The sequence below is a fragment of the Acidocella sp. C78 genome (genome assembly GCF_907164655.1).
This window is the reverse complement of sequence record NZ_CAJQZK010000116.1, coordinates 1-53,119: the sequence shown is the minus strand read 5'-3', so window position 1 is coordinate 53,119 and position 53,119 is coordinate 1. Positions and strand designations below refer to the sequence as shown.

General features: G+C 62.8%; 62 protein-coding genes, 1 tRNA gene and 1 pseudogene (1 of these 64 cut by a window edge). 18 read left to right on the top strand and 46 right to left on the bottom strand.

The window, feature by feature from the left end; translation table 11 throughout:
- Both uvrC and ACIDOCELLA78_RS92020 read left to right on the top strand, forming a co-directional pair.
- Positions 1-1,147, top strand: partial view of an excinuclease ABC subunit UvrC gene (gene uvrC, locus ACIDOCELLA78_RS92025; RefSeq protein ID WP_201729179.1) — the 3' portion only. It extends 758 nt beyond the left edge of the window; only the last 1,147 of its 1,905 coding nucleotides appear in the window; its start codon lies off the left edge, out of view; its stop codon occupies positions 1,145-1,147.
- A gap of 85 nt (positions 1,148-1,232) precedes the next feature.
- Positions 1,233-2,348 carry a hypothetical protein gene (locus tag ACIDOCELLA78_RS92020; RefSeq protein WP_201729178.1) on the top strand — a complete coding sequence of 372 codons (1,116 nt, stop codon included), beginning with the start codon at positions 1,233-1,235 and terminating at the stop codon, positions 2,346-2,348.
- Positions 2,349-2,360: 12 nt separating this feature from the next.
- Here ACIDOCELLA78_RS92020 and ACIDOCELLA78_RS92015 read toward each other — a convergent pair whose 3' ends face one another.
- From ACIDOCELLA78_RS92015 to istA, 3 genes are all read right to left on the bottom strand, one after another.
- Positions 2,361-3,188, bottom strand: coding sequence for an IS5 family transposase (locus ACIDOCELLA78_RS92015; protein ID WP_201727504.1), 828 nt, complete (start codon positions 3,186-3,188; stop codon positions 2,361-2,363).
- Positions 3,189-3,560: 372 nt separating this feature from the next.
- The gene (gene istB / locus ACIDOCELLA78_RS92010) at positions 3,561-4,307 is read right to left on the bottom strand and encodes an IS21-like element helper ATPase IstB (RefSeq protein WP_201727488.1); all 747 of its coding nucleotides are present in this window, start codon (positions 4,305-4,307) and stop codon (positions 3,561-3,563) included.
- A 17-nt stretch (positions 4,308-4,324) separates the two neighbouring features.
- Positions 4,325-5,851: an IS21 family transposase gene (gene istA / locus ACIDOCELLA78_RS92005; RefSeq protein ID WP_201727680.1), complete on the bottom strand. Its 1,527-nt coding sequence runs from the start codon at positions 5,849-5,851 to the stop codon at positions 4,325-4,327.
- Positions 5,852-6,087: 236 nt separating this feature from the next.
- Here istA and ACIDOCELLA78_RS92000 point away from each other — a divergent pair.
- A pseudogene (locus ACIDOCELLA78_RS92000) lies at positions 6,088-7,071 on the top strand (Hint domain-containing protein); the annotation flags it as partial.
- Here ACIDOCELLA78_RS92000 and ACIDOCELLA78_RS91995 read toward each other — a convergent pair.
- The 5 genes from ACIDOCELLA78_RS91995 to rfaD are packed head-to-tail and all read right to left on the bottom strand — an operon-like array spanning position 6,983 to position 11,433.
- Complete coding sequence (locus ACIDOCELLA78_RS91995; RefSeq protein ID WP_201729177.1) at positions 6,983-7,918, bottom strand: hypothetical protein; 936 nt, start codon at positions 7,916-7,918, stop codon at positions 6,983-6,985. The pseudogene ACIDOCELLA78_RS92000 and the gene ACIDOCELLA78_RS91995 overlap by 89 nt on opposite strands.
- Positions 7,915-8,658 (bottom strand): peptidoglycan editing factor PgeF, encoded by a 744-nt coding sequence (gene pgeF / locus ACIDOCELLA78_RS91990; protein ID WP_201729176.1) that lies wholly within the window; start codon positions 8,656-8,658, stop codon positions 7,915-7,917. Before pgeF ends, ACIDOCELLA78_RS91995 begins: the two co-directional genes overlap by 4 nt.
- On the bottom strand, positions 8,655-9,629 hold the full coding sequence (locus ACIDOCELLA78_RS91985) for a class I SAM-dependent methyltransferase (protein ID WP_201729175.1): 975 nt from the start codon (positions 9,627-9,629) through the stop codon (positions 8,655-8,657). Before ACIDOCELLA78_RS91985 ends, pgeF begins: the two co-directional genes overlap by 4 nt.
- A complete protein-coding gene (lgt, locus tag ACIDOCELLA78_RS91980; RefSeq protein ID WP_201729174.1) occupies positions 9,626-10,456 on the bottom strand; it encodes a prolipoprotein diacylglyceryl transferase in 831 nt (276 codons plus the stop codon). The genes ACIDOCELLA78_RS91985 and lgt overlap by 4 nt, the downstream gene beginning before the upstream one ends.
- Positions 10,453-11,433: an ADP-glyceromanno-heptose 6-epimerase gene (gene rfaD, locus ACIDOCELLA78_RS91975; protein ID WP_201729194.1), complete on the bottom strand. Its 981-nt coding sequence runs from the start codon at positions 11,431-11,433 to the stop codon at positions 10,453-10,455. Before rfaD ends, lgt begins: the two co-directional genes overlap by 4 nt.
- Positions 11,434-11,491: 58 nt before the next feature.
- Here rfaD and ACIDOCELLA78_RS91970 point away from each other — a divergent pair, with 58 nt between their 5' ends.
- Positions 11,492-11,833, top strand: a complete 342-nt coding sequence (locus ACIDOCELLA78_RS91970; RefSeq protein ID WP_201729173.1) for an accessory factor UbiK family protein — start codon at positions 11,492-11,494, stop codon at positions 11,831-11,833.
- Here the strand turns inward: ACIDOCELLA78_RS91970 and ACIDOCELLA78_RS91965 are convergent.
- The 10 genes from ACIDOCELLA78_RS91965 to ACIDOCELLA78_RS91920 all read right to left on the bottom strand — a co-directional run bounded on the left by ACIDOCELLA78_RS91965 (position 11,809) and on the right by ACIDOCELLA78_RS91920 (position 19,651).
- The gene (locus tag ACIDOCELLA78_RS91965; RefSeq protein ID WP_201729172.1) at positions 11,809-12,402 is read right to left on the bottom strand and encodes a Maf family nucleotide pyrophosphatase; all 594 of its coding nucleotides are present in this window, start codon (positions 12,400-12,402) and stop codon (positions 11,809-11,811) included. The two genes, ACIDOCELLA78_RS91970 and ACIDOCELLA78_RS91965, sit on opposite strands and share 25 nt — an antisense overlap.
- Positions 12,403-13,410: a zinc-binding alcohol dehydrogenase family protein gene (locus tag ACIDOCELLA78_RS91960; protein WP_201729171.1), complete on the bottom strand. Its 1,008-nt coding sequence runs from the start codon at positions 13,408-13,410 to the stop codon at positions 12,403-12,405.
- 38 nt (positions 13,411-13,448) lie between these two features.
- The gene (locus ACIDOCELLA78_RS91955) at positions 13,449-14,174 is read right to left on the bottom strand and encodes a M48 family metallopeptidase (RefSeq protein ID WP_201729170.1); all 726 of its coding nucleotides are present in this window, start codon (positions 14,172-14,174) and stop codon (positions 13,449-13,451) included.
- 9 nt (positions 14,175-14,183) lie between these two features.
- Complete coding sequence (locus tag ACIDOCELLA78_RS91950; RefSeq protein ID WP_201729169.1) at positions 14,184-14,660, bottom strand: YcgN family cysteine cluster protein; 477 nt, start codon at positions 14,658-14,660, stop codon at positions 14,184-14,186.
- Positions 14,661-14,860: 200 nt separating this feature from the next.
- A complete protein-coding gene (locus ACIDOCELLA78_RS91945) occupies positions 14,861-15,589 on the bottom strand; it encodes a lipid-binding SYLF domain-containing protein (RefSeq protein WP_201729168.1) in 729 nt (242 codons plus the stop codon).
- Between the two features lie 57 nt (positions 15,590-15,646).
- Entirely contained in the window at positions 15,647-16,261 is a 615-nt protein-coding gene (locus ACIDOCELLA78_RS91940; protein WP_201729167.1) for a histidine phosphatase family protein, read from the bottom strand.
- A gap of 37 nt (positions 16,262-16,298) precedes the next feature.
- Positions 16,299-17,096, bottom strand: coding sequence for an ABC transporter permease (locus ACIDOCELLA78_RS91935; protein ID WP_249676231.1), 798 nt, complete (start codon positions 17,094-17,096; stop codon positions 16,299-16,301).
- A complete protein-coding gene (locus ACIDOCELLA78_RS91930; protein WP_201729165.1) occupies positions 17,096-17,833 on the bottom strand; it encodes an ABC transporter ATP-binding protein in 738 nt (245 codons plus the stop codon). Before ACIDOCELLA78_RS91930 ends, ACIDOCELLA78_RS91935 begins: the two co-directional genes overlap by 1 nt.
- A gap of 22 nt (positions 17,834-17,855) precedes the next feature.
- A complete protein-coding gene (gene metW, locus ACIDOCELLA78_RS91925; RefSeq protein WP_201729164.1) occupies positions 17,856-18,509 on the bottom strand; it encodes a methionine biosynthesis protein MetW in 654 nt (217 codons plus the stop codon).
- Positions 18,506-19,651, bottom strand: coding sequence for a homoserine O-acetyltransferase (locus tag ACIDOCELLA78_RS91920; protein WP_201729163.1), 1,146 nt, complete (start codon positions 19,649-19,651; stop codon positions 18,506-18,508). The genes metW and ACIDOCELLA78_RS91920 overlap by 4 nt, the downstream gene beginning before the upstream one ends.
- 105 nt (positions 19,652-19,756) lie before the next feature.
- On the opposite strand from ACIDOCELLA78_RS91920, the gene ACIDOCELLA78_RS91915 reads away from it, so the two are divergent.
- The 6 genes from ACIDOCELLA78_RS91915 to ACIDOCELLA78_RS91890 all read left to right on the top strand — a co-directional run bounded on the left by ACIDOCELLA78_RS91915 (position 19,757) and on the right by ACIDOCELLA78_RS91890 (position 24,839).
- Entirely contained in the window at positions 19,757-20,644 is an 888-nt protein-coding gene (locus tag ACIDOCELLA78_RS91915; protein WP_201729162.1) for a chorismate mutase, read from the top strand.
- Positions 20,641-21,735 carry a histidinol-phosphate transaminase gene (hisC, locus tag ACIDOCELLA78_RS91910; protein WP_201729161.1) on the top strand — a complete coding sequence of 365 codons (1,095 nt, stop codon included), beginning with the start codon at positions 20,641-20,643 and terminating at the stop codon, positions 21,733-21,735. The genes ACIDOCELLA78_RS91915 and hisC overlap by 4 nt, the downstream gene beginning before the upstream one ends.
- Positions 21,728-22,615, top strand: a complete 888-nt coding sequence (locus tag ACIDOCELLA78_RS91905; protein WP_201729193.1) for a prephenate/arogenate dehydrogenase family protein — start codon at positions 21,728-21,730, stop codon at positions 22,613-22,615. Before hisC ends, ACIDOCELLA78_RS91905 begins: the two co-directional genes overlap by 8 nt.
- A gap of 86 nt (positions 22,616-22,701) precedes the next feature.
- Positions 22,702-23,637, top strand: coding sequence for a tRNA pseudouridine(55) synthase TruB (gene truB / locus ACIDOCELLA78_RS91900; protein WP_201729160.1), 936 nt, complete (start codon positions 22,702-22,704; stop codon positions 23,635-23,637).
- A 23-nt stretch (positions 23,638-23,660) separates the two neighbouring features.
- The gene (rpsO, locus tag ACIDOCELLA78_RS91895) at positions 23,661-23,930 is read left to right on the top strand and encodes a 30S ribosomal protein S15 (protein WP_201729159.1); all 270 of its coding nucleotides are present in this window, start codon (positions 23,661-23,663) and stop codon (positions 23,928-23,930) included.
- Positions 23,931-24,068: 138 nt separating this feature from the next.
- The gene (locus ACIDOCELLA78_RS91890; protein WP_201729158.1) at positions 24,069-24,839 is read left to right on the top strand and encodes a Bax inhibitor-1/YccA family protein; all 771 of its coding nucleotides are present in this window, start codon (positions 24,069-24,071) and stop codon (positions 24,837-24,839) included.
- A gap of 185 nt (positions 24,840-25,024) precedes the next feature.
- Here ACIDOCELLA78_RS91890 and ACIDOCELLA78_RS91885 read toward each other — a convergent pair whose 3' ends face one another.
- The 4 genes from ACIDOCELLA78_RS91885 to ACIDOCELLA78_RS91870 are packed head-to-tail and all read right to left on the bottom strand — an operon-like array spanning position 25,025 to position 27,073.
- Positions 25,025-25,318, bottom strand: coding sequence for an HPr family phosphocarrier protein (locus ACIDOCELLA78_RS91885; protein ID WP_201729157.1), 294 nt, complete (start codon positions 25,316-25,318; stop codon positions 25,025-25,027).
- A complete protein-coding gene (locus tag ACIDOCELLA78_RS91880; protein WP_201729156.1) occupies positions 25,315-25,737 on the bottom strand; it encodes a PTS sugar transporter subunit IIA in 423 nt (140 codons plus the stop codon). The genes ACIDOCELLA78_RS91885 and ACIDOCELLA78_RS91880 overlap by 4 nt, the downstream gene beginning before the upstream one ends.
- The gene (gene rapZ / locus ACIDOCELLA78_RS91875; RefSeq protein WP_201729155.1) at positions 25,734-26,654 is read right to left on the bottom strand and encodes an RNase adapter RapZ; all 921 of its coding nucleotides are present in this window, start codon (positions 26,652-26,654) and stop codon (positions 25,734-25,736) included. The genes ACIDOCELLA78_RS91880 and rapZ overlap by 4 nt, the downstream gene beginning before the upstream one ends.
- On the bottom strand, positions 26,651-27,073 hold the full coding sequence (locus ACIDOCELLA78_RS91870; RefSeq protein WP_201729154.1) for an HPr kinase/phosphorylase: 423 nt from the start codon (positions 27,071-27,073) through the stop codon (positions 26,651-26,653). Before ACIDOCELLA78_RS91870 ends, rapZ begins: the two co-directional genes overlap by 4 nt.
- An 877-nt stretch (positions 27,074-27,950) precedes the next feature.
- Here ACIDOCELLA78_RS91870 and ACIDOCELLA78_RS91865 point away from each other — a divergent pair.
- Both ACIDOCELLA78_RS91865 and ACIDOCELLA78_RS91860 read left to right on the top strand, forming a co-directional pair.
- Positions 27,951-28,634 carry a response regulator transcription factor gene (locus ACIDOCELLA78_RS91865; protein ID WP_201729153.1) on the top strand — a complete coding sequence of 228 codons (684 nt, stop codon included), beginning with the start codon at positions 27,951-27,953 and terminating at the stop codon, positions 28,632-28,634.
- A gap of 144 nt (positions 28,635-28,778) precedes the next feature.
- Entirely contained in the window at positions 28,779-30,113 is a 1,335-nt protein-coding gene (locus ACIDOCELLA78_RS91860; RefSeq protein WP_249676219.1) for a HAMP domain-containing sensor histidine kinase, read from the top strand.
- 91 nt (positions 30,114-30,204) lie between these two features.
- Here ACIDOCELLA78_RS91860 and ACIDOCELLA78_RS91855 read toward each other — a convergent pair whose 3' ends face one another.
- The 3 genes from ACIDOCELLA78_RS91855 to ACIDOCELLA78_RS91845 all read right to left on the bottom strand — a co-directional run bounded on the left by ACIDOCELLA78_RS91855 (position 30,205) and on the right by ACIDOCELLA78_RS91845 (position 32,367).
- Positions 30,205-31,521, bottom strand: a complete 1,317-nt coding sequence (locus ACIDOCELLA78_RS91855) for an arsenic transporter (RefSeq protein ID WP_283770853.1) — start codon at positions 31,519-31,521, stop codon at positions 30,205-30,207.
- 30 nt (positions 31,522-31,551) lie between these two features.
- Positions 31,552-31,950 (bottom strand): arsenate reductase (glutaredoxin), encoded by a 399-nt coding sequence (gene arsC / locus ACIDOCELLA78_RS91850; RefSeq protein WP_201729152.1) that lies wholly within the window; start codon positions 31,948-31,950, stop codon positions 31,552-31,554.
- Between the two features lie 87 nt (positions 31,951-32,037).
- Complete coding sequence (locus tag ACIDOCELLA78_RS91845) at positions 32,038-32,367, bottom strand: helix-turn-helix transcriptional regulator (RefSeq protein WP_201729190.1); 330 nt, start codon at positions 32,365-32,367, stop codon at positions 32,038-32,040.
- 146 nt (positions 32,368-32,513) lie between these two features.
- On the opposite strand from ACIDOCELLA78_RS91845, the gene ACIDOCELLA78_RS91840 reads away from it, so the two are divergent.
- Complete coding sequence (locus tag ACIDOCELLA78_RS91840) at positions 32,514-33,614, top strand: cyclase family protein (RefSeq protein WP_249676215.1); 1,101 nt, start codon at positions 32,514-32,516, stop codon at positions 33,612-33,614.
- Positions 33,615-33,688: 74 nt separating this feature from the next.
- On the opposite strand, the gene ACIDOCELLA78_RS91835 is transcribed toward ACIDOCELLA78_RS91840, so the two are convergent.
- The 8 genes from ACIDOCELLA78_RS91835 to ACIDOCELLA78_RS91800 form a co-directional block, all read right to left on the bottom strand.
- Positions 33,689-33,763: transfer RNA gene (locus tag ACIDOCELLA78_RS91835), tRNA-Thr, on the bottom strand.
- Positions 33,764-33,841: 78 nt separating this feature from the next.
- The gene (locus ACIDOCELLA78_RS91830) at positions 33,842-35,029 is read right to left on the bottom strand and encodes an alanine--glyoxylate aminotransferase family protein (RefSeq protein WP_201729151.1); all 1,188 of its coding nucleotides are present in this window, start codon (positions 35,027-35,029) and stop codon (positions 33,842-33,844) included.
- Positions 35,030-35,268: 239 nt separating this feature from the next.
- Positions 35,269-36,063 (bottom strand): ectoine/hydroxyectoine ABC transporter ATP-binding protein EhuA, encoded by a 795-nt coding sequence (ehuA, locus tag ACIDOCELLA78_RS91825; protein WP_283770852.1) that lies wholly within the window; start codon positions 36,061-36,063, stop codon positions 35,269-35,271.
- Positions 36,060-36,752, bottom strand: coding sequence for an ectoine/hydroxyectoine ABC transporter permease subunit EhuD (ehuD, locus tag ACIDOCELLA78_RS91820; protein ID WP_201729150.1), 693 nt, complete (start codon positions 36,750-36,752; stop codon positions 36,060-36,062). The genes ehuA and ehuD overlap by 4 nt, the downstream gene beginning before the upstream one ends.
- Entirely contained in the window at positions 36,749-37,414 is a 666-nt protein-coding gene (ehuC, locus tag ACIDOCELLA78_RS91815; RefSeq protein WP_201729149.1) for an ectoine/hydroxyectoine ABC transporter permease subunit EhuC, read from the bottom strand. Before ehuC ends, ehuD begins: the two co-directional genes overlap by 4 nt.
- A 25-nt stretch (positions 37,415-37,439) precedes the next feature.
- Positions 37,440-38,312: an ectoine/hydroxyectoine ABC transporter substrate-binding protein EhuB gene (ehuB, locus tag ACIDOCELLA78_RS91810; protein WP_201729148.1), complete on the bottom strand. Its 873-nt coding sequence runs from the start codon at positions 38,310-38,312 to the stop codon at positions 37,440-37,442.
- A 392-nt stretch (positions 38,313-38,704) separates the two neighbouring features.
- Positions 38,705-38,986, bottom strand: coding sequence for a hypothetical protein (locus ACIDOCELLA78_RS91805; RefSeq protein ID WP_249676213.1), 282 nt, complete (start codon positions 38,984-38,986; stop codon positions 38,705-38,707).
- A 356-nt stretch (positions 38,987-39,342) separates the two neighbouring features.
- Complete coding sequence (locus ACIDOCELLA78_RS91800) at positions 39,343-40,155, bottom strand: hypothetical protein (protein ID WP_201729147.1); 813 nt, start codon at positions 40,153-40,155, stop codon at positions 39,343-39,345.
- 105 nt (positions 40,156-40,260) lie between these two features.
- Here ACIDOCELLA78_RS91800 and ACIDOCELLA78_RS91795 point away from each other — a divergent pair, with 105 nt between their 5' ends.
- Both ACIDOCELLA78_RS91795 and ACIDOCELLA78_RS91790 read left to right on the top strand, forming a co-directional pair.
- Entirely contained in the window at positions 40,261-40,572 is a 312-nt protein-coding gene (locus ACIDOCELLA78_RS91795) for a DUF1330 domain-containing protein (RefSeq protein ID WP_201729146.1), read from the top strand.
- 10 nt (positions 40,573-40,582) lie between these two features.
- Positions 40,583-40,861, top strand: coding sequence for a hypothetical protein (locus ACIDOCELLA78_RS91790; RefSeq protein ID WP_249676210.1), 279 nt, complete (start codon positions 40,583-40,585; stop codon positions 40,859-40,861).
- Between the two features lie 64 nt (positions 40,862-40,925).
- On the opposite strand, the gene ACIDOCELLA78_RS91785 is transcribed toward ACIDOCELLA78_RS91790, so the two are convergent.
- From ACIDOCELLA78_RS91785 to ACIDOCELLA78_RS91775, 3 genes are all read right to left on the bottom strand, one after another.
- Positions 40,926-41,327, bottom strand: a complete 402-nt coding sequence (locus ACIDOCELLA78_RS91785) for a hypothetical protein (RefSeq protein WP_249676208.1) — start codon at positions 41,325-41,327, stop codon at positions 40,926-40,928.
- Between the two features lie 106 nt (positions 41,328-41,433).
- Positions 41,434-42,261, bottom strand: coding sequence for an IS5 family transposase (locus ACIDOCELLA78_RS91780; protein WP_201727504.1), 828 nt, complete (start codon positions 42,259-42,261; stop codon positions 41,434-41,436).
- A gap of 40 nt (positions 42,262-42,301) precedes the next feature.
- Positions 42,302-43,570, bottom strand: a complete 1,269-nt coding sequence (locus tag ACIDOCELLA78_RS91775) for an IS1634 family transposase (RefSeq protein ID WP_249676205.1) — start codon at positions 43,568-43,570, stop codon at positions 42,302-42,304.
- 151 nt (positions 43,571-43,721) lie between these two features.
- Here ACIDOCELLA78_RS91775 and ACIDOCELLA78_RS91770 point away from each other — a divergent pair, with 151 nt between their 5' ends.
- A complete protein-coding gene (locus tag ACIDOCELLA78_RS91770) occupies positions 43,722-44,063 on the top strand; it encodes a hypothetical protein (RefSeq protein ID WP_249676202.1) in 342 nt (113 codons plus the stop codon).
- Positions 44,064-44,190: 127 nt separating this feature from the next.
- Here the strand turns inward: ACIDOCELLA78_RS91770 and ACIDOCELLA78_RS91765 are convergent, their stop codons facing one another.
- The 9 genes from ACIDOCELLA78_RS91765 to ACIDOCELLA78_RS91725 all read right to left on the bottom strand — a co-directional run bounded on the left by ACIDOCELLA78_RS91765 (position 44,191) and on the right by ACIDOCELLA78_RS91725 (position 51,223).
- Positions 44,191-44,406 (bottom strand): EexN family lipoprotein, encoded by a 216-nt coding sequence (locus tag ACIDOCELLA78_RS91765; protein ID WP_201729145.1) that lies wholly within the window; start codon positions 44,404-44,406, stop codon positions 44,191-44,193.
- 124 nt (positions 44,407-44,530) lie between these two features.
- Positions 44,531-45,385 carry a hemolysin family protein gene (locus ACIDOCELLA78_RS91760; RefSeq protein ID WP_201729144.1) on the bottom strand — a complete coding sequence of 285 codons (855 nt, stop codon included), beginning with the start codon at positions 45,383-45,385 and terminating at the stop codon, positions 44,531-44,533.
- 115 nt (positions 45,386-45,500) lie between these two features.
- Complete coding sequence (ybeY, locus tag ACIDOCELLA78_RS91755) at positions 45,501-45,953, bottom strand: rRNA maturation RNase YbeY (RefSeq protein WP_201729143.1); 453 nt, start codon at positions 45,951-45,953, stop codon at positions 45,501-45,503.
- Positions 45,950-46,951 (bottom strand): PhoH family protein, encoded by a 1,002-nt coding sequence (locus ACIDOCELLA78_RS91750; RefSeq protein ID WP_201729142.1) that lies wholly within the window; start codon positions 46,949-46,951, stop codon positions 45,950-45,952. The genes ybeY and ACIDOCELLA78_RS91750 overlap by 4 nt, the downstream gene beginning before the upstream one ends.
- Positions 46,948-48,300, bottom strand: a complete 1,353-nt coding sequence (gene miaB / locus ACIDOCELLA78_RS91745) for a tRNA (N6-isopentenyl adenosine(37)-C2)-methylthiotransferase MiaB (protein ID WP_201729141.1) — start codon at positions 48,298-48,300, stop codon at positions 46,948-46,950. Before miaB ends, ACIDOCELLA78_RS91750 begins: the two co-directional genes overlap by 4 nt.
- A 140-nt stretch (positions 48,301-48,440) precedes the next feature.
- The gene (locus ACIDOCELLA78_RS91740) at positions 48,441-49,238 is read right to left on the bottom strand and encodes a 1-acyl-sn-glycerol-3-phosphate acyltransferase (protein WP_201729140.1); all 798 of its coding nucleotides are present in this window, start codon (positions 49,236-49,238) and stop codon (positions 48,441-48,443) included.
- 64 nt (positions 49,239-49,302) lie between these two features.
- Entirely contained in the window at positions 49,303-50,349 is a 1,047-nt protein-coding gene (locus tag ACIDOCELLA78_RS91735) for a rhamnan synthesis F family protein (protein ID WP_249676199.1), read from the bottom strand.
- Positions 50,346-50,897, bottom strand: coding sequence for a hypothetical protein (locus ACIDOCELLA78_RS91730; RefSeq protein ID WP_249676194.1), 552 nt, complete (start codon positions 50,895-50,897; stop codon positions 50,346-50,348). The genes ACIDOCELLA78_RS91735 and ACIDOCELLA78_RS91730 overlap by 4 nt, the downstream gene beginning before the upstream one ends.
- A complete protein-coding gene (locus ACIDOCELLA78_RS91725) occupies positions 50,894-51,223 on the bottom strand; it encodes a hypothetical protein (protein ID WP_249676192.1) in 330 nt (109 codons plus the stop codon). The genes ACIDOCELLA78_RS91730 and ACIDOCELLA78_RS91725 overlap by 4 nt, the downstream gene beginning before the upstream one ends.
- A 335-nt stretch (positions 51,224-51,558) precedes the next feature.
- Here ACIDOCELLA78_RS91725 and ACIDOCELLA78_RS91720 point away from each other — a divergent pair, with 335 nt between their 5' ends.
- A complete protein-coding gene (locus tag ACIDOCELLA78_RS91720; protein WP_249676187.1) occupies positions 51,559-51,990 on the top strand; it encodes a hypothetical protein in 432 nt (143 codons plus the stop codon).
- Between the two features lie 52 nt (positions 51,991-52,042).
- Positions 52,043-52,465: a hypothetical protein gene (locus ACIDOCELLA78_RS91715; protein WP_249676185.1), complete on the top strand. Its 423-nt coding sequence runs from the start codon at positions 52,043-52,045 to the stop codon at positions 52,463-52,465.
- A gap of 175 nt (positions 52,466-52,640) precedes the next feature.
- Here ACIDOCELLA78_RS91715 and ACIDOCELLA78_RS91710 read toward each other — a convergent pair.
- Positions 52,641-53,119, bottom strand: a 479-nt coding sequence (locus tag ACIDOCELLA78_RS91710) for a bifunctional 2-polyprenyl-6-hydroxyphenol methylase/3-demethylubiquinol 3-O-methyltransferase UbiG (RefSeq protein WP_249676182.1), incomplete at its 5' end; no start/stop codon positions are given.

The following is a 53,119-nucleotide window of genomic DNA, read 5'->3' as shown; positions in this document are numbered from 1 at the left end:
CCCCGAGACAGTCGTGGATGCCGATGTCATTGCGATCCATCAGGCGGCGGGCCAGTCATGTGTGCAGGTCTTTTTCATCCGTGGCGGAAGAAATTACGGAAATCGAAGTTTCTTTCCCGCGCATGCCCAGGGAGCCGCCGCGGGTGATGTCATCGGGGCGTTTGTCAGCCAGTTCTATGACGACAAGGTTCCGCCCCCTCTCATCCTGCTCAATACCGCTGTCGCCCAGGCTGGGCTGCTGAGGGACGCTCTCAGCCTCAAGGCTGGGCATAAAGTCGATATGGCTGTCCCCCAGCGCGGGGAAAAGCGGCAAGTTGTCGAACACGCGGCCACCAACGCCCGCGAGGCGCTGGAACGAAAGCTTGCCGAATCTGCCGGTCAGGAAAAGCTCCTGTCCGCCACGGCTTCGTTGTTCGGGCTTGAGGCTTCGCCGCAACGCATCGAGATCTACGACAATTCGCACATCATGGGCACAAATGCCTATGGCGTGATGGTCGTTGCCGGGCCCGAAGGGTTCGTGAAGCCTGCCTATCGGCGTTTCTCCATCAAGGGGCCCATTACGCCAGGCGATGATTTCGCCATGATGCGGGAAGTTCTGACCCGCCGTTTCGCGCGTGCGCAGGCAGAGGACCCTCGGCGAGAGGAAGGGGCCTGGCCTGACCTGGTTGTCATCGATGGCGGCCAGGGGCAGCTTTCGTCCGCGCGGGCAGTTTTGGACGAACTGGGTATTGACGACATTTCGCTTGTGGCGATTGCCAAGGGGCCGGACAGGGATGCCGGGCGCGAGTGGTTTCACTTGCCGGACCGTGCTCCGTTTCAACTGCCGCCGCGCGATCCCGTGCTGTATTTTCTGCAGAGGCTGAGAGACGAGGCGCATCGTTACGCAATCACGACCCATAGGGCCGGGAGGAGCCGCAAGATCACGACCAGCGAACTTGACGGCATTCCAGGCATTGGTGCCGCCCGCAAACGCGCGTTGCTCAATCATTTCGGATCGGCAAGAGGGGTGCGCCAGGCGGGGCTGAAAGATCTCGAGGCGGTAGCGGGAATCAATCGGGCCACGGCGCGTATCATCTATGGATATTTTAACCCGGATGCCCAAGTGCCTGACGCCGCCCTCCGGGAGAATAAAATTAACAAAGTATAAAATTTATATAGACTCAACTTAAAGTTTAACGTATATACAACCTTAAGGAGAAATCATCCGTTCGGCTGAACCGTGAGGAGCAACGATGTCTGACACGATTAGCGGAAGCCAGGCCACAGAGATCTTGCTCTCGCCGACCCAGTATACCGATCCGGTAACGGTAACGGGAAATTTTGCTGTTGCATCGGGAAACGCGCTTGTTGCGTCTGCCGTGTGGACGATTGACGTCACGGGCAGTCTACAGGCGCCGACCGGTCAAGGTATCTCTCTTGAAGACGGCGGTCAGATCATTAATTCAGGACTGATATCGGGCGCTCTTGGGGCAATAGAATGCACAACCGGGCATGCTTTTGACATCCAGAATAATAACCTCGCAACAATAACCAGTTCAAGCTCGATCGCCGTCAATTTGAGTGGCGATGTGATAGGCGCTTCGCTTCTGAATGCTGGTACGATCGTTGCTGGAAACGGTGGAACGGCACTGCAGATTGGGGCGGCCAGTGCAATAAATCTGGCCGGAGCCGTGATAGAAGGGGGCGCTGTTGGTGTCGAACTCAATACTTTCTCCGAACTGACGAATCTGGGGACGATTGACGGCGGGACTGGCATTCTGGTGCAGACTAGACGGAGCTATGTCGATATCGTCCAGGGGGGCATGGTCAGTGCCAGTTCGGGGGCGGCAATATCTTTTGCGGCAGGTAATGTAGCGGCGCCGAATGATACATTGACAATTCTGCCTGGCGCTAGTTTCGATGGCCTTGTCTATGGCGGATATGCGGCCGATCTTGTGTTCGGTGGTACCGTTGCAGGTATATTTTCCAATCCTTCAACAGAATTTACACAATTCAATACTATCTCAATTGCTGCGGGTGCGGATTGGCAATTTTTGGGTAATTCGACTATTACATCACCATTTGTGAATGATGGAAATATAAATATATATTCTGGAGAAAATTTATATTTTAATACTATTGTTTCAGGTTCTGGGATTATTGATCTGTCTGGTGGAAGTGTTACCTTCGCAAACAGCGTATCCTCTGGAACAATAATAGATTTTACAGGTTCAGATTCAAATATTGTTTTAAATCGTGCGCACCCGTTTTCTGGTACTATTTCAGGGTTTTCTGCTGGCGACACAATCGATATAGCGGGCTACGGACAGTCCCAGCAGGTCAGCGACTCTCTAAGAGCCCGAATCTGAATGGTAGTGCGACTATCGGTGACGGGCGATTTTTCGTGTGAGCAGGCGGATATGGGCGAGGAAGAGCCATGCGGTGGCGCTGGTAACGGTGGCCTCGAAATCCCTTGCGAGACGTCGGCATCTGCCGAGCCAGGCGAAGGTTCTTTCTACCACCCAGCGCCGCGGCAGGAGTTCAAACCCGCTCGCGGCGTCGGAGCGCTTTACGATCTGTATGGTCCATTTGCCGATTTTGGCGAGGCGTCCATTGAGTTTAGGACCGGCATAACCGCCGTCAGCGAATATGTGCCGCAACCAGGGATACAGGGATTTGACGGATTTGAGCACGTCGGGCGCCCCGTCGCGGTCCTGAATACCGGCATGATGAACGACGGCACCGACGAGGTGGCCGATTGTATCTGTGATGATGTGGCGCTTGCGGCCCTTGATCTTCTTTCCGGCATCGAACCCGCGCGGCCCGCCGGCTTCGGTGGTCTTGACCGACTGACTGTCGATCACACCGGCTGTGGGTGAAGCCTCGCGTCCGGCCATTTCCCGCGCCTGCATGACTAGGACGTGATTGATGCGATCGAACGTGCCGTCACGACAGAAGCGGTAGAAATACCCCTGCACGGTGGTGAACGGAGCGAATTCCTTCGGGATCTGGCGCCACTGACAGCCGGTTGCCAGCATGTAGAAGATGGCCTCCACAATCCTTCGAAGCGCCACCCTTCGGGGTCGGCCTCGATGCTGCGGAGCGGGCATGAACGGCTCGATCATGGCCCATTCAGCGTCGGTGAGGTCGCTTGCGTAGCGCAATCCGGCCCGGCAATATCGTCGCCGAGCGATTTCAGTCCAGGTCATCGTGTCTCCGTCCGTCTTCGCAAACGAACTGAATCACAACTTACTGAAATCGCTCAACTATCTTTTTCGGTCCGGCTCTAACGGGAAACGTTCTGACCTTAAACGACGGTCAAACGCCATTCCAGATTACATTTTCCACTTCGCCTGGTTCACTGGTGGTCGAGGCTGTCAGCGGCACAAATCCTAAAACAGTAGAGGTCGTTGTCCCGTGCTTCCGGCACGGCACTGCGGATTCCGGAGAATTCGCCCATGGATTCCGATTTTAATTCGCCCACGATTCCGACGTTTATTCGCCCGGGGATTCCGAGATTTATTCGCCCGGGTAGCGGTCTCTGTGGCTGTTGATTTCGTTGCTCTCCTGTTCTCGTTGGGTCAAGCGGTTTTTGGGGTTTGCTTGCGGATCTTGCGCAGGCTTTCGCCGGTGAGTTCGATGCGGTGGGCATTGTGGAGCAGACGGTCGAGAATGGCGTCGGCGTAGGTCGGATCGCCGATCAGCTCATGCCAATGCGCCGGGGGGATCTGGCTGGTGATGATGGTGGCGCGGCGGCCGTAGCGATCCTCGACGATCTCGAGCAGGTCGTGACGGGCGCCGGCGTCGAGTGGAGCAAGGCCGAAGTCGTCGAGGATCAGTAGATTGACGGCACCGAGGGTGCGGATCATCCGGCCGTGACGCCCTTCGGCGCGGGCGACCGCGAGTTCTGCGAAGAGTTTGGGGGCGCGCTGATAGAGCACGGTCCTGTCATCGCGACATGCCTTGTGACCGAGGGCACAGGCCAGCCACGATTTTCCGACCCCTGTCGGCCCGCTCAGGACGAGATTGTCGTGCGCGTCGATCCACTCACCCTGGATCAGCTTCTGGAACAGAGCCCGATCGAGGCCGCGGGCACTCCGGTAATCGACATCCTCGATTGCAGCGTCATGGCGCAGCCTGGCATGGCGCAGCCTTGTGCTCAACCGCTTGTCACGTCGGACGGTGATCTCGCGGTCGAGCAGAAGACCGAGCCATTCGGCGTGACTGAGGCTGGGGGTTTCGGGATTGGCGTGCAGCTCGGTGAACGCGCGGGCCATGCCTGCAAGACCGAGCTGGTGGATCTGATCGAGGGTCGGATGGTTCAGCATGAGGCTTCTCCTTGTCATCAGTGGAAATATCCGCCGCCCCGGATGTTGGGGTGGCGGATCGGGGTGGGATCGGGACTGGCGGTGCCGGCGGCTCGCTCCAGCCGGTTATCGAGGATGGATTTGACCGAGCCGTAGGTCAGGGTGCCGATGGTGAGCGCGCGCTCGGCCGCGGCATCGAGCCGGTCGGCGCCAACACTGCGGGCCAGGCGAAGGATGCCGATGCAGGCGCGGAACCCCTGCTCCGGATGAGGCCGGCGTTCGAGGATCAGGGTGCAGAGTGTCGCGACCGAGGGACCAAGCCGTGCGGCTTCCTGATGGATCCGTGCGATGGTCCAGTCGCCATAACGCCGGTGGCTCGAGGGCATGTGCTCGGCGATCGTCGTGTGTTTGCCGTTACCCGGCCTGCGTGCGTGCACGGCGATCCGTTCGCCACGGAGAAAGATCTCGACCGTGCGCACGGTGAACCGGGCCTCGACCTCGGCGCGGGCGTGCCGGTAGGGGACGGAGTAAAAATGCTTCTCGATCTCGACGTGATAATCGATGCCGACCCGCCGGCGCCGCCATTGCGCCAGCACATAGGGTTCGGCCGGCAGTTCCTTCAGCGCGGGACGATCGAGTGTTTCCAGCAGATGCCGTCTTGTCGCCCCCAGGCGACGGACGACCCGCTCCTCGTTCAGCCAGCGGCAGAATTCAGCGATCGCGGCATTCAGTTCGGCGAGGCCGTAAAATGCCCGGTTGCGCAGCTTGCCCAGCAGCCACCGCTCCGCCAGCAAAACCGCCACCTCGACCTTCGCCTTGTCACGCGGCCGCCGCGGCCGCGCCGGGAGAATGGCCGTGCCGTAATGGCGCGCCATATCGGTGTAGGTCCGGTTGACCTGTGGATCGTAGAGGCAGGCGCGGATGATCGCGACCCTGGCGTTGTCGGGCACCAGCAGCGCCGGCACGCCGCCAATTGCTGCCAGAGTGCGATTATGCGCCTCGATCCAGTCCGGCAGGGTCTGGGTCCAGGTCGCCTCAGCATAGGTGAAGCTCGATGCGCCGAGAACGGCGACGAAGATCTGGGCCGCACGCGTCTCGCCGGTGAGCCGGTCGATCACCACCGGCACCGTGTCGCCGGCATAATCGACGAACAGCTTCTCGCCCGATGCGTGGGTCTGGCGCATCGTCACCGGTAGCCGGGCTTCCCAGCTCCGGTAGAGCTCGCAGAACCGGCTGTAGCGATACCCATCCGGGTGCTCGGCAATATACTCGTCCCACAGGATCGACAGCGTCACGTGCTTGCGCTGCAACTCGCGGCGGATACGCCCCCAGTCCGGCTCATCCACACGTCGATGCCCCGGCCGCTTGCCCACCGCGCCGTCGAACAAGCGCCTTTCCAATGCCGCTTCGGACAGCGCCAGAGCCCCTGGCCCATCGAGCCCGGCCGCCTCCAGTCGCCGCAGCGTCAAGCGCACCGTCGATGCCGCAACCCCGACCCGGATCCCCACCTGGCGGGTCGAAAGCCCCGCCATCCTCAATCTGACAATCTCGCGCACATCGCGCATCGCAATCCGCTCCACTGGCATTCATCCGCTCCCTCGATCAGCCAAAGGGAGGGAACCTGAACCAGCCAGCAGAGACCTCAAGCCAACCCGGCCAACCCCGCCCGCCTGGGCGAATAAAAGTCGGAACAGGTGGGCGAATTAATCTCGGAATAGGTGGGCGAATAATTCCCGGAATCCCGGGCGAGTTAATCTCGGAATCCCGGGCGAATTGAGCCCGGAATCAGCACGGCACCCGGCTTCTGACGCCGGATGGCTTGCGGCTGGTGGAAACGCTGTCCGAGGGGGATCATGTCATCACCCGGAATGGCGACAGCCGCAAGATTGTCTGGCACGGCCAGCGACGAGTGGATTGTCGTCGGCACCGATCGCCGGAGTTGGTTCTGCCCGTGCTGATCGAGAAGGATGCCTTTGGTTCAGGTCAACCATGCCGGGATCTTTACCTCTCGCCGGATCATGCGATTTGGATTGAGGGATATCTCATTGAAATCAAAAAATTGATTAATGGACTCTCGATACGACAGGTATCCGTGCCGAGTGTAACATATCACCATATCGAACTCGAGACCCATGATGTGGTTTTGGCGGAAATGCTACCGACCGAAACCTACCTTGATTGTGGAAATCGAAACCAGTTTTTTGATTGTGACAGTCACGTCATGCTCTTTGCCGGCTTCGACCACCTCGCCCGCGATCCGGAACGGGTTTGCGCGCCCATCCTCGATCAAGGCCCCCATCTCGCGCGCATCAGGACCGTTGTGCAATATCGGCTCGTCGCGCGCGGTTTTCGGCAGATACCTGGAAATTTTGGGGTCTGCGTGAACGGCAAGGCTCTCGTACCAATGGGCGATACAGCGGCAATCAGCGTGTATCGGCTGCCGCATGGAACTCATAGGGTCGAGTTGCGGTCATCAACATCACGCCCGGCTGAACTGAATCCCGCCTCGGAGGACTGGCGCAAACTCGGGATTGCCATCGGCAACGTCATGCTGGACTCAGCGGTGGTCGATATGTCCGCTGAATGCTTCGAATCCGGGTTTTACGAACCTGAAAATATTGGGTCCGACTGCTTCAGATGGACAGACGGGGGTGCTCTGCTGGATGTTCGCGGCGCGACAGAACTGACCTTCAATGTCAGGGCCGTTGCGCCGCTATGGGATCTTTCCGAAGTTTATTGCCAGTCTTCGCCGCAACGTCATGCCGCAACGTCGCGTTCCGGATAACCTGTCTGAGTCCCAGAGCTGCCTGCTGGGCTGCTGCGGCAGCAACATCACCCCAATACGGAACCATTTCGCTGCTTTTCAGGTCATGTAACTGAGATACTTTGCCGACGAAGGTGCCACGCTGGTCTTTGACCGTCCAATCGAGCTCAACCAGATTATTTTCGGCATTATGAACCGATTTATGGATATGGCTTATCTTCACGTTACCGCTGACCAGAAAATCAGCGTCCGATTTATCTTCAACCAGGACGATGCCCTGTCTTGGCAGATCTCGTGAGAGGTCAAGTTTCAGGGCGTGGTCGCCATCGCCAGGAGCACCGGTAACGCCGAGGAGCAGCACCTGGGGAGGACGATTTTCAAGAGAGGCCGGATTGCTCTGTTGCACAGCGGCATTGATCGCGGCGAGTTGCCTGGCGAGGCGTGGGGCGGCCGACGCGGCGGTATGGGCGATGGTTTCCGGATTGCCCTCTGCCCACTGGGCGGCATTCACGGGCTGGCCTGCCAGATGGCCGTATGTTTTGTGATTGGGGCCGATGATTCTGAAGTCTGGAGTTGTCAGCCCCGCGGAAGTGGTCGCTGTCGCCAGAAGTTCCCAATCGTAGCTTTGCGGGATGCGGACCATGGCCGGAACATTCTGGTCATCCAGCGCGCGGGCCAGATCGTGAGCGTAGGCCTTCGACGCGCTGCCTCCGAGCAATGCGGCAGGGGAAGGGGTGATGACCAGAACCGGGGGCGGCGGCACGGCGAGGTGCGCGCCCTCAATCCCCGGCTTGCCGAGCAGGGGCTGGGGCAAGGTTCCGCATCCAGCCAGCAAGAGTGTGAAGGCCACCCAGACCAGGCGTTTCATGCACGCCTCATGATGATCGATATCTGATGCCCGCCGGGGCCTTCACTGCGGAGGGTCCGGCGACGATGGGAGAAATAGCCCGTCTCATCGGCCAGCGTGTCATGCGGCAGGATCGTTGTCTGGATACCGATTGCCGCAAGACGCGCGGCGCAGTAGCCGGGGAGATCGAAGTGCCAATGCCCAGGTCTGCCATTCGAAAAAAAGCGTGCATCTTCGGCTGCGCGGGCCAGCACGGCCTGCCGCATGTCTGCCCCCACCTCGTAACTCTCTTTGTGAATGCACGGGCCGATTGCTGCGCTTATTCCCTCGGCGCCGATCCGGCGCATCAGCTCCGTGGTCTGTTCAAGAATACCAGCAACCGCGCCGCGCCATCCAGCATGGGCGGCGCCCACGATTTTGCCATCGTGCGAGCTGAACAGAACCGGCGCGCAATCTGCGGTAATGATGCCGAGGCCGATCGCCGGCTGGTCGGTGACCATCGCATCCGCTTCAATCATCGCGGCTCCGGGCACAGGATTCAGGATAACCCGCGCGCCATGCACCTGTTTCAGCCCGACAAGCTGGTTGGGTATTCCCCCGATGGCGCGCATGGCGCGGGAACGGTTCTCGGCAACGTTCAGGGGATCGTCCTTGCCATATTGCCCGCAATTCAGGCTTCCATACGCTCCCTCGGAGACGCCACCCCGTCTTGAGAAAAAGCCATGGGGGGAGGCGAGCCCCGCAGTGGTGAAAGGTATCATGACAAAAATCCCGGAAGTCGTTCAAATCCTCGTGGAGCCAGGGCCATTACACGGAAAAGGCTACCCATTGCTTCCGGTGCGGTGAGCCGCTGTGTGGCCGCAAGCAGCCGTATTGCGTCGTCGGGTTGAGCGTGACGCCCGAGCTGGGCGGTGCGTTCATGAATGCCCATCGTCGCGAGAAAGGCGCCCTGAGGCTGGGGGCCCTGGATATCGACGCCCGCTTGATGACCTATCAAGGCCATACGAGCAAAATCGACATGTGCTGTAAGATCGCTGCGGCCAGGATTCGCGAGCGGATCCGCAGGTCTACCATTTTCAATCGCCTGAAGGGTTGCGCCGGCGCCGCCGCTATCATGGCCATAATCGATCAGCAGCGCCGCGCCGCCGCGAGTTGCGATACGTTTGCCAAGGTCGCGCACAAACGCTTCTCCGCCCTCATTGCGCTCGATGATCGCGCCGTCTGGCGCGCCGGGTAGAGCGACATCGGTGGGCACCTCGATAAAATTTCCATCCGCCACATAACGTTCATGCCAGCTTGCTCCGCGCCTGATGAATTGGCGTATCGGCAGCGCATCGAGGAATTCGTTCGCGACAAGCAGGATTGGCCGATCGGGGATCGTCGACAGATCCGCGTGTATTTCAGCCTGCGGGAGTTTTTGCCGTAACAGGGGGATCAATCGCGGCGACGTCTCGATCAGGTGTATTTCCGCGGCTTGGATGAAATCCGGCATGGCGCGGCCGGCGGCGCGCAGCGCGTCCGTCATCAGGTGCCCATTCCCTGGTCCGGCTTCAACCAGAGAAAAGACGCCTGGGCGACCGAGCTTTTCCCAAGCGATAGCCGACCAGAGGCCGATCAGTTCGCCAAAAACCTGGCTGACTTCCGGCGCTGTGGTAAAATCCTTGAACGGATCACATTTTGCGTAGTAGGCGGCGTTGGCCCGCGCCATGAAAGCGTCCAGCCGCGCGATCATGCCCCGGCTGAAGCCACCTGCGGGCGAGTAACATATTTCGCCCGCCAGATCATGGTCGCACCGATCACGATCATCGGGATGGAGAGCAACTGGCCCATGGTCAGCCCGAACATCAAATATCCAAGGAACCAGTCTGGCTGGCGGAAGCCTTCGGCAACCGTTCGTGCGATGCCGTAGCCCATCACGAACATGCCGCCGAGATATCCAGGCTGGTTGCGGATACGCTCGTTGCGGGAGGCGAAGAACAGCACAAGGAACAGGACCAGCCCTTCGAGCGTGGCTTCGATCAACTCGGAAGGATACCGAGGAACGTCCGACCCCGACTCCGGATAAATCATGCGAAATGGAAACCATGACGGGGCAGGGCGGCCCCAGAGCTCGCCATTCACGAAATTCGCAATCCGGCCGAGGAAGAGCCCGATGGGCACCGGCACGGCTACCCGGTCGCCAAACTGCCACGGATCGAGGCCGTTCCGCTTGCAGTAGATCAGGATCGCAACCGCGACACCCAGCATTCCGCCGTGAAAGCTCATGCCGCCATCCCACACGGCGTAGGTGCGGTTGAGGTGGTCAAGAAAATAAATGGGCTGATAGAACAGGATGTAGCCCAGCCGCCCCCCCAGAACCACCCCGAGCGTTGCCCAGGACAGGAAGTCGTCGACCTGTTCATGGGTTGCGGCGACGGGCGCTTCCCTGACCAGCCGGCGCATCAGCCTCCAGCCAAGCACCAAAGCCGTGATGTAGGCCAAAGCATAATAGTGCACGGCGAACGGACCGAACCGTACCAGGATCGGATCGAAATGCGGCCAGATATAAACATTTTTCATCGGTACGGGTCCGGCCGGCCGAGAAAGCGCTTTATGTAGGTTTCAATGCCCTGTTCGAGCGTGGTGAACGTCGTGTCGAACCCTGCGGCGCGGAGGCGGTCCATCCGCGCTTCGGTGAACGATTGATACTGGCCGACCAGATTTTGAGGCATTGGCACAAATTCTATCCGCTCCGCAACGCCGCAGGCGGCGCACACGGCGCGCGCCAGATCGGCGTAGCTCCGCGCTTTTCCAGTGCCCAGATTGAACAGACCGCTGACCTCCGGGTGAGCAAGCAGGAACATGATCGCCGCGACAACATCATCGACCCAGATGAAGTCGCGGGCTTGTTCGCCATCGGCGATCTCGTCTCTGTCGGACCGGAACAGGCGCGCAGGTCCGCCTACGGCGACTTCGTCATACTTGACCTTGATCACCGAGATCATGCGGCCCTTGTGGTACTCGTTCGGGCCGTAAACATTGAAGAATTTCAATCCCGCCCATTGGGGGGGGCGAGGCCGGCCGGCCGCACATTGGCCCGCAACCCATAGATCGAATGCATGCTTTGACCACCCGTACAGGTTGAGCGGGCGCAACCTGCGGAGCGCATCGATGTCGTTATCATCATCAAAACCGAACGCGCCATCGCCATAGGTCGATGCCGAGGATGCATAGATGAACGGCCGTTCTTTCGCGGCACACCAACGCCAGAGCATCTGGCTGAGCATGACGTTCGAGCGCCAGACGAGGTCACCGTCCGATGCCGTTGTCTCACTGATCGCCCCCAGATGGACAATGGCGTCTATTGGCGGATCGCTGGCGAGAAAATGTTCCAGATCGTCCGGATCAACAATCGCCGAGGGAGGGTGCGCCCTGAGGTTGCGCCATTTTCCATTTGCACGCAGCCGATCGACAATGACGGTTTCCCGACCGCTTCCGTACAATTCGGCATGGAGATTGGAGCCGATGAACCCTGCCCCGCCCGTGACCAGTATCATGGACGTGGTTATAGTGGGGATACGATGATCCGTCATCACCACTTGCAGGAGAAAAGGCATGACCGAGAGACCGCGATTTTTTGATGATCTGGCGGGCCTCGCTGGCGGCGCCCTGTCTGCTGCCAGCGGCTTGCGCGACGAAATTTCCGCAATGGTCCGCACCCGGGTGGATGAGGCAATCCGGCGTCTCGATCTGGTCAGGCGTGACGAATTCGATGCGGTGATGGAGCTTGCTGCTCGGGCGAGAGCCGATGCGGATACCCTCGCAGCTCGGATCTCCCGCCTCGAAGACATTGTTCATCGTTCGCAAGAAGCCCAGCTCTCCGTTCCAGCGCCGGCTGAAAATGTGGACGCCGAACAGGCGCCCACGCCCGATCAGGAAGGCAGCACTCCGAACTGACGCAAGAAACTGAGCAGGTGGAGGAGCGGGAGGCCGAGTATGGCGAAGAAATCGCCATCGATCCGCTCGAACAGTTGAATGCCCGGCCCCTCCAGCCTGTAAGCACCAACCGAGTATAATATCCGATCGCCTTCCGACCGGATATGAGCGGCGATGAATGCGTCGGATAAGGGGCGCATTTTCAGTCTGGGAGCCTCCGAATGCGCCCAGATACATGCGCCCCCCGCCGCGCAGACGATGGCGGTTTCCAACTGGTGCACGCGGCCTGAAAGCTTCCGCAAGTGTTCGGCTGCAGCTGATGCGTCGGCTGGTTTGTCAAACCAGCGACCCTCGCAATCCAATATCTGATCGGCCCCGATCACCAGCTGATCGGGGTGTCGGGCCGATACGGCCAGCGCCTTTTCCCGCGCCAGCGCCATGGCCGCCGCGGCGGCCGACTGGCCGGCGTCCCGGAAGGACTGCTTGATCGGCGCCTCGTCGATATCAGACGCAACCGCAGTTGCCATCACGCCGGCGGATCGCAGCATCGATTGCCGCGTGGCCGATGTGCTGGCGAGAATGACCTCCACTCAAAATCCCTCGAGAACGATCTTGCCGCGCGTGGTTCCGCTTTCCATGGCCGCATGCGCGCGTCGCAGGTTGGCTGCCGTGATCGGCCCGTAATTCTCGGTCATCGTGGTACGAAGAACCTCCTGATCGATCAGGCGGCTTACCGACTGGAGGATATGATGCTGCTCGATCATCTGCGCTGTCTGGTGAAGCGAGCGGGCAAACATGTATTCGGTATGCACCGAGGCCGATTTGTTGAATATCTCGTGCATGTCGAGCGGCCCCGTCGACTCGATGAGGCCGATCCGCCCTTCGGGAGCCAGCACATGGCACAGTTCGCGCCAGTGCTTTTCGACATGATTTGTGCAGAAAATGTAACTCGGCGCACTGACTTCGACCATCTCGAGCTGGGCAGCCAGGGGATGATGGTGGTCGATGACGTGATGAGCGCCGAGCGAGGCGCACCAGTTGATCGTTTCCGGTCGCGATGCCGTTGCGACCACGACGAGACCGGTAAGCTGGCGCGCCAGCTGGATCGCCATCGAGCCGACGCCGCCGGCGCCGCCAACGATCAGCAATGTATCGTGATGGACCCGATCTCTCGGGATGGAGAAACGGTCGAAAAGCATTTCCCACGCGGTCAGAGTGGTCAGTGGCAGAGCTGCCGCCTCGGCAAAGCTCAGAGACCGGGGTTTGCGGGCAACAAGGCGCTCATCAACCGCCTGGAACTGCGCGTTCGACCCCTGACGATCGACGGAACCAGCATAAAACACCTCGTCACCAATGCCGAACCGGGTCACGCCGGGGCCTACGGCCCGCACGATGCCGGCGGCGTCAAAGCCGAGGATGCGCGGCTCGCCGAGTGGTTCGTTGCGGCGTCTGATTTTCGTATCGACCGGATTCACCGATACGGCGCGGATCTCGACCAGGACATCATGGGCGCGCAGCACGGGATCGGGCGCCTCGATATCGATCAGCGCGTCATCCGCGGTGATCGGCAGAGAATGCGTAAAGGCGACTGCTTTCATGGATTGGCCTTGTTCATAGGGTTTGAGATGTGTGGCGGTCAGGAAATCCGCAGGAGTCCGGGGCCTTCGCGACGCAGCCAGCCTGCCGCCTCTGCGCGGTGTGGTGTCAGGGTCTCGACCAGCGTCCAGAAATCCGGTCCATGGTTCATATGACGCAAATGAGCTGTTTCGTGTGCGACAACATAGTGCTGAACGAAGCGTGGAGCCATGATCAGACGCCAGGAGAACATCATCGTTCCATCGGCGGTGCAACTACCCCACCGGGTCCTGGTATCCTTGATCCGGACCTCACCGGGGCGGGCATGGAACTGTGCCGCCATTCTCCGCGCCATTGCCGAGAATTCGCGAAAGGCCAGATCGCGCAACATGTCGCGCACGCGTCGGGCGAGGAAATCCGGGTGGCCGGAAACCCGTATCACCGGGGTCTCGATCACGGCCCCGCCGCGGGCTCGTACATCGTGCACGATCCTGTGCGGTTGACCGAAAACCGGGATTTCATTTCCGTCCGCGATCACGAGTGCGGGCGGCAGGGAGGCCAGTCGTTCTGCAACCCATGATTCGTGTCCCCGCAGCAGAGCCAGCCCGGCCTGCCGCGATCCGCGCGGCGGCAACGTGATGACGATCCGGCCTGCTTGCGGATCGATACGCAATGCAACCCGCCTCGCCCGTTCGTTTTTCCGCCAGATGATCGTGGTCTGCATGCCGGCGACGACGACGGGCTCAGCCTCTTCTACCGGAGTGATGCTGAACGGCACGAGGGGCATCAGGAAATCCTATTTGTCGTGATGACCGGCTCGCGGCCAGAGAACCGGCCACTCAACGATATGATCCTCCAGATTTTCAACGGATCTTTCTGTTCGCACCCGTCCGGCCACCGATGCGCCGGCCCGACATGTGCTTTCCGGATCGCCCGTGCGCAGTGGATGCCAATCCGGGAGATCGCGCCCCTCGGCAACGAGGCGGTAAGCGCAAGAGGGCGGCAGCCAGTCGATCGTCTCAACGAGCTCGGGCGTCAACGCTGTGCAGTCGGGAACCTTTCGCAGGCGATTTTTATAGTCGAGACACCGTCCCGTCCTCAGGTCAAGCTGATGACAAGAAACATCCGTGAAGGCGAGTTCATTCGTTTCCTCGTCTCTCAACTTGTGCAGGCAACACCGGCCGCAACCATCGCAGAGGGATTCCCATTCCGATTGGGTCATCTCTCCAAGGCGTTTCCGACGCCAGAACGGTTCAACACCGGATTGCGACATGGGTGCAGTCTAGCCCGGACGCGGAAGCCAGAAAAGGATCGGAACGCCAACATTGGTGCCTGGTGCGACAATCAAACGGCATGCGGCGGTGGCCAGCCCTAAAAATTCGCGGGGTTGCGTGCCAAGATCCGCCATGCGTCCCCAAGATCATCCGTTGTGATGTCATCCCCGCGCAGGAATAATCCTTTTGGATAAGGGCTTTAGCCACCGTATCTGGAGAGCATTGCCCGCAGCGGATTGGCGCCGGCATTGTTGACCGCCATGTTGACCACGATCTGGCGCGGGGCGATGGCCTGTCCGTAATATTGCTGGTCGAGTGCCTCATCATTCGAGAAAACAGAGCCTGACAGAGAAATGCCACCGTAAAGCCCGCGCGCCTTGGCAAATGTGACGATATCGGCGCCAAGTGCCGTTCCGGTCGAGCCACCGATCCCTGCGCCGATCGTGGCCACCGAAACGCCGGCATCGGCACCAACCTTGAACTGGCTGCTAAGGAACGCGTTCAGCGCGGTGTCGTTCATCAGCATCATGATGACCTCGGCATCCTGCGCGCCGATCTGAAGACCGAAGCTGCCGCTCCCCATCGTGTAGAAAGCCGGATCAGACCATGAACCACCGGCCGCGCGTGAAACCAGCACGCAGCTTCCGCCTTCCCCGCCAATGAAGAAGCCTGCCTTGAAGATACGCGGACAGACCACCACCGCCTTGGCATTTCGGAGCATCTGGGTGGCCTGCCCGGCCGAAGCGGTCCCCGATCCGAGCATGGTCTCGACCGTGAGGGTTGACCGGTCGACGAGTTCCTGAGCGGCGTTCGGCGAGCCGGCACCCGAAGCGCAGGACGCAAGGGGAACCGTGATCGACAGTGCCGTAACCCCGGCATAGAGCGCCTTTCGCACCTGGCGCCATGCCGTCGTCTTGCGTTCCGTCATTGCTCGTCTCCGCTCTGGACATCTGTTGTCCGGATGTGGCCCGGATCGGGCTGGCGTTCAAATGGAAATTTGTTCATTGACCGTTACGACCCTCCACGCGCTTCCGTGGCGCTCGAGCCGCGTGACCGACAAATTCTCGATGGCGAGGCTCAGGGCCTGGTGCGCCGTAAGGTCCAGTGCATGGGCGATTGCCGCGCGGATGGCGCCACCATGAGACACCGCGACGACATGCTGTCCTTCATGATCGGCGCGCAACCGCTCGAGACCGGCGCCCACCCTTTGGCGTAGCTGGGCGAAACTCTCCCCCTCGGGCGGCTGTTCGTCGCCCCCCACGGGCCAGAACGGGTGCTGCGTGCCTCGTTCAGCGAATTTGTCCATCCGCATGCCTTGCCATGTTCCGAAATCCTGCTCGATGAGGGAGGCTTCCACGCGAGGGGTCACTGGCCCATACCCCGCGCTCATGATTGCTTCCGCAGTCAGGCTCGTGCGCGACAGCGGCGTGACGACCCATTGCGCCGGGCGGGGCAGGACCTGGGCGAGTGCCGCGTAGCGCGGCGCATCCCGCACGCGGCGCAACTCGCAGATCGGGACATCCATCTGGCCATAGAGCAATGCGAGCGCCGCGGGCGTGACGGTCGCATGCCGGATCAGCCAGAACGTCGTCGGGGTCATGTCGGTTTCCGTGGGTTGCGTGAGGGGGGACGAAGAATCATTCGCCGATCGTGACCAGAGCGCCGCTACGGCGGGCCGCCCTGAACTGCAGCGCGAATATCAACCCGGCGCAGCACATCCAGAACAGGTTGAGGCCGGCGGCAATCGCAAGCTGGCCGATATCCGTTTCGTGCCGATAAAGCGCGGTGCGCATGCCGGCGAAGATATGCGCAGCCGGAAGGGCTTCAGCAACCGGCCGGAGCCACGGCGGCAGAACCGAGACCGGGTAAAACACGCAGGCGACCGGGGTGAGTCCGAATGCCAGGGTCCAGGCGAGCGCCTCGGCCGATGCCCCGTAGCGGAACAGGAGGGAAATCACGCCGAGCGCCAGCCACCACCCCATCAGGAAGAGATTGATGATAAACAGGATGAGGACAGGTCCGAACGCGAAGATATTGAATTCGTAAAGAAAAAAGGCGATACCGGCGGCGGGCGTCAGCCCCGCGACCGTGCGCAGGACCGACACGCCGAGAAGTGCCATGATCATTTCGTGCGGCCGTAGCGGGCTGACGAAGACATGGCCGAGATTGCGCGACCAGATTTCCTCCAGAAACGAAATCGTCACCCCCATCTGGGCGCGCAAGGCGACTTCCCAGAGCAGGACGCCGCCGATCAGCGCACTGGCGGTGCGAATCGTCACGTCGGCATGACCCTTCATGACGAATGCAGCCGTAAATCCCCAGATCAGCAATTCCAGGGTCGGCCAGTAGGCAAGTTCGAGAACCCGCGGCCAGGACCGCCGATAGAGGCAGAAATGCCGATAGATCAGCCCCCATATGCGGCGAAGCGGAGCCATCACGATGCAAGCGGCTCCGGATTGCGCGCGATGGCCAGAAACACCTGTTCCAGATCGTCGCGGCCATAGCGCGCGATCAGATCTGTCGGCGGACCACGGTCGACGATTCGTCCTCCCTTCATCATCAGCACCTGCGAGCAGAGTCGCTCGACTTCGGCCATGTTGTGCGATGCAAGCAGAATGGCCGCGCCGGTTTCGTCGCGATATCGCTCGAGAACGCCGCGAACGTAATCCGCTGTATCCGGATCGAGACTGGCTGTCGGCTCGTCGAGCAGCAGCAGTGACGGGCGGTTGATCAGGGCCTTGGCCAGCGCGACCCGGGTTTTTTGTCCCGCAGAAAGCGCTCCCGCCTTGCGCGGGAGGAGCGCCTCGAGGTCGAAATCCCGCGCCAGTTCGCGAATTCTGTTCTCAAGCCGCGGCACATTATAGAGATGGCCGTAGACGCGGAGATTTTCTCCGACGGTCAGCCGCATGGGCAGCGCGACATAGGGTGAGGAATAGTTCATCCGGGCGAGTGCCGCGAACCTGTCCCGCGCCATGTCGTGTCCGAGTATTTCGATCGAGCCTGCGTCCGGCGCCAGAATACCAAGCAGCATCGAAATCGTGGTTGTCTTGCCGGCGCCGTTGCCTCCCAGCAGGCCGCAAGTCGTCCCGGCCGGGAGGCTGAAGCTGACGCTGTCGACGGCGCGAACAGTGCCGAAGCACTTGGTCAGGGTCTTGACGATCACTGCATCCATGAGCGGGGGCGCGATACCGGTTTCAGATTTCCACGGTGGGTTCGCGCTTCAGCACGAACAACCCCTGTTCTCCGAAAAGATTGGCCAGGAGTGGAAAGCGCCGCCAGGGAGCGCGTCGACCCGCCTCGTCGGCCGCAAGCCATTGCTCGACCTGATAGTGGTCCTTCGCGCAGAGATCGAAGAAATCCCGGATTGTGCAAGGGTGGATGTTTGGGGTTTCGTACCACATCCGGTTCCACGTCGTGGTCATCGGCATGCGGCCTGTCGAGAATAGCTGCCAGCGCAGGCTCCAGTGGCCAAAATTCGGAAAGCTGACGATGGCTCTGCTGCCGACGCGCAGCATCTGGCGCAGCACTTCGCGTGGCTGTTCGACGGCCTGGAGCGTGCGCGACAGCACGACATAATCGAACGCGTCGTCGGGGTAATGGATCAGGTCGGTATCCGCATCCCCCTGCATCACGGGCAGGCCATGGGCAACGGCGCGGGTGACCTCGGCCATATCGATCTCGATGCCGCGGGCATCGCACCGCCGGGTCCGGGCGAGAAGGTCGATCAATGCGCCGTCGCCGCAGCCGATATCCAGCACGCGCGAGCCCGGGGGGATCATCCCGGCGATCAGCTCAAGATCGACACGCAGATTCTTCGCGACGAACCGCACCGGTGTTGCCTGGTTCATTGCACCCCCGCGGCCTCGGCTGCGCCGGCGATGAAGCCAGCCACAGTGCGATGGAAATCAGGCTCATCGAGCAGGAAGGCATCGTGCCCCTTGTCGCTCAGGATTTCGACAAAGCTGACATTTGCGGCAACCTGGTTGAGCGCACGCGCCATCGTCCGGCTTTCGGCGGTCGGAAACAACCAGTCGGAACTGAACGAGACCAGCAGGAAACGCGATTTCGTATGGCGAAACGCCGCGGCCAGCGACCCGCCATGGTCAGCAGCGAGATCGAAATAGTCCATGGCCCGGGTGATCACGATGTAGGAATTCGCATCGAACCGGCGCACAAAACTGGATCCCTGATGCTCCAGGTAGCTCTCGACAGCGAAACGCTCTCCGAATAGCGGCGAGGCGAGGGGGGTCTGGCGCTGCAGGCGCCGGCCGAACTTTCGAGTCAGCGCTGCTTCGGAGAGATAGGTGATGTGCGCCGTCATGCGGGCGACAGCGAGCCCGCGCGCCGGGATCACGCCGTGCGCGCGGTAGTGGCCATCATGAAAGTCTGGATCGGTATAGATCGCCTGCCGGCCAACCTCATGGAAGGCGATGTTCTGCGCGGAGTGGTACGGCGCAGTCGCGATCGGAACGGCAGCGAAGACCTGGTCGGGATACAACGACGCCCAGGCCAGGACCTGCATGCCGCCCATCGAGCCGCCGACAACGGCGAAAAGTCGTTCGATTCCCAGCCAGTCGATCAGCTTTTTCTGGGCTCTCACCATGTCCTGAACGGTGATCGCGGGAAAGTCGACCGACCAGGCGTCGTCACTTGCATGGCTCTTGGGGCTGCGGGGGCCTGTCGAGCCCATGCATCCACCCAGAACATTCGCACAGACCACGAAAAAACGCTGTGTGTCGATCGGCTTGCCCGGCCCCACCAGGGCATTCCACCAGCCTGGTTTGCCGGTGAGCGGGTGCTGTTCAGCCACATACTGGTCACCGGTCAGGGCATGGCAGATCAGAACCGCGTTGTCTTTTTGTGCACTGAGTGTGCCATATGTTCTGTATGCGACTTCCAGCCGCTGGAGCGTCACGCCGCAATCCAGAGCTAGGCCATCGGGAAACGATACCTTCTGATGGGGAATATCGGGAAAGGGTGAGTGGTCCATGGCTCGCAGGATATGCGCTCAACCCAAGCATGCGGCAAGGATGGGGCTTGCCGTGTGGCGAGCCTCCTGTATCAGATAGAACCGAATTGAGCTTATTGGAACGCCATGTCTGAAATTCCGCCTGCATCACCTCCTCAGGATACCGCCCCGGAGACGCTTTCCCGGCTCCGCGCCGAAATCGATTCTCTGGACGACCGTATCCACGATATGCTGATGCAGCGCGCCGAGATCATCGAACGCGTGCGCTCGCAAGGCGGCAAGCGCGGCGTGATGATCCGTCCCGGTCGCGAGGCCGCGATCCTGCGCCGGCTGCTCGCGCGGCATCAGGGGGGGCTGCCACCCCACACGATCGTCAGGATCTGGCGAGAGCTCTTTTCCGGTGCCTTGATGATCGAGGGTGGGCTTGTTGTTGCCGTTGCCGACGGTGGGCAGGCCGAATTGGTGGCCCTGGCTCGCGAACATTTCGGGCCGCTGACCTCCATGCGCCGGCATCGCACGCCCTCTCAGGCACTCACAGATATCACCGGTGAAATCGCCCATGCGGCCGTGCTGCCCATACCATCCGATGAGGATGATGATCAGGCGGCATGGTGGGTGGGCCTGATGCATGGCGGATTGCCGCGCCTGTCGATCGTCGCGAAGCTGCCATTCTGGGCGCGGCGCGGTGAGGGAGTGCCCCAGTCGGAAGCTTATGTCGTGTCGTCGTTCGTCCCGGATGCGAGCGGCGACGATAGAAGCTTGATCGGGATCGAGATTGTTCCCGATACCAGCACGGCACGCATTCTCGGGATCCTGCGTGATGCAGGTCTCGATGTCGGTTCGTTGCTGATCCGCCGGATCGCCAGGCGGGAGGCGGCCTACGCGCTGGCGGATGTAGATGGTTATATCTCGCGGGATGATCCGCGGCTCGCGGCCATTTCGGCGTTTCCTGCACCGCCGGTTGCGCTTGGTTCCTATGCGAAGCCTGCCGGCGCGCCGGGCATGATGCGATGACCGGATCGCCCGCCGCTCGGCCCGCCGTATTTTCGGTGCCGCCCTATGTGGGCGGTGAATCTCACTTGCGTGGGGTCAGCCGGGTCATCAAGCTTTCGTCCAATGAAGGGGCCTTTGGACCTCCTCCCGGGGCGATGTCCGCTTTTCAGAGCGTCGCGCCGAAACTCCACAGATACCCTGATGGAGGCGCCGTCGAATTACGGCATGCGATTGGCCGGTTTTTTGATCTCGATCCATCGAGAATTGTATGCGGCAACGGGTCTGACGATCTGATTTCCCTGCTCATCCAGTCCTATGGCGGGCCCGGCACTGAACTGATCATGAGCCGCCATGGATTTCTGATTTACGAGATCGCGGCGCGGCTCGCGGGGATGGAGGTACGCAAGGCGCCGGAGCGCGACCTTACGGCCGATGTCGATGCCCTGCTTGCCGAAGTGACACCGGCCACCCGGCTTGTGTTTCTGGCCAACCCGAATAACCCCACTGGCACGCTCGTGCCATCCGCCGACATTGCGCGCCTGCGTCGTGCGTTGCCATCGCATGTCCTGCTGGTGCTGGATGCGGCCTATGCGGAATATGTCGAAGACAGCGACTATGATCCTGGTAACGGCCTTGTCGACGCGAGCGAAAACACGGTGATGACCCGGACATTTTCCAAGATGTTTGGTCTGGGTGGCCTGAGACTCGGATGGGCGTATGCATCGCCTGCCATCGTCGACGTACTCAACCGGACAAGGATGCCCTTCAACGTCAGCGGTCCTGCTTCGGCTGCGGGAGTTGCCGCGCTGGCCGAGCAAGGGTGGGTTGAACGCAGCCGGTCCCACAACACGCGCGCGCGGGCTGAACTGTCGGCGCGTATCGAGCGGGCGGGGTTCCGCGTGTGGCCCAGCAGCGCGAATTTCGTGCTTGCCGATCTTGAAACGTCCGATCGTGCGGTCGCCGCAGACATGCACCTGCGCAGCCGAGGCATCATTGTCCGGCAAGTGGCGGCTTATGGATTGCCCCAATGCCTCAGAATCACGATCGGGACCGATGATGAATGCGCCGCCGTCGCCGACGCGCTCGACGAATTCGGCCAACGGCATGCCTGAGCCGCTGTTCAACCGCCTCGTATTGCTGGGATTCGGGCTGATCGGATCATCGATTGCGCGGGTCGCCCGCGAGCGTGGGGGTATCGCCCGGACCGTCGTTGCCCATGCGCGCACGCAGGCAACTCTCGATCGGGTTGCTGAACTCGGCATCGCCGATGAATGCGAGATCGACCCGGCGCGCGCCGTGCAGGGGGCCGACTGCGTGATATTTTGCGCACCAGTCGGTGCCTATGCCGCCTTGGCGGAGATCGTGGGTCCTCATCTTGCTCCAGGAGCGATTGTCAGCGATGTCGGATCGACCAAGCAGTCGGTCATCCGTGATATCGGACCGCATCTTCCGGACGGTGTTCATTTCGTGCCGGCCCACCCCATGGCAGGCACAGAATTTTCCGGCCCCGATGCCGGGTTCGCCGATCTGTTCAAGGGTCGATGGTGCCTGCTCACCCCTGCGACCGGAACCGACCAGGACGCGGTCAGCCGCATCAGGTTGTTTTGGGAGCGTGCCGGCGCAATGGTCAGCGTGATGGATGCCGCTCATCACGATCGTGTCGTGGCCATCGTAAGCCATCTGCCCCACCTGATCGCCTTCACGATTTGCGGGACGGCCGATGATCTGGCGGACGAGACCAGAAAGGAAGTTCTGCAGTTCGCGGCTTCCGGTTTCCGGGATTTCACGCGTATCGCAGCGTCAGACCCGACCATGTGGCGAGACGTCTTCCTGAACAATCGGGAGGCTTTGCTGGAAATGCTCGCGCGCTTCACGGAAGACGCGCAGGCCATGGCGCGGGCCGTTCGTTGGGGCGATGCCGCGTACATCGAGGACAAGGTCTTGCGGGGGCGGAAGATCCGGCAGGCTCTGATCGACCTCAATCAGGCCTGATTTCCTACGTTCAAAGCCTGTTTCGTTTGCCATGGCATGCCGGCTTCGCTATCAGGCGCAGCACCCCAGAGACATTGCAGGATAATATGGCGCCTCATCAGCCGCGGCAAAAACGCGGACGCATCATCGACGGCTGGATCGTACTGGACAAGCCACAAGGGATTACCAGTGCTCACGCTGTGGCTCGTATCAAAAGAGCATTGCAGGCCGCGAAAGTCGGTCATGGCGGCACACTCGATCCGCTGGCAACAGGGATTCTGCCGATAGCCCTTGGGCGCGCCACGAAGATGGTGCCCTACGTCATGGATGGCACCAAGCGCTATCGTTTTACCCTTCGTTTCGGTGAAGCCCGTGATACCGACGATGCGGATGGGTCGGTTGTCGCCACATCGACCTTTCGTCCTGAAACCGCTGCAATCGAAGGAGTGCTGGAGAAATTCCGGGGCAATATCATGCAGGTGCCGCCCGCTTTCTCCGCCATCAAGATTGGTGGTGAACGAGCGTATGATCTGGCGCGTGCCGGGTTGGCGCCGGAACTGCCGCCTCGTCCGGCGCAGGTGTCGCGGTTTGAACTGATCGAGCGCCCCGATGCCGATCATGCCATCTTCGAGGTCGAATCGGGAAAAGGCGTCTACATGCGATCGCTCGCGCGCGACGTGGCGCTGGCGGCGAACACCGTTGGACACATCGCCGCGCTGCGCCGCCTTTCCGTTGGCCCGTTCGATGAGGCGGGTGCGATTACGCTGGACAAGATTACCGATTCCGGCGATAGCCCCGGTGCTGATTCGAGTTTCCTGCTTCCTGTCGGGACCGCGCTGGACGACATCCCGGCTCTGGCCCTGAGTGAAGCGGAGGCTGCTGCCCTTGGAAATGGCCAGGCTTTGAGCCTTGTCCAGTTCATGGGGCGGATTCATTCGTCATGTGATCCCAATGGTGGGTTGGCACGGCTGATGACGGGCGGCCGTTTTGTGGCTCTGGGCAGGCTGAGTGATGGCCTGCTCAAGCCCGAACGTGTGCTTTAACTTTAGAAACAGGAGTATACCCGATGTCGATTACACCGGATCGCCGGCAGGAACTGATTGGCGAATACGCAAAAAAGCCCAGCGACACTGGCAGCCCGGAAGTGCAGGTTGCGCTTTTGACCGAGCGGATCGTCAATCTTACCGAGCACCTGAAGACGCATGCGAAGGATTTCCACTCGCGCCGCGGTCTTCTGATGCTTGTCGGTCGTCGCCGTCGCCTTCTGGATTACGTCAAACGCCAGGATGTCAAGCGTTACGAAGCTCTGATTGGCCGTCTCGGCCTGCGACGCTGAGCTGACGGACCGACGAACGCCAAATCGTTACACCGATCTCATCCTCCGCCCGCCGATTATGCTTGATCGGCGGGCGCGAATGGCCAAAATAAGATTAAAGACGGCATTCCGCCGCCTGACGAGGAGTAGCAAGCAATCATGGCTATGGGTCCTGACATGCGTTCCTATCGCAGCGCATCGGTTGCGGCAGGTACAGGCGTTCTGGACGAAGGTCTGCGGGCGTATATGCTGCGGGTCTATAATTGGATGGCGTCTGGCCTTCTGCTCACGGCGATCGTCTCCTACGCAATCGCAAATACCGGCCTTGTCAACGCCTTTTACCCCCTTGTCGCGGCACCTGGCGGTGCAATGGTGCGACAGCCTGGCGTTCTGGCCTATATCAGCATTTTCGCGCCGCTTGGGTTCATGCTCATAATGTCGTTTGGCGTGAACAAGCTCAGCACCGTGCAGGCCCAGGGATTGTTTTGGGCATTCTGCGCCGTGATGGGTGCGAGTTTGACCAACATCTTTCTTGTCTATACCGGCCAGTCAATCCTGACGACGTTCTTCGTTACAGCGGTGACCTTTGGCAGCATGAGCCTTTACGGCTACACGACACGTAATGATCTGACCAAATTTGGTAGTTTTCTGGTAATGGGGGTCATTGGATTGCTGGTCGCCATGATCGTCAATATTTTCCTGCATTCGCCAGTTGTGCAGTTCGCGATCAGTGCGATCGGCGTTCTTATATTCACTGGCCTTGCCGCGTACGATACGCAGAGAATCAAGGCAGATTACATCCAGTACGGTTATCGCTTCGGTGAAGGCGTAGCGGCGAAACGCAGTGTATATGATGCACTTCAGCTATATTTGAATTTTATCAACCTGTTCCTGTTTCTCTTGCAGTTCATGGGTAATCGCAAAAACTGAATTACATATTCAGCAACACGTAAACAGGCTTTGGGCAAACTCCAAAGCCTGTTTCTATTGGTACGAAATATCAGAGTATCATCCGATCAGATGAATTTACCGGATCGGATAAAAATGCTCAGATTTTTCAATGATAAGGTGCACTGTATCCGGTCCCGGAGGATCGTGCAGTCCTCTATTTCTCCTCAGCCGTTCTCGTAAAAGCCCGCTTCGATCAACTCAACAACCGCAGCGAGGGCTTCTTTCGCGTCCCACCCTTCCGCCGCAATCTCGACGGTTGAACCAAGCCCGGCGCCCAGCATCATCAATCCCATGATCGACTGCGCGGATACGGTTTGTCCATCCCGCGACACTTCCAGTGCGGCACTGAATTTTTCTGCGAGAGTCACGAGTTTCGCAGCCGCTCGGGCATGAAGCCCGCGGGTATTGGGTATGGTGACAGTTTGAGTCAGCCGGATAGGCAGTTGATCTGTATTCATCCGCAGGCGCGTTTCGGAGTAGATGGGTGGAGAATGTCTGATCCGCAGGCAATATATTTCCGGCCGGCTTCTTCAGCACAGTGAACTGCGTCAGACAGATTGTATGAGCCGCGTATTTTTGCAAGCTTTACGAGCATCGGAAGATTTACGCCAGCGATGACTTCGACGTCATCACGCTCAAGCATACTCATGGCAAGGTTGCATGGCGTGCCGCCAAACATATCCGTCAGCACGACGACACCGTCGCCGGCATCGACCTCAGAAACCCGTTCTGCAATTTCCTTCCGTTGCGTCTCTATATCAGCATCGGCCTCAACCGAAACTGTCGCGATATTGCGCTGAGGGCCAACGACATGTTCCAGGGCGTCCCGCAACGCGACTCCAAGATTGCCGTGACTCACCAAAACCATGCCGATCATTGTTCAACTCCGGGAATCGGCGGGATGGCAACATTGCCACTGGCGTTCTGGCGGCGGGCATGAACGGCTCTGATATCCAGATTTCGATGCTCGATGAGCACGCCCCATCCCCGGTCGCTCAGCCTTGTTCCAAGCATCTCGACAAACGAAACGGAGCGATGCTTTCCGCCCGTACAACCAATTGCAATCATAACGTATTTCTTGCCCTCGCGAACAAAACGCGGCAACAGGAATTCAATCAGGCCGCCGACCCGCTCGTAGAACTCGGGGAAATCAGGATCTTCGGAGATATAGGTTCTCACGGCGGGGTCAAGCCCGGTCTTTTCCCGCAGGTCGGGTATGTAATGCGGATTCCTGAGGAATCGTACGTCAATCACAAGGTCGGCTTCCTGAGGCAGCCCGGAGGGAAAGCCAAATGACACCAGGGTGATGGTCATCCCCGGCCCGCCAAGGCCAAACCTCTGCTCGATGATCTGACGCAGACCGGTCAATGATAATTGTGATGTATCTATGACCCAGTCAGCTTGGTTCCGAAGAGGCAGTGTCAGAGCCTGTTCTGCGTCGATTCCTTCCGTCACCCTGCCGGTCAGCGCCAGAGGATGGCGTCTTCTGGTTTCACTGAACCGGCGTTGTAAGGCTTCAGGGCTGGCGGTGAGGAACAGCAATTCCGGGTGGATAGAGTCGTTCGAGCGCAGGCGATTGATCGTGGATAGAACATCCTCGACGGAAAAATCTCTCGTGCGGCTGTCGATCCCAACAGCGAGAGGCCTGTCTCCGCGCGCGAGGGTTTCCACCATTGCCAGAGGCGGATTGTCTACCGCCTCATAGCCGATATCTTCCAGCGCTCGTAACCCTGAATTACGGCCTGCGCCGGACAGTCCGGTTACAATGATCAACCGGTTGGGTTGATCTCTCATGATACAAAGCATCCACAAATCTGTTCACGACGCCCAACGAGAGCGTCGAGCGCCCATTGAACCTTGATAGGCGCCGAATCCAGATGCGGATCGATGAAAATTTCTGGAATGTTAAGCTCGGTGTTGTTTTTGGGATATGGCAACCGCTCTTGTCCGGTCCCGAGCCGCACAGCCAAACGTAGGCGGGCCGTTCTGATTGCGGGCACCTTGAAGATCCCTACGCCCCATAATTCTATCATACCCGCAAGGGTGGGTGGCGCCGATGCAAATTCACCGTCTATGTGAACCTGATCGTCGGCAACGAGCAGAAATCCCCGATTAAGAAGTCTCAGCAGCAAGTCGGATTTGCCAGACCCCGAGGGGCCCAGCAACAATACGCCGTCATCATTCAACGCCGCACACGATCCATATAAAATCATCTTGAATCAAGTGTGACAAGTTTTCGGCAAAAGCGAAAGGGAGCCTTTTGACGTGACGCAAGGGCACGTATTTCGATGAAAAAACAACCAATGGTTGTTTGTTTTGCTATCGGTAGCTTCCGATCAGAAATACGCTCGATATGCACATTTGTAAAAATGTTACCCATATTTTATTTAACATATTGATAAATATAAAATTTTTGTAAAATATAATATGTATCGAATCAACATGGTCGGTTGCGGCCTCACCCGAGGCGTTGCCTATAAATATGCATAAGCCGTAACGTTGGTGAAACGCTTCAGAAAGCGGATCTAGGCGATTATGCTTTCTAATCGTATGGCGATAAGACCATGCTGGACGAAAACAGGAATTGCCATGTCGGTTGGTTTCCAAGATTGCTGTCATAGTGACAGGGCGCCTCAAGCGCTCACTACTTATTTCTTGAGTCCGCTAGATTTTTATCTAAACGATCGAATGAATTTTAAATCATTTAATAATAATTATTATTATAATTTAAATATTGAAAAATAATATATTAATTATTTGTTTTTTTGATATGATTTTGGTGGTGTTTCTTTGGTAGGGTCATGAATCATAATTTGTTTTTATTCACTCCGAGATAAAATTGGCGGGACAAATACAGGAAAATTTGCCTGTTCTGGTAGGTCGATCTTCGCTGTTTGCAGGGCGCCACAATCGCTCCAATATCCTTGCCATCAAGGGGATGACCATTTTACGTGTCAAATGCATGTAACGGTATCTTGGCGTCGCAACGCCCAAATCCACAGGTGTCGCTTTTCGGGAGCAGAAGGATCGCAAGATGTGGATACAATTTGTAACGGGCGGTTTCAGGCCTACTAAACTCGGGGATCATAGATGAGAATATTGGTTGTTGAAGATGATAAGGACGTTGGCGGTTTTGTGGTAAAAGGTCTCCGAGAGGCCGGGCATACTGTTGAGCATGCTGATAATGGCCGTGACGGCTTGTTCATGGCTGCGTCCGAGAATTTTGATGCCATTATTCTGGACCGAATGCTCCCTGGAGGGATCGACGGACTACGTCTGCTCGAAACGCTTCGCGCGCAGGACAATGCAACGCCCGTCCTGTTTCTGTCGGCGCTGGGTGAGGTGGACGACCGCGTGAAGGGTCTCAAGGCGGGGGGCGACGATTATCTCACCAAGCCATTCGCGTTTGCGGAATTGCTGGCGCGTGTCGAGGCAATGGCGCGGCGCGGCAAAGGCGAGGGACCGTCGACCCGTCTGACGGTGGGAGATCTCGAAATGGATCTGCTGTCCCGTGGCGTGAAACGAGCTGGCCAGAAGATAGATCTTCAGCCGCGTGAGTTCCGCCTGCTCGAATACCTGATGCGCCATGCCGGCCAGGTCGTCACGCGAACCATGCTTCTCGAGGGCGTTTGGGATTATCACTTCGATCCGCAGACCAACGTGATCGACGTGCATATTTCCCGGCTGCGCCAGAAGATCGACAAACCGTTCGATCTGCCGTTGCTCCACACGGTGCGTAACGCCGGCTACATGCTTCGCGTCGAGGAACCCTGAGGCCCGTCTGTGGGAAGGTCTCTATCCGATACGGCAGAGGGGCAGGATCCGCCTCGCCCGCGGGTCGTGCAGAACCGACTCCTGCGGTCGGCGGGAGTCCGTTTTGCTGTATTTTATGCTCTCGTCTTCGGCATATCAGCCATCGTGCTGGCGGGCTCACTCTATTATTCGACGATCGGTTTGCTGGGGCGGCAGACGCATGAGGCTATTCGTGTGGATGCCCGCAGCCTTGCCACACATTTCGAGGCCGGTGGCCTGACGGCTCTGGTCATTACATTGGATAGCCGGATCAGCGAGGACATAAACGATCACGCCATCTATCTGCTGGTGGATCCCCTTGGCAATCGGATTGCCGGCAACATGAGCCGGTGGCCGCAGGGCATCACTACCGCGCATGTCTGGTATCAGGTGCCGCTTGAACGGGGCGGACGAAAATCGACGGCATTGATTCGATATTACGAACTTCCAGGCGGCTTTCAGCTGCTTGTCGGCCGGGATGTCAGCACGCGGGCGCAGTTGCGCCGGATTTTGCGGGACGGTCTTCTCTGGGCGCTGGCGGCCATGGCGTTTCTGGGGGTTCTCGGCGCCATCGTTATTCGCGGCCTGTTCAAGCGCTCGCTTGCGGACATATCCGGCATCACCCGTGCGATTGCACGTGGGGATCTTACCCGGCGGGTGCGCCGCTCGGGAAACGGCGACGAGTTCGACGAACTCGCGGAAACGATCAACGACATGCTCGACCGGATCGCGAAGCTGATGGACGGCGTGCGCGAGGTTTCCAATGCAATTGCGCACGACCTTCGTACGCCGATTACCCGGGCGCGCACGCGCCTTGAGGACGCAGCATCGCATGCCCGGACCAGTGAGGAACTGAGAAACGCGGTCGAGCGGGCAACGCTCGATCTCGACGGGATCGTCAACGTCTTTCAGGCATTGTTGCGCATTGCCGAAATCGAGGCGGGCGCCAGACGATCCGCGTTCAGGGACATCGATCTTGCTCCTGTTCTTGAGGATCTCGCCGAATTCTTTGACGCTCTGGCGGATGAACGCGGCATCTCGATTCTTCGAAACTGGCCGAAATCAATCCCGCTTTTCGGCGATCGTGACATGCTGCAGCAAGCAGTCGCCAATTTGCTCGACAACGCGATCAAGTTTTCCAGCCAGGCAGACAAGGTAACGATTTCCGCTCACGCCGGCGGTGGACGTGTTGAAATCATTGTCGCCGATCACGGGCCTGGCATTCCCGAGGCTGATCTATCCCGTGCCACGGAGCGTTTTTATCGCGCGGAATCGGCACGCTCCACGCCGGGATCGGGGCTGGGCCTCGCACTCGTCTCGGCGATCGCTCAGTTGCACGGCGGCACCTTGTTGCTGGAAGACAATCAGCCCGGGTTGCGGGCCCGTCTTGTCCTTGCGCAGAAAGACGAAACCCGCCCCGCCGCCGGGCAACCCGAAGCTGCCGCGTCAATGGCGGGATAGTTTGGCAAGTCTTCCAGATGCAGTGCTCTATGATATTGATAATTATAGCATCTTTACCCGATCAGATGACTCCACCTGATCGGATGATGTTCTAACCGTGCCCGGTAGAAAAGGCCATCGGTAGCCAGAATGCCAAGGCTGCCAATGTCGCCAGCAGAACCGGCGGGGTAATCAGGATGCCGACGCGCATGTAGTCTCCCCAGCCGATCCGCACCCCCTTGCCGGCAAGGACGTGCAGCCAGAGCAGTGTCGCAAGGCTGCCGATCGGAGTGAGCTTGGGGCCGAGATCGCAACCGATGACATTGGCATAGATCATCGCGTCGCGAATCGCGGCGGGGGCATGGACATGCGCGATGGCCAGCGCGCCCACCAGCACGCTCGGCATATTGTTCATTACCGAGGAGAGCAAGGCTGCGAGAATGCCGGTGCCGAGCGAGGCGGCCCAGATTCCGTTCGCGGCGAAGATCCGTAGCAAAGCGGCGAGATGGCCGGTCAGCCCGGCATTACGCAGCCCGTAGACGACCATATACATGCCAAGACTGAAAATCACGACCTGCCAGGGCGCGCCATGCAATACGCGCCTGATGTCGATCACGCGGCGTCCGCCGACGGGCCAGCGCGCGGCGAGTGCGAGCAGCGCGAGCGCGCCGGCGATCGTGACGTAGGAGACAGGGACGCCGAGCGGGGCGGTGATGAAATAGGCCGCAAGCAACACAACCAACACCGGCCACGCGGCGCGGAAAACAACGTGGTCGTGGATCGCGTGCGCCGGGGTTTCGAGCTCGGCAAGATCATAGCGCCGGTTCGCGGCGGCGCCGTAGCGCAGCATCAGCACAGCGAGGGTCGTCGCGAGGGCGACGAGATCGACCGGGACCATCACCAATGCGTAGCGGGTAAAGCCAATTCCGAAGAAATTGGCACTGACGATGTTGACGAGGTTGGATATGACGAGCGGCAGGCTTGTCGTATCGGCGACGAAGCCGGTTGCGATGATGAAGGCGAGCGCCGCCGCGGGAGGGAATTCGAGGCTGGCGAGAACCGCCATGACGATCGGCGTCAGCAGCAGGGCGGCGCCGTCATTGGCAAAGATCGCCGAGATCACGAAACCGAGCAGCACGACCAGAGGCAGGAGCAATCGCCCGCGTCCCCGTCCCCAGCGGGCGACATGCAGCGCCGCCCAGCGAAAGAATCCAGCCTCGTCGAGAAGCAATGAAATCACGATCAGCGCGACAAAGGTGAAGGTCGCGTTCCAGACGATGTGCCAGACGGTAGGGATGTTCCGCCAGTGGACGATGCCGAGCGCGAGATCGACCGCTGCGCCAGCCATGGCGCTCCAGCCGATGCCGAGACCGCGGGGTTGCCAGATGACGAGCACGAGTGTGGCGATGAAGATCGCGAAGGCGAGCATGATGTTGCTTCCGGCTGAAGGACGGGAGGGTCAAGGCTGGTGCCGGTCGCCTTCCTTGGCGAAGGCGCCCCGTTGGGGGGCGGGCAGAATATCGAGCACGGTTTCCGACGGGCGGCAGAGACGCACGCCGCGGTCGGTCACCACGATCGGCCGGTTGATCAGGATCGGATGCGCCATCATCGCATCCAGCAGTGCCTCGTCAGTCAGCGTATCGTCATCGAGGCCGAGTTCAGCATAGGGCGTACCCTTTTCGCGCAGCACGGCGCGCACGGAGACACCCATGCGCGCGATCAAGTCACGCAATTCTTCGCGGCTTGGCGGCGTTTGCAGGTATTCGATCACGTTCGGCTCGATTCCCGCATTGCGGATGAAGCCGAGGACGTTGCGTGACGTGCCGCAGGCGGGATTATGATAAATCGTAACACTCACAATACTGATCCTTGTCGGTCTACGGGCAGGTTGAGATTTGTGGCCGATCCCCAAGCGGGAATGAGCCATGGGCTGTTCATCGGCCCGTCATGGGCCTTGTCGCGCCGCCATGGGGCTGGGATCGCACAATGCAGGATAGATGGTGGAACCCCGACCACAGCAGTTTTTCGCGAGATAAGACACAAGGTCGTTCATGGCGGAAAAATCGGCTGCGTAGATCACGTTGCGGCTTACGCGCCGTTGCGTGATCAGGTCAGCTCGGGCCAGGGCCTGGACATGAAATGTCAGGGAGGACGGCATAAGATCGAGGCGCTCGGCGATTTCGCCTGCGGCTAGCCCGCCCGGTCCTGCTTCAACCAACAGACGATAGGTGGCAAGCCGATGTTCATGTGCAAGGGCGGAGAGGGCGGTCACCATCCAGGCGATATCGCGGCCAGCCCGGCTTTGTTCCGATTTTTCCATAAATATCGAAATATCATATGATAGCATAATTGCAAGGCGGGTTGCGTAGACGCAATTCGGCAGGCTCGCAGTTTGACGATTGTCCCGACACGCGCTTGGTAGTGTTCAACAACATGATGCAAACGCAAGAATGGAAAGGAAACGAAATGCCCAACCCGCGCTGGCGTCATCGTCCCGAGGGGTCGAACTGGGGAGATTTCGGGCCGGATGACCAGAATGGCCGTCTCAACCTCATTACGGCGGAAAAGGTAAGGCAGGGGCTTGCGGAGGCGCATGAGGGGCTTGTTTTCTGCCTCAGCCTACCGCTCGATTATCCGGGGGGTAGCCTGCTCAACGAACGGCGCCACCCGCCGGTTCTGCGGCCAACCTTGCGGGGAGATCGGCCGAATTTCAATTGCACGCTGACGGGTCCGGAACGTATGCGAACCGATGTGTTCAATGACGATCTGGCGATCATCCATCTGCAATACTCGACGCAGTGGGATGCCCTGTCTCATGTCGGCGGCCTCTTCGACGTCGATGGAGACGGGATTCTGGAGAAGGTTTTCTACAACGGCTTTCGCGCCGGGGAGCACATTATCGGACCTGAGGATGGCAGGGATGCTGGCATTCAGCCCACGATGAGGCGGCAAAGCACATCGAATGCCGGGGCGCTCGGAATCGAGCGCATGGCCAGTCGTGGGGTGCAGGGGCGCGGCGTTATGATCGACTTGCGGGCGCATTACGGCGATGCCCGCACACTGGTCGGCTACGATGAACTCATGCGGGTGATCGAGGCCGATCGTGTCGAAGTCGAAACCGGAGACATGGTCTGCCTGCATACAGGCTTCGCCCAGCATCTCCTCGAGATGGACCGCAAGCCGGATGGGTCGATCCTTCATGGAGCCTGTGCGGTTCTGAATGGCCGTGATGCCCGGTTGCTGAACTGGATCACGGCAAGTGGCCTCGCCGTCCTGATTGCCGATAATTACGCCGTCGAAGCCTTCCCGGCGCAGCCTGGAGCCGATGAATGCTGTTCGGTTTTGCCGATCCATGAACATTGTCTGTTCAAGAACGGCATTCATCTCGGCGAGCTATGGCATCTGACACCTCTCGCGGATTGGCTGCGCTCGAACAGGCGCTCGAGGTTCCTGCTGACCGCGCCACCTCTGCGGCTGCCAGGTGCGGTCGGCTCGCCGGTGACGCCGATTGCGACGGTATGAAATTTGATGCCAACAGATCGTGCATCCGCCGTACCCGTCGCCGAAAGCGCTGGCAATCAAACTCTGTGGCAGGCTGGTGCCGGGTGAGGGATTTGAACCCCCGACCTTCGGTTTACAAAACCGCTGCACTACCGCTGTGCTAACCCGGCACGGTACCGTCTGATTACCCTGCCCGGCTGCCAGACTCAACATGCGGCGCCGCTGATCCAGTGGGAAGCGTTGATTGTTCAGCTCCCGCCGAGATAGTCGATCGCCGCGTCGACGCCGCCGCGGGCATGCGGCACGCGGGCGAGGCGTAGCGCCATCTCGACCACGCCGAGCGTGCCCAGAAGCATGGGTTCATTCAGATCGCCCATATGGCCGATGCGGAACACCTTGCCGCCAAGCGGATCGAGGCCAGCGCCAAGCGAAACGTTGAACCGGTCATAGGCGATCCTGCGCACGGCCTCGGCGTCGTGGCCCTCGGGCATGTGGATCGCCGTTACAGAATCCGACCGCCTTGCCTGTTCGGTGCAGAAGAAGGCCACACCCTGGTTGCCGCTCCAGACCGAAACCGCTCGCCGCGTCGCTTCCGCGAGGCGACGATGGCGGCGCCACACCGCCTCGATCCCTTCAGCCTCGATGAGCCGGACGGATTCCAGAAGTCCGCAAATTGGGGCGATGGGCACGGTCCCGGTGAAGCTGCGGTGCCGGCGCGCCATCATCCTGGTCCAGTCGAAATAGAACCGCGTCAGCCGTGCCCCGGCATGGGCGGCAAGCGCCTTGTCGCTCACCGCGGTGAAGGCGAGGCCCGCTGGCAGCATCAGCCCCTTCTGGCTGCCGCCCACCACAGCGTCGATTCCCCAGTCGGCCAAGCGGAATTCGAACGAGCCGAAGGAGGAGATGGTGTCGACAAGAAGCAGCGCCGGATGGCTCGCCGCGTCCAGCGCGGCGCGGATCTCGTGTAGCGGCAGCGCCACGCCGGTCGAGGTTTCGTTATGGACGATACAGATTGCCTTAATTTCGTGCGCCGAATCGGCAGCGAGTCGGTCGGCGATGGCGCCAATATCGGGGCCGCGCCGCCAGTCGGCTTCCGGCATCTCGACCTCAAGGCCGAGCGTGCGCGCCATGGCTCCCCACACACGGGAGAAATACCCGGCCTCCGGCATCAGAATCCGATCGCCCGGGGAGAACAGGTTCTGTAGCGTTGCCTCCCAGGCGCCGTGACCGCTGGAGGTGTAGATGAACACCTCGCCGGTCGTGAACAGCAACCGTTTCAGCCCTGCCACCGCGCGGTCATAGATCTCGATGAAATCGGCGCTCATGAAATCGGTCGTCGGCCGGTCCATGGCCCGCAGCACGGGATCGGGAATGTTGGTCGGGCCGGGATTCGCGAAGAACAGACGGCCTGGCTTGCGGGGGGTATCGGTGGTCATCGGTCCTCGGTTCCTTCGGCAATGGCGGATATGGGTTTCAACGTCCGCGGTCCGCCGCACGGATCATTTCAGACGCAGGGCCAGATGATGGTTCGTGGAACGATCGGGCGGATCGGAAACGCAGCGACATCCATTCGATATAGCGCGCATGGAGTTGGGGCCATACCTGTTCCCTCCGCGTGGCTCTTTTCTGGATGCCGTCGCCGAGGGGCCGGTATGCGGGGAACGCCAGAGAAGGATTACCCGAGCACGGATTGCAGGAATTCCCGGGTGCGCTCTTCCCGCGGTTCGCCGAAAATTTCCTCCGGCGCGCCCTGCTCGGCGATGCGGCCCTGGTCGAAGAAACAGACGCGGTCGGAGATTTCGCGGGCGAAGCGCATTTCGTGGGTGACCATCAGCATGGTCAGGTCGTGCTCATGCGCGAGGTCGCGGATGACGTTCAGCACCTCGCCGACGAGCTGCGGATCGAGCGCCGAGGTCGGTTCGTCGAACAGGATCACCCGCGGGCGCATGGCGAGGGCGCGGGCGATCGCGACGCGCTGTTTCTGGCCGCCGGAGAGCTGGCGTGGATAGGCGTCCTTCTTGTCGGCGAGGCCGACGAGGTCGAGCAGGCCGGTCGCCCGTTCGATCGCTTCCTCCTTCGGGATTTTCAGCACGGCGACTGGCGCCTCGATGATGTTGCGCAGCACCGTCATGTGCGGGAACAGGTTGAAGCCTTGGAACACCATGCCGACCCGGGTGCGGATCTCGCGCAGATGCCGTGGCGAGGCCTTGAACGGCCCCTTGCCGCCGGGTTCATGATAGGAAATCCCGTCAAGCTCGACCCGACCTTGCTGGAACGGCTCCAGCGTCATCAGGATGCGCAGCACGGTGGACTTGCCGGAGCCGGATGGGCCGATCAGCGTCACCTTCTCGCCGGGGGCGACGTGGAAGTCGAAATCGTCGAGCACGGTCAGAGGGCCGAATCGCTTCGTCACCTTCTCGAAACGGATGATCTCGTCCGGGGCCGTGCCGGGTTCGGCGGGCGGGCTCATCGCAATGGAACTCCTTCCTTGGGCAGCACCCGGTCGAGCCGGTTGACGGCGGTGCTGGCGATCACCGTCAGCAGCAGGAACAGGGCGCCGACGATGGTCAGCGGGATGAGGTAGCGATAGGTGCGGTCGCCGATGATCTGGGCGAGGTTGAGCATTTCCATCACCGTCACGGTCGAGAGTACTGGCGTGTCCTTGATCATCGAGACGAGGTAGTTGCCGAGTGCCGGGATGATGCGCGGGATCGCCTGCGGCAGGATGATGGTGCGGTAGAGCCGCGCGCGGGAGAGGTTCAGCGCCGTCGCCGCCTCGATCTGGCCGCGATCGACCGCTTCGAGCCCGGCGCGGTAGACCTCGGACGTGTAGGCGCTGTACTGCACGCCGAGGGCGAGCACGCCGGTGAACAGGGCGGGCAGGGTAACGCCGTATTTCGGCAGCACGTAATAGAGGAAAAAGAGCTGCACGAGCAGCGGCGTGTCGCGGAGGAATTCGATGGCCACCGCGGTGGGCCAGGCGATGATCCGCAGCGGCACCCGCCGCAGCAGGGCGAGGACGAGGCCGAGCAGCAGGGCGACCAGGAAGCCGAGGATGGTCGCCTCCACCGTAATCTTCATGCCGATCAGCAGGATCGGCAGGATCGAGATCGCGAAGGCGAGCGGGCTGTGGAGATCCCAGTGGATGCCGTAGATCATGCGTGCGCCCCCCGTGACGGGGCGAGATGGCGGCGGCTCCAGCGCTCGATCAGGCGGCTCAGCGCCGTCAGCACCAGCGCCATGCCGAAATACATCAGCAGGGTCAGCGTGTAGATCGGCGTGCTGGCGAGGGTGAGGTTGCGCAGCGCGTCGGCATGGAAGGTGAGGTCGCTGATGGTGATCAGCGAGACCAGCGAGGTGTCCTTCAGGTTCTGGATCGCGAGATTGCCGAAGGGCGGCATCATCTCGGCGAGGGCCTGGGGCATGATGATCCGCCAGAGCGCCTGGCGGCGGGTGAAGTTGAGCGCGGTCGAGGCTTCCCACTGCTCGCGCGGGACGGCGTTGATCGCGCCGCGCACGACCTCGGCGCCATAGGCGCCGATATTCAGCGAGAGGGCGAGCACGCCGCTGGCCATCGGCGGCAGCGAGGGGCCGAGCAGGGGCAACGCGTAGTAGAGCCAGAACATCTGCACCAGCAGCGAGGTGCCGCGGAAGATCTCGATATAGACGGCGGCGGTGACGCGGACGGCGCGGCTGCGCGAGACGCGGCCGAGACCGGCGACGAAGGACAGGGCCGCGCCCAGCACCGTCGAATACGCCGTGATCTCGGCCGTGATCCACGCGCCGCGCGCGAGCGGGGCGATGAAGCCGGTCCAGTGCATCAGGTCCGCTCCGCCGCGCCGGTCGTCACGCCTTGCAGCGATCCGCCGTGGTCATCTGGCGGGCGGCTTCGACGTCCTGCTTCGTCAGGCCGTATTTCATCAGCGTGTGGGCCCAGGCGTCGGTTTTCTTGTAGGCGTCGAGCGCCTTGTCGAAGGCGGTAAGGAGGGAGGTCTCGTTCTTGCGGAAGCTGAAGGCGCCGTAGCTGCGGACCGAGTGGCCGTCGACCATCGGCTGGGTGAAGGGGGCGGCGGGCTCGACGGCCTTGCTGTGGCGGGCGAGGCGGGCGACGGTGAGGCCGGTCGCGGCGTAGGCGGCGACGCGGCCATCGGCCACGGCGGAGAGCGCGTCGGCATTGGCGCTGAGATTGACGATCTGGCTGTCATGGATGCCGACGGCATGGGCGAAGCGGAGTTCGTCGGCGCCGCTGACAAGTGCCAGTTTCTTGTCGCGGTGCTTGAGGAACCAGTCATAGCCGTGAATGCCGTGCGGATTGCCGGCCTTGACCAGCAGGCCCTCGCCATAGCTCGAATTGATCGCCGAGAAGGCGACCTGGGTGCAGCGCGCCGGCAGGACGTTCTGGCTGGCGGCGACCATGTCGAACCGGCGGGCCTTGAGGCCGGGGATCAGCGAGCCGAAGGGGGTGACGACCCATTGCTGGCGGTGGATGCCGATTTCACCGAGGACGTGTTTCGCGACGTCGGGGGCGATGCCGTGGGCCTGGCCGTCGGCGTTCATGAAGCCGTAAGGCACCTCGTTGGCGATGGCGATGCGGATGAAGCCGCGGCGGCGGATGCCCTCGAGCACGGTTGCCGCCTCGGCCTCGCCGCCGAGGGTTGCGGCGGTCATGCCGGCGCCGAACAGGGTGAGCGCGCCGCGCCGCGTTGTTGAAAATGTCATGTTTCCCTCCTCTTCCTCTCGCTCTCGAACAATCAATCCGGGTCCGCCACGTGTTTGCGGGTGGTAAAGAGTAGTGATTCAAATCTGGTAATGAAACCCGCTTTGGGCAGATTTTGCCGAGAGGGCTGCCGCGATCATGAAAATACTCATGAAAAATAATGGGAAATTCGTAAAATCAAATTTTTGAATGAATCTGGACAAGGCGAGGGGATGAGGTCGTGGTGATTGGCGGAGGCTTTTGGGGTTGGCATCATGATCTGCCTGATTTAAGGTCCAACAGATATTTTGCTTGCGTCAATCTGGGAGGCGGTGACGGATTATCTGGCCGCGCGCTTGTCGTGATTGTTTTATTTCGAAATCGTAACGAAAAGGGCGCGATGGTGCGGCGCGCGTCAGGCGCCGTTTCGGCGGTTCCGGCGGGCGGGGGGCGGATGCGCGAGCCGCGCGGCGGCATCGGGACCGGAGGCGGGAACGGGTTGTGCGGCGTATGGTGACGGCACGGCGGCTCGTGCCGGTACGGGATCGGGCGCGGGATCAGGCGCGGGATCGGGGCGTTTGGGGCGGCGCAGCGCCGGCGGCGGGCGCAGGCCGAGGATGTGGCAGAGCGGGCGCAGGGCGCGCCCGGCGGCCGGTGAGGCGGCGGCCAGGGCGAGGATTTCGGGGTCGTTCAGCAAGTGGCGGATCTGGCCGGCGGCGGCGGGGATGAGGGTGCCGAGCCAGCCGAGGCGGCGCGGCAGCGGATGCGGGTGCGACGGGGACGGATGGCGGGCGGGTGCGGGATGGCGCGCGCGCGGGGCGCTGCGGGCCGTCCAGCGCCGCGGCGAGACGGTCGGCGAGGTGGCGCAGGCGCGTCCAGATCAGGATCACCAAGGGGCCGGCGATGCTGCGTCGGTGACCCTCCGCGGCCACGCGGTCGTACAGCGTCGCGAGGATCGCGTGGAAGCGGCTGCCGGGGCTGGGGAGGGGGACGGCGCTGGCTGTGCCCCAAAGGACCACGGCGGCCGGGGGGTGGGCAAGGGCGGCGGTGTCGTCAGGCGGCGCTCGCGCGCGGGTGCGAGGGGGTGGTGGCGATGAAGCGGTAGGTGGCGGCGATGCCGGCGCCGCGCTGGGCCGGGTGCGCGAGATCGGTATAGCGGAAAACCTGCATGATGCCGGCGGCCACATAGGGGTCGATGAACATCGTATCGCGCGGCGGGTCGGCATAGTCGCCGAGCCAGACGAAGGTGGGGATCGAGAGCATGGCGGATGCGGTCTTGAAGGCGCTGTCGCTGCCGATCATCAGGTCGCATTGTGCGACATGGGCGAGGGAGTCGCTGATCTCGGCGCAGCAGACGGCGGTGAGATTGTCGCGTGGCGCAAGGCCGTAACTCTCGATTTCCGCCGCGGTGCCGAAGAGAAGCAGATCGGCGTCGAGCGGGAGAAGCGCGTCGAGGATCGCGGGCGGCAGGGTTTTCGGCGGGATGCCCCACTGGCGCTGCAGGGCGACGGCATAGGCCGAGCCGCCGAGATGGATGCCGATGGTGCGGCGCGTGCCGTCTAAGCGCGCCGGCGCGGGGGGAAAGGGATTGGCGGCGAAATAGTGCGCGCGCGGGCAGATCATGTGCGGACCGAGCACGTCGAGATGCTCGATGATGCGGCGGCGGGACGCTTCATCGTTGAAATGGAAGATGGTCTCGACCTCGATGCCGAGGCCCGAGAACAGCGCTTCGGCGCCGCGCTGGTGGGTGGCGACGATGAGGCGCGCCCCCCTTGCCGCCGGTTGGAGGAGAACCGGCAGGCATTGCAGGAAATCGCCGATCCCGCCTTCGAGGAACAGGAACGGGCTGGCGGTGTGGTTCGACATGCGCCCAGGGTATCACCCTGCGCTTAATTTTTGCGTAACGGCTTCGGTGTGCGAGGGTTGGCGCGTTGCGCGGGTGGCCGGGCCGGAGTCGGATGGAGCGGAAGAATGGCGAAGGGATACTGGATCGCGAGCGTCGATGTCAGCGACGCCGAGGCCTATGCGGCCTATGTGCGGGAGAACGCGGTGGCGTTCGCGAAATATGGCGCGCGGTTCCTGGTGCGCGGCGGGGCGGCGCAGGCGGTCGAGGGCGGGATGCGGTCGCGGATCGTGGTGCTGGAATTCCCCGACCACGCGGCGGCGCTGGCCTGCTATCACTCGCCCGAATACGCGAGGGCGAAGGCGCTGCGCGACGGGGCGTCGGTCGCCGATGTGGTGGTGGTCGAGGGGTATGACGGGGCGCAGCCCGGCGCGGCCTGAGCGCGGGCGGATGCGCGCCCCGCTTGCCGCGCTGGCGCTGGCCTGGCTGCCGCTGGCGGCGGCGCGGGCGCGGGTGGTGCGGCTGGACACGGCGCTCGGGCCGGAGCGTGTGCTGGTGCTGCGCCCGGCGCATCCGCGCGCGACGCTGGTGATACTGCCGGGCGGGACCTGCGCGGCCACCGGCATGGGCCGGGCTTCGCCGCGATTGTCGCCGGGCTGGTGCGGCTCGTGCGGCGGCGGGGAGCCTCGCCGGGGTGGTGCTCACCGAGACCCGGGTTCGCGGTCATGAGGCAGACGTGAGGAAAGTCTGTCTATTTTCCGATGGATTTTCGATGCGGAATCGGAGCGTGTATCTATGAGGCGGCCTTGGCCTGCGGCGGCTCGATGACTGTGAGCAGCTTCTTTGGCTTTGATATTCCAAGATTTTTCAGGATCTCGGCAGCTTCGGGGCTGATTTTCGTGCGCTGAACAATAGTCCGGCCGGCGATCTGATAGCGGACCGCCTTGAGGCCGGCCAGGATGTGGGCGATCCGCGCCCAGGGAAGGCCGCAGCGCAACTCCGCCGAGCGCTGTATCTGCAGGGCAAGGACGCAGAGCCGGACATGCGCCTCGATCCGGCGCGGGCTCCAGTGATACATCGGCCGGACCTCGAGCCCGGTCTGCTTCATCCGCCGGAAGCAGGCTTCGATGATGGTCCCGCCTTTGTAGCCGAGGGCGACGTCCTCGGTGGACAGCGTGTCGTCGTTGGTGATCACGACGAACTTGCCGTCGAAGCGGGCGGCATGGGCGATCTTTCCGGAATCCAGATGCGGCCTGCCGGCCGCATCCGTGCTCAGAGCCCGAATCTGAATGGTAGTGCGACTATCGGTGACGGGCGATTTTTCGTGTGAGCAGGCGGATATGGGCGAGGAAGAGCCATGCGGTGGCGCTGGTAACGGTGGCCTCGAAATCCCTTGCGAGACGTCGGCATCTGCCGAGCCAGGCGAAGGTTCTTTCTACCACCCAGCGCCGCGGCAGGAGTTCAAACCCGCTCGCGGCGTCGGAGCGCTTTACGATCTGTATGGTCCATTTGCCGATTTTGGCGAGGCGTCCATTGAGTTTAGGACCGGCATAACCGCCGTCAGCGAATATGTGCCGCAACCAGGGATACAGGGATTTGACGGATTTGAGCACGTCGGGCGCCCCGTCGCGGTCCTGAATACCGGCATGATGAACGACGGCACCGACGAGGTGGCCGATTGTATCTGTGATGATGTGGCGCTTGCGGCCCTTGATCTTCTTTCCGGCATCGAACCCGCGCGGCCCGCCGGCTTCGGTGGTCTTGACCGACTGACTGTCGATCACACCGGCTGTGGGCGAAGCCTCGCGTCCGGCCATTTCCCGCGCCTGCATGACTAGGACGTGATTGATGCGATCGAACGTGCCGTCACGACAGAAGCGGTAGAAATACCCCTGCACGGTGGTGAACGGAGCGAATTCCTTCGGGATCTGGCGCCACTGACAGCCGGTTGCCAGCATGTAGAAGATGGCCTCCACAATCCTTCGAAGCGCCACCCTTCGGGGTCGGCCTCGATGCTGCGGAGCGGGCATGAACGGCTCGATCATGGCCCATTCAGCGTCGGTGAGGTCGCTTGCGTAGCGCAATCCGGCCCGGCAATATCGTCGCCGAGCGATTTCAGTCCAGGTCATCGTGTCTCCGTCCGTCTTCGCAAACGAACTGAATCACAACTTACTGAAATCGCTCAACTATCTTTTTCGGTCCGGCTCTCAGGTAGCGGCCGTAGCGGCGCGAGGTGAGCAGTGCGCAGGCGGCCTTGGGATGCTCGGCATCACGTGCGGCGAGCAACGCCAGTTCGGCGCGCAGGCCGGCCAGAACCTCGTCGCGATGCTGGCGCTGCCGCTCGGCTTCCTCAGGGTTCAGGCAAAGAACGTAACGCTTGCGCCGCTCACCGTCGCCGACCACGACCTCCTTGGCCTGAAGATTGTCGGCAACCTTCCGATAGCGCCCCGGTCGGGTCAGAACCGCCTCATCCACATCGCGCAGCCGGCGCATCGGCACCGCCAGGATGTAGTGGCCGAGCCCCTTGCTCAGCGCCATCAGATTGTCCGCCGAATACATGCCAGCGTCGCCGACGAACAGGCAGCGCCCAAGGTTCCAGGCGCGCAGATCCTCCTTGATCCTCGCCACCGTCGCGACATCGGCGGTGTCGCCCGGCAGCACCCAGGAGCGAACCGGCATGCCGTCCCGTGTCACCGCCATGGCGATGATCACCTGCGGCTGATTGTCGCGTCCTTCCTTGCTGTGGCCGCGCCGGCGCAGCGGGGCGAACAGCCGCCCGGCCCAGACTTGCTCGGTCTCGTCGGCCTCGTCGATCTCGAAATAGGCCGTCGTGGTGTCATAGAAGATCAGATCGACATCGAGGCGGAACAGGTCGGCGGCCCGCAGGAACACCGCCCGCTCGATCGCGTCGGCCCAGACCGCCAGAACATCGAGGGCGCGGTAGAGGTGGTCGACCGTCAAATCAGTCGCCTCCGGCAGCCAGGCAGTGTCGGTGAGCCACCGCTCCGCGCAGGCACGCTTCGAGCCTGGATCATCGAGCCGGTTCGCCGCCATCGCGAACAACGCCGCCTCATGCGGAGCGGTGAGCTCCGCCTTGCTCAGGCAATCCCTGACCGCCGGGCCGATGCCGAGTTCCTCCCACAGATGCCGCGCTGTCAGCGGAATGCCGAACTCGAAGGCGGCGTCGATCTCGATATCGGGCGGCGCGGTGCCTGCCGGCGCGCCATCACCGACCTGCTCGTCATCGCCCAGCACACGGTTGATGCTGCGCACCAGCCGCTCGAGAGCGGCGCGATCGAGTTGATCCGCACGGCCGAAACTGTGGATCACCTGGGTCTCCGACCGCTTGCTGTCGGTGTTCCAGACGTTCTCCGCGAGCCCATAGTAGCGGACCGTGGAGCCGTCGCGGTTCCGGCGCTGGGTGACACGCAGATACATGCCTATCGAATAGCGTATCTCGTCAGGTTATAAAAGACACAAGGCCGAGAGTCGTGTGTCTATGTGTTGGCGCAGATTCCGCCCACTCCACGATCATTCAATCCAACCAATTCAACCACTTGCCCAAGCCACACACAGCCAAATGTGCCTCATGACCGCGAACACGGGCGAGACGGCGTCGGTGCCGGGCCGGCTCAGCCGGATGACGGTGTTCGACGCCGATCCGGCCGCGGTGCGGCCGCCGGTGCTGATCGTCGCCAACCGGGACGACCGCTGCCCGGTCGCGCCGCCTGGACAGCCGCCGGCGATCGCGCGGGCGCTGGATGGGGCATCGTCGGTGACGGTACGAATGGTCGCGGGCGGGACGGCGGGAGACTGGCCTTGCGGTTCGCTCGGCCCGCACGGGTATCTCGGGATCGAGGGGCGGGTCGAGACGGTGATTGCCGGGTGGATCGGGGCGCTGCACCTCGAAAAAGAAAAAGGCGGTGCCTAAGCACCGCCAAGTTTAGGGAGGAAACGTCCTGAGATTTTTCTAGCACGGCAGCGGGATTTGTGAGTTGTTTTTGTTGCAGCGCAGCATTGCCGTGATCCGCGTGCCGCGCGTGGCTTGAGGCGCCGGGTCAGAGCTCGCGGGCGAGGGCGGCGCGGGCGGCGGCGGTGGCGTTGACGCAGTCGGGGCTGGCCGCGAGATCGCCTGGATTGGCGGCGCAGGCGGCGAGCGCGGCCTGGCGGGCGGCGGCGTGGCCGGCGAACCAGGGGACGTCGTGCGTCGCCGCCGCATGGGCCGCCGGTGCGGCGAGGGCGAGGATGAGCGAAAGCAGGATCTTGCGAGTCATGGTCTTGGTCCTTGCGTGGTGGTCTGCCCCCGATGTGCGCCCGCGCGCGGCGGCGCGGTAGGCGCGGGGGCTGCAAAAGACCCTTGCCGGGACGGCACGGATGCGCACATCCGGCGGGCTGGGATCAGGAAGATTCGGGGGCGATGCGGCGGGCGCGCAGGCGGCGGATGCGGCGGGCATCGGCGTCGAGGACCAGGAACTCGATGCCGGCGGGGTGGGAGATGATCTCGCCGCGGGTGGGCACGCGGCCGGCGAGGGTGAAGACGAGGCCGCCCACCGTGTCGAGATCGGCTTCCTTTTCCTCGTCGGTCAGGAAGTCGCCGAACCGGGCGGTGAAATCCTCGACCGGGAGGCGGGCGTTGAGATCGACCGCGCCGTCGTCACGGTCGATCATCAGCGGGCCCTCGATCTCGTCGTGCTCGTCGTCGATGTCGCCGACGATGGTCTCGACGAGGTCCTCGATGGTGACGAGGCCGTCAACGCCGCCATATTCGTCGATGACGAGGGCGAGATGGGTGCGGCGCTGGCGCATCTGCAGCAGCAGGTCGAGCACCGGGATCTGGGGCGCGACCATCAGCGGGCGGCGGAGGATGGCGCGGAGCGAGAAGGATTCGGGACGGCCGGTGTAGCCGACCACGTCCTTGATGTGGACCATGCCGAGAATGTCGTCGAGATGCTCGCCGAAGACGGGCATGCGGGAATGGCCCTCGCGGCGGATCTGGTCGATCGCCTGGTCCAGCGTGACGTCGGCGCGCATGGCGACGATGTCGGCGCGGGGGATCATCACGTCGTCGGCGGTGATGCCGCGCAGGCGGAGCACGTTGGCGATCAGTGCGCGTTCCTGGCGGTCGAGCCCGGTGCCGCCCTCATCGCCGCCGGCTTCCTCGGCGGCTTCCTCCATCAGCTCGCCGATCTGCCGGCGCAGGTCGGGCTGCTCGCGCATCTTGCTGAGCAGGCGGGAGAACCAGCTGCCGCTCATCGGCGCATCCTCCGGCTTCGCCGATGAATTTTTTCGCTTCGGCGCGCAGCCGCCACGCCAGCCCTGCGCGCGGTCATATTTTGGCGCGCAGCCGCCACACCAGCCCTGCGCGCGGTCATGACGCGTATTTCCACGGGTTGGGCACGCGGAGGCGGTGCAGCAGGCGGGTTTCGAGGCGTTCCATGCGGCGGGCCTCGCCGGCTTCGTGGTGGTCCTCGCCGGCGAGGTGGAGCGCGCCGTGGACAACGAGATGGGCGAGGTGGTGCGCGGGGCGGCGGCGAGCGGCGCGGGCCTCGCGCAGGACGACGCCGAGGGCGAGGATGATCTCCGGCGGCATCTCGTAGGTGAGGACGTTGGTGGGCTTGTTGCGGCCGCGGTCGCGCGCGTTCAGCGCCTTCACCGTGCGGTTGTCGGCCAGGATGACGGGGCAGGCGGCGCCGGCGGCTTCGAGCGCGCGGGCGACCACGCGCTCGGCGTCCGGCACGAAGCGGCGCCAGCGGGGCTCAGAAATGTGGATGAGCCCCCGCAGCGCGGCGCCGCGGGGGAGGCTACTTGGAGGCTCGTTCACAGATCCCGCGCGCGCTCGCGCTGCGCCTCCGAGCGATGGTCGTAGGCCTCGACGATGCGGGCGACCAGCGGGTGGCGCACCACGTCGCCGGCATTGAAGCGGGTGACGCCGATGCCCGATACGCCTTCCAGCGTCTCCAGCGCGTCGGCCAGGCCCGAGCGGCTGCCGGGCGGCAGGTCGATCTGCGAGAGGTCGCCGGTGATGACCATGCGGGTGCCCTCGCCCATGCGGGTGAGGAACATCTTCATCTGCGCCGGGGTGGTGTTCTGCGCCTCGTCGAGGATGACGAAGGCATGGGCGAGGGTGCGGCCGCGCATGAAGGCGAGCGGGGCGATCTCGATCTCGCCGGCGGCCATGCGGCGGGCCATGACCTCGCCGGGCATCATGTCCTGCAGCGCGTCGTAGAGCGGGCGGAGATAGGGGTCGACCTTTTCCTTCATGTCGCCGGGCAGGAAGCCGAGGCGCTCGCCGGCCTCGACCGCGGGGCGGGAGAGGACGATGCGGTCGACCCGGCCGGAGGTGAGCATGGCGACGGCCTGGGCGACGGCGAGATAGGTCTTGCCGGTGCCGGCGGGGCCGATGCCGAAGACCATTTCGTGGCGGGAGAGCTCCTCGATATAGGCGGCCTGGCCGGGGCTGCGCGGGCCGACCACGCCCTTGCGGGTGCGGATCGCCGGCAGGTCGGACAGCGGCAGGCGGGGCTCGGCGGCGGGATCGACCAGGCGGGCGGCGGCATCGACCTCGGCGCCGGAGATCTGTTCGCCGCGGGCGAGACGGTCGTAGAGCGACGACAGGGCGGTTTCGGCGGCGACGACCTGGTCGGGCTCGCCCGAGATCGACACCCGGTTGCCGCGGCAGGCGAGCCGGACATGCAGGCGCTTTTCAAGGCGGGCGAGGTTGCGGTCGTGATCGCCGAGCAGGATGGAGAGCAACCCGTTGTCGTTGAAGGTGAGGGTGCGGGACAGCCTGGGCGGCTGGGATGTGACGATCTGGCTCAAGCGGCGATCTGCTCCTGTGTGAGACTGGCCATGAGAGAATTGGGGTTGGACTGCACGATTTTCACCGTGCGGAGAGTCCCGGGCGCTATGTCGGCATCGTCGACGACGACGGGTTGCAGGTAGGGCGAGCGGCCGGCGGACTGGCCGGGATGGCGGCCGGAGCCGGTGAAGAGGACCTCGAAGCTGCGGCCGACCTGGGCGCGGTTGAATTCGTGCTGCTGGTCGCGCAGCACGGCCTGGAGTTCCTGCAGGCGGGCATCCTTCACCGCCTCGTCGATCTGGTCGGCGGCGTCGGCGGCGGGGGTGCCGGGGCGGCGGGAATATTTGAAGCTGTAAGCCAGGGCAAAGCCGGTTTCGCGGACGAGCCGCATGGTCGCGGCAAAATCGGCGTCGGTCTCGCCGGGGAAGCCGACGATGAAATCCGACGACAGCGCGATGTCCGGCCGGGCCGCGCGCAGCTCGCCGGCGATGCGGCGGAACAGGTCCGCCCCGTGGCGGCGGTTCATGCGGGCGAGGACCGCATCCGAGCCAGACTGCACCGGCAGGTGCAGGAAGGGCATGAGTTTCGGATTGTCGCGATGGGCGGCGATCAGGGCGGCATCCATGTCGCGCGGGTGGGAGGTGGTGTAGCGCAGCCGGGCAAGGCCGTCGATGTCGGCGAGTTCGGCGAGCAGGCGGGCGAGGGGCCAGGTGCTGCCGTCCGGCGCTTCGCCATGCCAGGCGTTGACGTTCTGGCCGAGCAAGGCGATTTCGCGCGCCCCGCCGGCGACGAGGCGACGGGCCTCGGCGAGGATGGCGGCGGCCGGGCGGCTGGCCTCGGCGCCGCGCGTGTAGGGGACGACGCAGAAGGTGCAGAACTTGTCGCAGCCTTCCTGAATGGCGAGGAAGGCGATCGGGCCCTGGCTGGCCTGGTCCTCGGGCAGCAGGTCGAATTTCTGCGCCGCGGGGAAATCGGTGTCGATCACGGCGCGGCGCTTCTGCTCGATCTCGGCGATCAGCTCGGGCAGGCGGTGATAGGCCTGCGAGCCGACCACGAGATCCACATGCGGGGCGCGGGCGAGGATTTCCGCGCCCTCGGCCTGGGCGACGCAGCCGGCGACGGCGATCATCATCGCGCCGCCGCGGGATTCCTTCAGCGCGCGCAGGCGGCCGAGCTCGGAGAACAGTTTTTCCGAGGCGCGCTCGCGGATGTGGCAGGTGTTGAGGATCACCATGTCCGCGTCCTGGGTGGCGACCTGTTGGTAGCCGAGCGGGCGGAGGACGTCCGCCATGCGTCCACTGTCGTAGACGTTCATCTGGCAGCCCCAAGTGGTGATGTGCAGCGTGCGGCGGGAGGCGGTCTCGGTCATTCCAGTACATCCGGGCAAGGGTTTGCCCTGTGGATGTGCCGGGACGCCGGGCGGGTCAAGCGCGTGAGAATGAGATTGCTCCCGATTCCATGATCATAACTATCGCAGATCGTGGGGCGGCACTGTCAAGCGGATTCCGGTTATGCTTTCGTGAAGGGGCCGGGAAAGCGACCCTGGCGGATTGCGGCGGCGCGGGCGGCGATCTGCCGTTCGAGGCTCGCGGTCAGTGCCTTGCGACCGCCGTCGATCTCGATCGGGTCGTCGAGCACGATGGTGGCGCGCCAGTCGTGCCGACCAAGTTCGGCATAGTGCGAGGCGATGTCCATGTCGCCATACCAGGCGATGCGGGGGCGGTTGCGGCGGCAGACAGGCAGCGAATCCATTCGGTCGTAGACGATGGTGACGGGCTGGATCAGCGGCGGCGGGTCGGTTTCGGCCAGCGCGAGGAAGCTGGAGCGGAAGGGCAGCACCCGCGCGCCGTCCGACGTGGTGCCCTCGGGAAAGAGGATCAGGCTGTCGCCGGCGGCGAGGCGCTCGGCGAGTTCGGCGCGCTCGCGCCCGGCGCCGGTGCGCGCACGGCTGACGAAGATGGTGCGCCCGGCACGGGCGACGGCGCTGATGCCCGGCCAGCGCCCGACATCCGCCTTGGCGATGAAGCAGCCCGGCAGCACCGCGCCGAGGGCGACGATGTCGAGCCAGGAGGTGTGGTTGGAGACGAATAGGACAGGACGAGTCTCGGTTTCGGCCAGCCGGCCGATGACCTGGATCTGAAGGCCGAGGATGCGTGCTACGCCGCCCCAGTAGCGCAGCGGCAGCGCCCGCTTGGCGCGGCCGTGCCGGCGGATCAGCACGAGCTGGACCGGCAGCAGCGCCATTGTCCAGGCCAGCACGGCCGCGAGCCGGACATACATGCGCGCGCCGAAGATTTTTTTCACCATGGGACGCCGCCGTGGCGCGCCGCCGCGGCGTGTGGCGCGATGACATCGCATCTGGCGCACCCGTTCATGGCGCGGCGCCGCGCAGCATCATGCGCAGATCGGCGAGGATAGGGGCAGGGTCGGCGCCAAGTTCGTCGCGCAGCAGGTCGGCCCAGTCACCGATATCCTCGACTTTCGTGGGGTTGTCGCGCAGCAGTTCGCGTTTGATGAACGGATAGCCCGACAGAAGCAGGTGGCGCCAGAGATCGGAGGTGGGGTTCAGCGGGCGGCGGCGGGCAATGGCGTCGCGCAGACGCAGGATGTGCAGCCACCGGGTGAGGTCGTGCGGGTCGGCGCGCCCGCCGGGCTCGATGTCGAGATAGGGGGCGAGCTGGTCGCGGGTGATCTGCCGGGTCAGCGCCTCGTAGGACCAGAGTGCGGCGACGCGCAGACCGCCGCGGATCATCGCCTGGGTCAGCCCGACCTCGTATTTGCCGATTACATAGGCTTTCGACGGCGCCGGAATCACGCCGGACCAGAAGCTGCGGAAGGCGGGGCTGCGGATCGCGCGCGGGCCGAAGGCAACGAAATAGGACTGCAGGTGATAGCGGCGCTGCCAGCTCTCGGTCAGGCCCCAGACATCGGCTTCGTCGTAGTCGAGCCGGAGCAGCATCGAATCGATCGGGCGGACCGGACCGAAAATGCTGTCATTGGCGATGATGATCTCCTCAGTTCCGGCCTGCGGGAGATCGAGCGTTTCGATTGCGTCGCGCCAGCCGCCGAAATCGTAGCCGATGTTGCGGCGGACGAGAATGCCGGCGCAGAGGGCGAGCAGCCGGACCTCGGCGATGGGGTCGAGTTCGCCGGCATTGGTGACGAAGACGACCGAGCGGCCGGAGGCGGCGAGCTGGCCGATATAGTCGAACAGCGCCTCGCGCACCCGTCCACCGCGGTCCCAGTGCAGGAAAAGAACGACGCGCGGGCCGAGGGCGATGCCCTGGTCCGGCTTGCGGACGATGACCTGGTGCGGGTTGCGCAGCCGGCCAAGCACGGCGGCAACGCTCATCGTGGCAAGATTGCAGGCGTCGCTAAGGATGCGCCAGGCGGCGCGGAGAAGCTGGGCGGTGTTCATGGCGCGGGCGGGGCCAGTTCGGTCCTGAGGCTGTCGGGAGCGCCGTCATAGCGCGAGAGCATGGCGCGGCCCAGAGCGGTGGCTTCGGCAGCACGGCCTGTGCGGTGCAAGGCGATCATCTCGCCGCGCAGCGCTTCCCAGAATAGCGGCGGCGCGGCGTCGCCCCCCGCGAGATCGGCGGTGAAACCGCGGCGAACGGCCGCGAAGGCAAGTTCGGCGCGGTGCGGGCGGGCGGGCTCCTGAAGTTCGAGCAGGCCGAGGGCGAAGCCGGCGCCGCGCAGCGTCGCGTTTGCCGCCGGGGCAAAGCCGGCGAAGGCAGGTTCGATGCGCCGGCGCAGCAGCGATGCCACCGCGAAATCTCCTGCACTCACCGCCTGGGTGAAGCTGACCAGCGCAAGGCTGGCTATGCGCTCGGCCGACGCGCCCTCGGATTCAAGCCGGTCCAGAAGAAGAGTAAAATTGACAATGTCGCCCGTGGCGGCGGCGCAGCCCGCCCTGGCGGCGAGCAATTCGATCCGCGCAGGCGGGGCGAGGGCGGTCTCGTTCACTGGGCGATCAGGCGGATGGCTTCGTCGGGCCGGTTGAGGTGGAGCAGGCGGAGCGCGCCCTGAACCAGAGCATCACTGCTTGCGGCGTGATCGAGATGTGGCAGACCGTCGAGCAGGGTGGGCAGTACGGCGGGATCGCCGGCGACCAGGGTGAGGGCGATCAGGGCGATCGCGGCGTCGTGCCCGTCGGCATCGTCTGTCGCGGCCCAGTCGACGATCGGGGCGGATTCGGCGAGGGTAACGGCCTCGTCGTAGCGGGCGCGGTTGACCAAGGTGACGAAGGCACCGAGCGTGATCTGCCGGCGTCGCTCGGGTGAAACCTCCACCGAGGCGATGCGGGCGGGGGCGTGGGCCGGATCGCCAATGACGAGGTCGAGAATGGCAAGGCCGCTGACCGCTGCGATGCGCGGGGATCGGCCGACTTGCCGGTGACGGCGAGCGCCTCCAGGTCGGCCGCTTCGGCATAGCGGGCGGCGTCGGCGTAGCGGCCGTTGTTCACCAGCCGGCAAAACCCATCGATGACCATTTCCCGTCGCGTGGCATCATCAAGCGCAAGGCCGGACAGGCGGGATGGAATATCAGCAGGATCGCCGGTCGCAAGATCAAGCAAGGCGAGGGCGCGGCGGGTGTCGCGTCCGATCGCGTCTTCGCGGGCAACGGCGTGGCTGACGATGTTCTCGGCATCGGCCATCGCTACCGCCTCGTCGTGGCGGCCGTCAGCGACGAGGCGGGTGAAGGCGGTGAGCACCGCCTCGATCCGGCGCCGCGGGTCGATCCCCAGCGGGCGGAGCAGGAGCGGAATTTCAGCCGGGTCGGCATGGCGCTCGATGGCGCCGGCGAGGGCATTGGAAGCGTCGGTGCCGAGCGCGTCGGTGCGGCCGGCGCAGAGCGGCGCGGCACGGTGAAGCAGCGGGACGAGGGCGGTCTCCTCGCCGTCATTCGACAGGCGGACGAGGGCACCAAGCAGGAGGGCGTGCCGGGGCTTGAGGGGGCGTCGGCGCCGAGGCGATCGGCGATCGCGAGGGCGTGGCGCGGATCGCCGCCGGGCCGAGGGCGAGCTGGCCGAGCACGATCAGCGCGTCCCGCCGGGTGACGGGCGGCAGGTCGGGGCCGGGTTCGGCGAGGCCTTCCGCCTGCATCAGCGCGTGAGCGAGGTCCTCCGCGCCGGCATTCACCAGCTCGATCACGCCGCGCCAGAGCACGTCGCGCCGTTCGGCCTCGGGCGCCTCGCGGGTGGCGAGGTGTGCGAAGCGGCCGAGGGTTTCGGGGGCGGCGAGGCGGGCGGCCTCGAGCGCGGCTTCGGCGGCGGCGCGGAAGGCGAGCTGGGTGGCCAGCGCGTCGTTCAGGGTGAGGCGGGCAAGGGCTTCGTGCAGGGCGGCGGCGGCATCGCCGGCGAGGGCGAAGACGGCGCTGGCGCGCGGCCGCGTGGCGGGGCGGCGCGCAGGCGGCTGGCCTCGGCGTGCAGGATCATGCCGAGATTTAGCGGCATGACCTCGTTCAGCCGGGCAAGGGGCATGGTCATCCAGTCCGCCGGGATGGTCTGCAGCGCGTCGGGCTCAAAGCCGTAGCGGGCGCGGATGGCGGGCCAGAGGCCGGATCGTGCGGCGGCAGCGGCCGGCCAGTCGAGATCGATCGCCGCCTCGAACAGGGCGCGGGCGGCGAAGCCGAGGCCGGGATCGGAGACCGGATCGAGGCGCGGGCCCGTTCGGCGAGCCAGGTGCGGAAGCGCGGGCGCTGGCGGCGTCATCCTCGGCCAACGCGCCGCGGGTGGCGCCGGCATAGGCGACCAGAGTGAGCCCTCGTGGGCAACGCGGACATTGGCGAAGCCGGCGGATTCGAGCAGGCGGCGCAGACTCGCCTCGGTCTGGAAGACCATGTGGATGCCGGGGCGAGGAGCTGGGCGAGGTCGCTTTCCGGCGTTGCGCGGTCGATCGCCGCGCCGTCGGGCGTGGTGAGCAGGAGAATGCCATCCGGCGCCAGGCGGGCGCGCAGTTCGGCGATCAAGGCTGCGGGCCGCTGGACGTGCTCGATCACCTCGGTCGCGGCGATGACGTCCCAAGGTTTGGCGTCGGGTTCAGCATCGGGCAGGGCGTCGGGGAAATAGCCGTCGATGATGTCGAGCCCAAGATCGGCGGCACCGACGCGGGCCATCGGCGAGGGGTCGATGCCAAGGCAGGTCCAGCCCATCGCGTGGCGGGCGAAGTCGAGGCCGAAACCGTAGC

Excerpts from the sequence above, each read along its gene's own strand:
- ACIDOCELLA78_RS91795 (WP_201729146.1), top strand. The coding sequence starts at position 40,261 with ATGGCGAAGGGATACTGGATCGCGAGCGTCGATGTCAGCGACGCCGAG.
- ehuC (WP_201729149.1), bottom strand. The coding sequence starts at position 37,414 with ATGCACTGGACCGGCTTCATCGCCCCGCTCGCGCGCGGCGCGTGGATC.
- pgeF (WP_201729176.1), bottom strand. The coding sequence starts at position 8,658 with ATGATACCTTTCACCACTGCGGGGCTCGCCTCCCCCCATGGCTTTTTC.
- ACIDOCELLA78_RS91905 (WP_201729193.1), top strand. The coding sequence starts at position 21,728 with ATGCCTGAGCCGCTGTTCAACCGCCTCGTATTGCTGGGATTCGGGCTG.
- ACIDOCELLA78_RS91920 (WP_201729163.1), bottom strand. The coding sequence starts at position 19,651 with ATGGACCACTCACCCTTTCCCGATATTCCCCATCAGAAGGTATCGTTT.
- ACIDOCELLA78_RS91885 (WP_201729157.1), bottom strand. The coding sequence starts at position 25,318 with ATGAATACAGATCAACTGCCTATCCGGCTGACTCAAACTGTCACCATA.
- ACIDOCELLA78_RS91915 (WP_201729162.1), top strand. The coding sequence starts at position 19,757 with ATGTCTGAAATTCCGCCTGCATCACCTCCTCAGGATACCGCCCCGGAG.
- ACIDOCELLA78_RS91845 (WP_201729190.1), bottom strand. The coding sequence starts at position 32,367 with ATGGTGACCGCCCTCTCCGCCCTTGCACATGAACATCGGCTTGCCACC.
- ACIDOCELLA78_RS92020 (WP_201729178.1), top strand. The coding sequence starts at position 1,233 with ATGTCTGACACGATTAGCGGAAGCCAGGCCACAGAGATCTTGCTCTCG.
- ACIDOCELLA78_RS91945 (WP_201729168.1), bottom strand. The coding sequence starts at position 15,589 with ATGACGGAACGCAAGACGACGGCATGGCGCCAGGTGCGAAAGGCGCTC.
- truB (WP_201729160.1), top strand. The coding sequence starts at position 22,702 with ATGGCGCCTCATCAGCCGCGGCAAAAACGCGGACGCATCATCGACGGC.
- ACIDOCELLA78_RS91800 (WP_201729147.1), bottom strand. The coding sequence starts at position 40,155 with ATGTCGAACCACACCGCCAGCCCGTTCCTGTTCCTCGAAGGCGGGATC.
- ACIDOCELLA78_RS91880 (WP_201729156.1), bottom strand. The coding sequence starts at position 25,737 with ATGATCGGCATGGTTTTGGTGAGTCACGGCAATCTTGGAGTCGCGTTG.
- lgt (WP_201729174.1), bottom strand. The coding sequence starts at position 10,456 with ATGAAAAATGTTTATATCTGGCCGCATTTCGATCCGATCCTGGTACGG.
- istB (WP_201727488.1), bottom strand. The coding sequence starts at position 4,307 with ATGCTGAACCATCCGACCCTCGATCAGATCCACCAGCTCGGTCTTGCA.
- ACIDOCELLA78_RS91760 (WP_201729144.1), bottom strand. The coding sequence starts at position 45,385 with ATGAGCGGCAGCTGGTTCTCCCGCCTGCTCAGCAAGATGCGCGAGCAG.
- metW (WP_201729164.1), bottom strand. The coding sequence starts at position 18,509 with ATGAACCAGGCAACACCGGTGCGGTTCGTCGCGAAGAATCTGCGTGTC.
- ACIDOCELLA78_RS91970 (WP_201729173.1), top strand. The coding sequence starts at position 11,492 with ATGACCGAGAGACCGCGATTTTTTGATGATCTGGCGGGCCTCGCTGGC.
- ehuA (WP_283770852.1), bottom strand. The coding sequence starts at position 36,063 with ATGAGCCCGCCCGCCGAACCCGGCACGGCCCCGGACGAGATCATCCGT.
- ACIDOCELLA78_RS91995 (WP_201729177.1), bottom strand. The coding sequence starts at position 7,918 with ATGAAACGCCTGGTCTGGGTGGCCTTCACACTCTTGCTGGCTGGATGC.
- ACIDOCELLA78_RS91940 (WP_201729167.1), bottom strand. The coding sequence starts at position 16,261 with ATGACCCCGACGACGTTCTGGCTGATCCGGCATGCGACCGTCACGCCC.
- ACIDOCELLA78_RS91985 (WP_201729175.1), bottom strand. The coding sequence starts at position 9,629 with ATGATCGCGCGGCTGGACGCTTTCATGGCGCGGGCCAACGCCGCCTAC.
- rfaD (WP_201729194.1), bottom strand. The coding sequence starts at position 11,433 with ATGATACTGGTCACGGGCGGGGCAGGGTTCATCGGCTCCAATCTCCAT.
- ACIDOCELLA78_RS91950 (WP_201729169.1), bottom strand. The coding sequence starts at position 14,660 with ATGTCGCAATCCGGTGTTGAACCGTTCTGGCGTCGGAAACGCCTTGGA.
- ehuD (WP_201729150.1), bottom strand. The coding sequence starts at position 36,752 with ATGATCTACGGCATCCACTGGGATCTCCACAGCCCGCTCGCCTTCGCG.
- hisC (WP_201729161.1), top strand. The coding sequence starts at position 20,641 with ATGACCGGATCGCCCGCCGCTCGGCCCGCCGTATTTTCGGTGCCGCCC.
- ACIDOCELLA78_RS91740 (WP_201729140.1), bottom strand. The coding sequence starts at position 49,238 with ATGGTGAAAAAAATCTTCGGCGCGCGCATGTATGTCCGGCTCGCGGCC.
- ACIDOCELLA78_RS91790 (WP_249676210.1), top strand. The coding sequence starts at position 40,583 with ATGCGCGCCCCGCTTGCCGCGCTGGCGCTGGCCTGGCTGCCGCTGGCG.
- rpsO (WP_201729159.1), top strand. The coding sequence starts at position 23,661 with ATGTCGATTACACCGGATCGCCGGCAGGAACTGATTGGCGAATACGCA.
- miaB (WP_201729141.1), bottom strand. The coding sequence starts at position 48,300 with ATGACCGAGACCGCCTCCCGCCGCACGCTGCACATCACCACTTGGGGC.
- ehuB (WP_201729148.1), bottom strand. The coding sequence starts at position 38,312 with ATGACATTTTCAACAACGCGGCGCGGCGCGCTCACCCTGTTCGGCGCC.
- ACIDOCELLA78_RS91870 (WP_201729154.1), bottom strand. The coding sequence starts at position 27,073 with ATGATTTTATATGGATCGTGTGCGGCGTTGAATGATGACGGCGTATTG.
- ACIDOCELLA78_RS91780 (WP_201727504.1), bottom strand. The coding sequence starts at position 42,261 with ATGACCTGGACTGAAATCGCTCGGCGACGATATTGCCGGGCCGGATTG.
- ACIDOCELLA78_RS91930 (WP_201729165.1), bottom strand. The coding sequence starts at position 17,833 with ATGGATGCAGTGATCGTCAAGACCCTGACCAAGTGCTTCGGCACTGTT.
- istA (WP_201727680.1), bottom strand. The coding sequence starts at position 5,851 with ATGCGCGATGTGCGCGAGATTGTCAGATTGAGGATGGCGGGGCTTTCG.
- ACIDOCELLA78_RS91955 (WP_201729170.1), bottom strand. The coding sequence starts at position 14,174 with ATGCCCCTCGTGCCGTTCAGCATCACTCCGGTAGAAGAGGCTGAGCCC.
- ACIDOCELLA78_RS91775 (WP_249676205.1), bottom strand. The coding sequence starts at position 43,570 with ATGTATCTGCGTGTCACCCAGCGCCGGAACCGCGACGGCTCCACGGTC.
- ACIDOCELLA78_RS91830 (WP_201729151.1), bottom strand. The coding sequence starts at position 35,029 with ATGACCACCGATACCCCCCGCAAGCCAGGCCGTCTGTTCTTCGCGAAT.
- ACIDOCELLA78_RS91935 (WP_249676231.1), bottom strand. The coding sequence starts at position 17,096 with ATGGCTCCGCTTCGCCGCATATGGGGGCTGATCTATCGGCATTTCTGC.
- ACIDOCELLA78_RS91735 (WP_249676199.1), bottom strand. The coding sequence starts at position 50,349 with ATGAACACCGCCCAGCTTCTCCGCGCCGCCTGGCGCATCCTTAGCGAC.
- ACIDOCELLA78_RS91855 (WP_283770853.1), bottom strand. The coding sequence starts at position 31,521 with ATGCTCGCCTTCGCGATCTTCATCGCCACACTCGTGCTCGTCATCTGG.
- rapZ (WP_201729155.1), bottom strand. The coding sequence starts at position 26,654 with ATGAGAGATCAACCCAACCGGTTGATCATTGTAACCGGACTGTCCGGC.
- ACIDOCELLA78_RS91865 (WP_201729153.1), top strand. The coding sequence starts at position 27,951 with ATGAGAATATTGGTTGTTGAAGATGATAAGGACGTTGGCGGTTTTGTG.
- ACIDOCELLA78_RS91770 (WP_249676202.1), top strand. The coding sequence starts at position 43,722 with ATGACCGCGAACACGGGCGAGACGGCGTCGGTGCCGGGCCGGCTCAGC.
- ACIDOCELLA78_RS91960 (WP_201729171.1), bottom strand. The coding sequence starts at position 13,410 with ATGAAAGCAGTCGCCTTTACGCATTCTCTGCCGATCACCGCGGATGAC.
- ACIDOCELLA78_RS92015 (WP_201727504.1), bottom strand. The coding sequence starts at position 3,188 with ATGACCTGGACTGAAATCGCTCGGCGACGATATTGCCGGGCCGGATTG.
- ACIDOCELLA78_RS91890 (WP_201729158.1), top strand. The coding sequence starts at position 24,069 with ATGGCTATGGGTCCTGACATGCGTTCCTATCGCAGCGCATCGGTTGCG.
- ACIDOCELLA78_RS91765 (WP_201729145.1), bottom strand. The coding sequence starts at position 44,406 with ATGACTCGCAAGATCCTGCTTTCGCTCATCCTCGCCCTCGCCGCACCG.